At 64.1% G+C, this 57,421-nt stretch carries 51 protein-coding genes, 4 tRNA genes, 3 pseudogenes and 1 riboswitch (1 of these 59 running past the window's edge); of the genes and pseudogenes, 37 read left to right on the top strand and 21 right to left on the bottom strand.

Annotated elements, in window-relative coordinates; translation table 11 throughout:
- Positions 1-59 precede the first annotated feature (59 nt).
- Positions 60-130: transfer RNA gene (locus tag J7E82_RS01080), tRNA-Cys, on the bottom strand.
- A 55-nt stretch (positions 131-185) separates the two neighbouring features.
- Positions 186-258, bottom strand: a tRNA-Gly gene (locus tag J7E82_RS01085).
- A gap of 261 nt (positions 259-519) precedes the next feature.
- On the opposite strand from J7E82_RS01085, the gene J7E82_RS01090 reads away from it, so the two are divergent.
- The 14 genes from J7E82_RS01090 to hisF all read left to right on the top strand — a co-directional run bounded on the left by J7E82_RS01090 (position 520) and on the right by hisF (position 11,888).
- Positions 520-594: transfer RNA gene (locus tag J7E82_RS01090), tRNA-Val, on the top strand.
- Positions 595-695: 101 nt separating this feature from the next.
- Positions 696-1,559 (top strand): cytochrome, encoded by an 864-nt coding sequence (locus J7E82_RS01095; RefSeq protein ID WP_214859515.1) that lies wholly within the window; start codon positions 696-698, stop codon positions 1,557-1,559.
- 48 nt (positions 1,560-1,607) lie between these two features.
- On the top strand, positions 1,608-2,180 hold the full coding sequence (def, locus tag J7E82_RS01100; RefSeq protein WP_214859517.1) for a peptide deformylase: 573 nt from the start codon (positions 1,608-1,610) through the stop codon (positions 2,178-2,180).
- Positions 2,177-3,097, top strand: a complete 921-nt coding sequence (gene fmt, locus J7E82_RS01105; protein WP_214859519.1) for a methionyl-tRNA formyltransferase — start codon at positions 2,177-2,179, stop codon at positions 3,095-3,097. The genes def and fmt overlap by 4 nt, the downstream gene beginning before the upstream one ends.
- A complete protein-coding gene (locus J7E82_RS01110; protein ID WP_214859521.1) occupies positions 3,094-4,626 on the top strand; it encodes an RsmB/NOP family class I SAM-dependent RNA methyltransferase in 1,533 nt (510 codons plus the stop codon). Before fmt ends, J7E82_RS01110 begins: the two co-directional genes overlap by 4 nt.
- Before the next feature lie 59 nt (positions 4,627-4,685).
- The gene (rpe, locus tag J7E82_RS01115) at positions 4,686-5,342 is read left to right on the top strand and encodes a ribulose-phosphate 3-epimerase (RefSeq protein ID WP_214859523.1); all 657 of its coding nucleotides are present in this window, start codon (positions 4,686-4,688) and stop codon (positions 5,340-5,342) included.
- A gap of 122 nt (positions 5,343-5,464) precedes the next feature.
- A riboswitch (FMN riboswitch) is annotated at positions 5,465-5,616 on the top strand.
- Positions 5,617-5,969: 353 nt separating this feature from the next.
- On the top strand, positions 5,970-7,052 hold the full coding sequence (gene ribD, locus J7E82_RS01120; RefSeq protein WP_251041296.1) for a bifunctional diaminohydroxyphosphoribosylaminopyrimidine deaminase/5-amino-6-(5-phosphoribosylamino)uracil reductase RibD: 1,083 nt from the start codon (positions 5,970-5,972) through the stop codon (positions 7,050-7,052).
- Entirely contained in the window at positions 7,052-7,723 is a 672-nt protein-coding gene (locus tag J7E82_RS01125; RefSeq protein WP_214859527.1) for a riboflavin synthase, read from the top strand. The genes ribD and J7E82_RS01125 overlap by 1 nt, the downstream gene beginning before the upstream one ends.
- Complete coding sequence (gene ribB / locus J7E82_RS01130; RefSeq protein ID WP_214859529.1) at positions 7,720-8,463, top strand: 3,4-dihydroxy-2-butanone-4-phosphate synthase; 744 nt, start codon at positions 7,720-7,722, stop codon at positions 8,461-8,463. Before J7E82_RS01125 ends, ribB begins: the two co-directional genes overlap by 4 nt.
- A complete protein-coding gene (ribA, locus tag J7E82_RS01135; RefSeq protein WP_214859531.1) occupies positions 8,460-9,173 on the top strand; it encodes a GTP cyclohydrolase II in 714 nt (237 codons plus the stop codon). The genes ribB and ribA overlap by 4 nt, the downstream gene beginning before the upstream one ends.
- Positions 9,174-9,191: 18 nt before the next feature.
- Entirely contained in the window at positions 9,192-9,677 is a 486-nt protein-coding gene (ribH, locus tag J7E82_RS01140) for a 6,7-dimethyl-8-ribityllumazine synthase (RefSeq protein WP_214859533.1), read from the top strand.
- A gap of 139 nt (positions 9,678-9,816) precedes the next feature.
- On the top strand, positions 9,817-10,080 hold the full coding sequence (locus J7E82_RS01145) for a phosphoribosyl-ATP diphosphatase (RefSeq protein ID WP_214859534.1): 264 nt from the start codon (positions 9,817-9,819) through the stop codon (positions 10,078-10,080).
- Positions 10,081-10,228: 148 nt separating this feature from the next.
- The gene (gene hisG / locus J7E82_RS01150) at positions 10,229-11,071 is read left to right on the top strand and encodes an ATP phosphoribosyltransferase (RefSeq protein ID WP_214859535.1); all 843 of its coding nucleotides are present in this window, start codon (positions 10,229-10,231) and stop codon (positions 11,069-11,071) included.
- 40 nt (positions 11,072-11,111) lie between these two features.
- The gene (gene hisF, locus J7E82_RS01155) at positions 11,112-11,888 is read left to right on the top strand and encodes an imidazole glycerol phosphate synthase subunit HisF (RefSeq protein ID WP_214859536.1); all 777 of its coding nucleotides are present in this window, start codon (positions 11,112-11,114) and stop codon (positions 11,886-11,888) included.
- 14 nt (positions 11,889-11,902) lie between these two features.
- Here hisF and J7E82_RS01160 read toward each other — a convergent pair whose 3' ends face one another.
- Complete coding sequence (locus J7E82_RS01160) at positions 11,903-12,547, bottom strand: TIGR03085 family metal-binding protein (protein WP_214859631.1); 645 nt, start codon at positions 12,545-12,547, stop codon at positions 11,903-11,905.
- Positions 12,548-12,636: 89 nt separating this feature from the next.
- Here J7E82_RS01160 and hisI point away from each other — a divergent pair, with 89 nt between their 5' ends.
- From hisI to pyk, 11 genes are all read left to right on the top strand, one after another.
- Positions 12,637-13,053 carry a phosphoribosyl-AMP cyclohydrolase gene (hisI, locus tag J7E82_RS01165; RefSeq protein ID WP_214859537.1) on the top strand — a complete coding sequence of 139 codons (417 nt, stop codon included), beginning with the start codon at positions 12,637-12,639 and terminating at the stop codon, positions 13,051-13,053.
- A 60-nt stretch (positions 13,054-13,113) separates the two neighbouring features.
- Complete coding sequence (locus J7E82_RS01170) at positions 13,114-14,715, top strand: anthranilate synthase component I (protein ID WP_214859538.1); 1,602 nt, start codon at positions 13,114-13,116, stop codon at positions 14,713-14,715.
- Positions 14,712-15,371 (top strand): Trp biosynthesis-associated membrane protein, encoded by a 660-nt coding sequence (locus J7E82_RS01175; RefSeq protein WP_214859539.1) that lies wholly within the window; start codon positions 14,712-14,714, stop codon positions 15,369-15,371. Before J7E82_RS01170 ends, J7E82_RS01175 begins: the two co-directional genes overlap by 4 nt.
- Before the next feature lie 92 nt (positions 15,372-15,463).
- A complete protein-coding gene (locus tag J7E82_RS01180) occupies positions 15,464-15,739 on the top strand; it encodes an HGxxPAAW family protein (protein ID WP_214859540.1) in 276 nt (91 codons plus the stop codon).
- Between the two features lie 2 nt (positions 15,740-15,741).
- Positions 15,742-16,560 (top strand): indole-3-glycerol phosphate synthase TrpC, encoded by an 819-nt coding sequence (gene trpC / locus J7E82_RS01185; RefSeq protein ID WP_214859542.1) that lies wholly within the window; start codon positions 15,742-15,744, stop codon positions 16,558-16,560.
- An 87-nt stretch (positions 16,561-16,647) separates the two neighbouring features.
- Complete coding sequence (trpB, locus tag J7E82_RS01190) at positions 16,648-18,045, top strand: tryptophan synthase subunit beta (protein ID WP_251041299.1); 1,398 nt, start codon at positions 16,648-16,650, stop codon at positions 18,043-18,045.
- Entirely contained in the window at positions 18,045-18,902 is an 858-nt protein-coding gene (gene trpA, locus J7E82_RS01195; RefSeq protein WP_214859544.1) for a tryptophan synthase subunit alpha, read from the top strand. The genes trpB and trpA overlap by 1 nt, the downstream gene beginning before the upstream one ends.
- A 3-nt stretch (positions 18,903-18,905) precedes the next feature.
- On the top strand, positions 18,906-20,207 hold the full coding sequence (gene lgt, locus J7E82_RS01200) for a prolipoprotein diacylglyceryl transferase (RefSeq protein ID WP_214859546.1): 1,302 nt from the start codon (positions 18,906-18,908) through the stop codon (positions 20,205-20,207).
- A gap of 262 nt (positions 20,208-20,469) precedes the next feature.
- Positions 20,470-25,086: a glutamate synthase large subunit gene (gene gltB / locus J7E82_RS01205; protein WP_214859552.1), complete on the top strand. Its 4,617-nt coding sequence runs from the start codon at positions 20,470-20,472 to the stop codon at positions 25,084-25,086.
- Complete coding sequence (locus J7E82_RS01210; protein WP_214859554.1) at positions 25,079-26,536, top strand: glutamate synthase subunit beta; 1,458 nt, start codon at positions 25,079-25,081, stop codon at positions 26,534-26,536. Before gltB ends, J7E82_RS01210 begins: the two co-directional genes overlap by 8 nt.
- Positions 26,537-26,631: 95 nt before the next feature.
- A complete protein-coding gene (gene pyk / locus J7E82_RS01215; RefSeq protein ID WP_214859556.1) occupies positions 26,632-28,122 on the top strand; it encodes a pyruvate kinase in 1,491 nt (496 codons plus the stop codon).
- A 107-nt stretch (positions 28,123-28,229) separates the two neighbouring features.
- Here pyk and J7E82_RS01220 read toward each other — a convergent pair whose 3' ends face one another.
- The gene (locus J7E82_RS01220) at positions 28,230-28,835 is read right to left on the bottom strand and encodes an ANTAR domain-containing response regulator (protein ID WP_214859557.1); all 606 of its coding nucleotides are present in this window, start codon (positions 28,833-28,835) and stop codon (positions 28,230-28,232) included.
- Between the two features lie 193 nt (positions 28,836-29,028).
- On the opposite strand from J7E82_RS01220, the gene J7E82_RS01225 reads away from it, so the two are divergent.
- Positions 29,029-29,110, top strand: a tRNA-Leu gene (locus J7E82_RS01225).
- 1,272 nt (positions 29,111-30,382) lie between these two features.
- Here the strand turns inward: J7E82_RS01225 and J7E82_RS20400 are convergent.
- From J7E82_RS20400 to J7E82_RS01235, 4 genes are read right to left on the bottom strand one after another with little or no spacing between them, the layout of a single operon-like run.
- The gene (locus J7E82_RS20400) at positions 30,383-30,586 is read right to left on the bottom strand and encodes an acyl-CoA dehydrogenase family protein (RefSeq protein ID WP_251041261.1); all 204 of its coding nucleotides are present in this window, start codon (positions 30,584-30,586) and stop codon (positions 30,383-30,385) included.
- Complete coding sequence (locus J7E82_RS21130; protein WP_308113528.1) at positions 30,543-31,208, bottom strand: acyl-CoA dehydrogenase; 666 nt, start codon at positions 31,206-31,208, stop codon at positions 30,543-30,545. Before J7E82_RS21130 ends, J7E82_RS20400 begins: the two co-directional genes overlap by 44 nt.
- Positions 31,097-31,567 (bottom strand): acyl-CoA dehydrogenase family protein, encoded by a 471-nt coding sequence (locus J7E82_RS20415; protein ID WP_308113514.1) that lies wholly within the window; start codon positions 31,565-31,567, stop codon positions 31,097-31,099. Before J7E82_RS20415 ends, J7E82_RS21130 begins: the two co-directional genes overlap by 112 nt.
- Positions 31,560-32,069: a MaoC family dehydratase gene (locus tag J7E82_RS01235; protein ID WP_214859558.1), complete on the bottom strand. Its 510-nt coding sequence runs from the start codon at positions 32,067-32,069 to the stop codon at positions 31,560-31,562. The genes J7E82_RS20415 and J7E82_RS01235 overlap by 8 nt, the downstream gene beginning before the upstream one ends.
- Positions 32,070-32,185: 116 nt before the next feature.
- Here J7E82_RS01235 and J7E82_RS01240 point away from each other — a divergent pair, with 116 nt between their 5' ends.
- Complete coding sequence (locus J7E82_RS01240; RefSeq protein ID WP_251041262.1) at positions 32,186-32,806, top strand: MarR family winged helix-turn-helix transcriptional regulator; 621 nt, start codon at positions 32,186-32,188, stop codon at positions 32,804-32,806.
- A gap of 145 nt (positions 32,807-32,951) precedes the next feature.
- Here J7E82_RS01240 and J7E82_RS01245 read toward each other — a convergent pair whose 3' ends face one another.
- Entirely contained in the window at positions 32,952-33,590 is a 639-nt protein-coding gene (locus J7E82_RS01245) for a ChbG/HpnK family deacetylase (RefSeq protein WP_285289674.1), read from the bottom strand.
- Between the two features lie 374 nt (positions 33,591-33,964).
- The gene (locus J7E82_RS01250) at positions 33,965-34,354 is read right to left on the bottom strand and encodes a MarR family winged helix-turn-helix transcriptional regulator (protein ID WP_214859560.1); all 390 of its coding nucleotides are present in this window, start codon (positions 34,352-34,354) and stop codon (positions 33,965-33,967) included.
- 211 nt (positions 34,355-34,565) lie between these two features.
- Here J7E82_RS01250 and J7E82_RS01255 point away from each other — a divergent pair.
- From J7E82_RS01255 to J7E82_RS20420, 7 genes and pseudogenes are all read left to right on the top strand, one after another.
- Positions 34,566-35,658 (top strand): annotated as a pseudogene (locus J7E82_RS01255) (IS630 family transposase).
- A gap of 337 nt (positions 35,659-35,995) precedes the next feature.
- On the top strand, positions 35,996-36,589 hold the full coding sequence (locus tag J7E82_RS01260) for a TetR/AcrR family transcriptional regulator (RefSeq protein ID WP_214859562.1): 594 nt from the start codon (positions 35,996-35,998) through the stop codon (positions 36,587-36,589).
- Positions 36,590-36,968: 379 nt separating this feature from the next.
- Positions 36,969-38,681 carry a choline dehydrogenase gene (gene betA, locus J7E82_RS01265; protein ID WP_214859570.1) on the top strand — a complete coding sequence of 571 codons (1,713 nt, stop codon included), beginning with the start codon at positions 36,969-36,971 and terminating at the stop codon, positions 38,679-38,681.
- 58 nt (positions 38,682-38,739) lie between these two features.
- Positions 38,740-40,293 carry an aldehyde dehydrogenase family protein gene (locus J7E82_RS01270; protein WP_214859572.1) on the top strand — a complete coding sequence of 518 codons (1,554 nt, stop codon included), beginning with the start codon at positions 38,740-38,742 and terminating at the stop codon, positions 40,291-40,293.
- Positions 40,294-40,415: 122 nt separating this feature from the next.
- A complete protein-coding gene (locus J7E82_RS01275) occupies positions 40,416-42,050 on the top strand; it encodes an APC family permease (protein ID WP_214859574.1) in 1,635 nt (544 codons plus the stop codon).
- Between the two features lie 709 nt (positions 42,051-42,759).
- Complete coding sequence (locus tag J7E82_RS01280) at positions 42,760-43,254, top strand: TIGR02679 domain-containing protein (RefSeq protein WP_214859576.1); 495 nt, start codon at positions 42,760-42,762, stop codon at positions 43,252-43,254.
- A 53-nt stretch (positions 43,255-43,307) separates the two neighbouring features.
- Positions 43,308-43,709, top strand: a pseudogene (locus tag J7E82_RS20420) (DUF2399 domain-containing protein).
- 135 nt (positions 43,710-43,844) lie between these two features.
- On the opposite strand, the gene J7E82_RS01295 reads toward J7E82_RS20420, so the two are convergent.
- Positions 43,845-44,429, bottom strand: a complete 585-nt coding sequence (locus tag J7E82_RS01295; RefSeq protein WP_251041263.1) for a DUF6036 family nucleotidyltransferase — start codon at positions 44,427-44,429, stop codon at positions 43,845-43,847.
- A complete protein-coding gene (locus J7E82_RS01300; protein ID WP_214859580.1) occupies positions 44,426-45,046 on the bottom strand; it encodes a helix-turn-helix transcriptional regulator in 621 nt (206 codons plus the stop codon). The genes J7E82_RS01295 and J7E82_RS01300 overlap by 4 nt, the downstream gene beginning before the upstream one ends.
- A 231-nt stretch (positions 45,047-45,277) precedes the next feature.
- Here J7E82_RS01300 and J7E82_RS01305 point away from each other — a divergent pair, with 231 nt between their 5' ends.
- A complete protein-coding gene (locus tag J7E82_RS01305) occupies positions 45,278-45,571 on the top strand; it encodes a tyrosine-type recombinase/integrase (RefSeq protein WP_214859581.1) in 294 nt (97 codons plus the stop codon).
- 228 nt (positions 45,572-45,799) lie between these two features.
- Positions 45,800-46,054: a hypothetical protein gene (locus J7E82_RS01310; RefSeq protein ID WP_214859582.1), complete on the top strand. Its 255-nt coding sequence runs from the start codon at positions 45,800-45,802 to the stop codon at positions 46,052-46,054.
- A gap of 502 nt (positions 46,055-46,556) precedes the next feature.
- On the opposite strand, the pseudogene J7E82_RS01315 reads toward J7E82_RS01310, so the two are convergent.
- From J7E82_RS01315 to hxlB, 8 genes and pseudogenes are all read right to left on the bottom strand, one after another.
- Positions 46,557-47,684, bottom strand: a pseudogene (locus J7E82_RS01315) (APC family permease); the annotation flags it as partial.
- 510 nt (positions 47,685-48,194) lie between these two features.
- Positions 48,195-48,386 carry a hypothetical protein gene (locus J7E82_RS01320; RefSeq protein WP_214859584.1) on the bottom strand — a complete coding sequence of 64 codons (192 nt, stop codon included), beginning with the start codon at positions 48,384-48,386 and terminating at the stop codon, positions 48,195-48,197.
- A 403-nt stretch (positions 48,387-48,789) separates the two neighbouring features.
- Positions 48,790-49,749, bottom strand: a complete 960-nt coding sequence (locus J7E82_RS01325) for a D-glycerate dehydrogenase (RefSeq protein WP_214859591.1) — start codon at positions 49,747-49,749, stop codon at positions 48,790-48,792.
- The gene (locus J7E82_RS01330; RefSeq protein WP_214859592.1) at positions 49,746-50,945 is read right to left on the bottom strand and encodes a pyridoxal phosphate-dependent aminotransferase; all 1,200 of its coding nucleotides are present in this window, start codon (positions 50,943-50,945) and stop codon (positions 49,746-49,748) included. Before J7E82_RS01330 ends, J7E82_RS01325 begins: the two co-directional genes overlap by 4 nt.
- A gap of 194 nt (positions 50,946-51,139) precedes the next feature.
- The gene (locus J7E82_RS01335; protein WP_251041264.1) at positions 51,140-52,129 is read right to left on the bottom strand and encodes a glucose-6-phosphate dehydrogenase assembly protein OpcA; all 990 of its coding nucleotides are present in this window, start codon (positions 52,127-52,129) and stop codon (positions 51,140-51,142) included.
- Positions 52,126-53,676 carry a glucose-6-phosphate dehydrogenase gene (gene zwf, locus J7E82_RS01340; protein ID WP_214859593.1) on the bottom strand — a complete coding sequence of 517 codons (1,551 nt, stop codon included), beginning with the start codon at positions 53,674-53,676 and terminating at the stop codon, positions 52,126-52,128. The genes J7E82_RS01335 and zwf overlap by 4 nt, the downstream gene beginning before the upstream one ends.
- Positions 53,677-53,775: 99 nt before the next feature.
- Positions 53,776-54,399: a 3-hexulose-6-phosphate synthase gene (hxlA, locus tag J7E82_RS01345; RefSeq protein ID WP_214859594.1), complete on the bottom strand. Its 624-nt coding sequence runs from the start codon at positions 54,397-54,399 to the stop codon at positions 53,776-53,778.
- 48 nt (positions 54,400-54,447) lie between these two features.
- Positions 54,448-55,044 carry a 6-phospho-3-hexuloisomerase gene (hxlB, locus tag J7E82_RS01350; protein WP_251041265.1) on the bottom strand — a complete coding sequence of 199 codons (597 nt, stop codon included), beginning with the start codon at positions 55,042-55,044 and terminating at the stop codon, positions 54,448-54,450.
- A 239-nt stretch (positions 55,045-55,283) separates the two neighbouring features.
- Here hxlB and J7E82_RS01355 point away from each other — a divergent pair, with 239 nt between their 5' ends.
- The gene (locus J7E82_RS01355) at positions 55,284-56,531 is read left to right on the top strand and encodes a response regulator transcription factor family protein (RefSeq protein ID WP_251041305.1); all 1,248 of its coding nucleotides are present in this window, start codon (positions 55,284-55,286) and stop codon (positions 56,529-56,531) included.
- 43 nt (positions 56,532-56,574) lie between these two features.
- Here J7E82_RS01355 and moaA read toward each other — a convergent pair whose 3' ends face one another.
- A protein-coding gene (gene moaA, locus J7E82_RS01360) for a GTP 3',8-cyclase MoaA (protein ID WP_214859599.1) crosses the window boundary here: on the bottom strand, positions 56,575-57,421 show its 3' portion. Its footprint extends 272 nt past the window's final position; the window shows 847 of its 1,119 coding nt (coding positions 273-1,119); its start codon lies beyond the right edge, outside the window — the gene reads right to left on this strand; its stop codon occupies positions 56,575-56,577.

Raw genomic sequence — 57,421 nt, forward strand, 5'->3', positions numbered from 1 at the left:
CTACCGCTGCGCCAATCGCCCTTGCTGCCCGGCGTTAACCGGTACCTGGGTTTTCACCGAGGTGGGTACGGGATTCGAACCCGTGTGTACGGCTTTGCAGGCCGCTGCCTCGCCTCTCGGCCAACCCACCGTGTAAGCAAATGCCCCGAAGGTTTTCGAGGGTATTGCCGTGACAGTGTCCTGCGAGCGGACGACGAGATTCGAACTCGCGACATCCACCTTGGCAAGGTGGTGCTCTACCAGCTGAGCTACGTCCGCATTGCCGGATTGACTGCCTTGCCTTTACATGTATCAAACACTGGCGCGGCGTCGCTTTCCGACGAGTAAAAACTCTATAGGAGGTTGATAGAAACTCCAAATCGTCGTCCTTCTTGATTCCGAAGGAACGGTCCGATCCTTGCAATGGCGCGGGTTTTTAGAGTTACAGGCCTGTAATTTCCTGCAGCCGGCCGCAGTGGCTGACTAGTGTGCCCGGAATTTTTTGAATTCTGGCCGGGGTCGGTTAGTCTTCTTGTGCATGGGCGATTGGCGCAGTGGTAGCGCGCTTCGTTCACACCGAAGAGGTCACTGGTTCGAACCCAGTATCGCCCACCAGGAAGGCCCCCGATCCGCAGAGATGCATCGGGGGCCTTTGCAGTTTCCTGACCAATTTCGGTCCTGACCAATTTGTCAGTGCCTTGTGAAAGAGTTTTCCCATGACTGATCCTCTGCTCGCCCACGCCACTGAATATGGGCGAATGTATGCCAGGTCCACTTCTGAAGCCTTTTCCGTGCCGTCCATCACCACCGTGATCGGACAGCAGGCCCATACGCTCGACGGCTGGTTCAGTTACATGGGTGCCAACAGCCTCGCCCAGGACCCGGAACTGCCGCAGTTGCTGGGCAGCCCGGCCCGGGTCCGCCAGGCCGTGAATAAAGCGGCCAGGGCCGCGGAACTTTACCGGGACGAGGCGGCGCGAAGAGGAGACCGGGTCCACAACTACTGCGAGCAGGTGGCCCTGCGAGCGCTGGGCCGGGCGCACCGGATGAAGGAGACCCGCGAGGACCTGATCGCGAACGGTGAAGAGGCCTTTGCCAACCGCTTCGACGAATGGTGGGAACTTTTCAGGGTTGAGCCGCTAGCCCCCGAAATCACGGTGTGGAACAACAGCGTCGGTTATGCGGGAACCCTGGACCTTGTGGCCAGGATCAACGGCCGGGTCTGCCTCATCGACTACAAAACCAAAGGCACAACGCGCGAAGGCACCGTAAAACGCCTCGACAACAAGGTCGTGATGCAGCTCGTGGCGGGGATGAAGGCCGAGGAGAGCCTGGCGGATCCGGTCGCGGGGGAGTGGGAAGCCTGGAAGTACGGCGTCGAGCCCATCCTGCTGGCGGTGGCCATCGGGGAAACGGAAGTGCGGGCCGAACGCGCAAATCCGGAAGTATTGAAGCACTACTGGTGGAAGTTCTGCGCCCTCAAAAGGGTGTGGGAAATGTCTGCGGACTCCCTGGCTGCGGGTTCCGCCCTCTTGCCGATCGCTCCGCCTCCTTATCCGGCCTCCACTAAACTGGCTTAGGTTCCACAGGAGCCAACGAAACCTGCCGACCGTGAGGAAATTCAGCACATGGCCATCTTGAGCATCCGAATTATCGGCGACCCGGTGCTCCGCACCGTTGCCGAGCCCGTGAAGGATTTCGGGCCGGAGCTCGCCAAACTCGTTGCGGATATGACTGAGACAATGGAGGACGTGGACGGTGCCGGCCTCGCCGCTCCCCAGGTCGGTGTCAGCCAGCGCGTCTTCACGTACCGGATCGACGGCGTCGAGGGGCACATCATCAACCCGGTGCTGGAGAACAGTGACGATTTCCAGCCCGACGAAGTAGAAGGGTGCCTGTCCATTCCAGGCCTCGGCTTCCCCGTCCGCCGCTTCAGGACAACCCGGGCCACTGGAGTGGATCTTCAGGGGAACCCCGTGGTGGTTGAGGCGGAAGGCATGCTGGCACGCTGTTTCCAGCATGAGACGGACCATCTTGACGGCATCCTCTTCACAGACAGGCTGGAAGGCGATGACCGCAAGTCGGCCCTGCGCGCCATCCGCAACGCAAAATATGGCTCCATTGCCGCCGAAACCACCGCCAAACGCTCGGCGCACGTCGAATCGAGCTTCGGTGGCGGCAGCTTTGGAACGCCCGGATGAGGGTTCTGTTTGCAGGGACTCCCTCGGTCGCCGTTCCCTCGCTGGATGCCCTCGTCGACGCCGGGTTCGACGTCGTTGCCGTGCTTACGCGCCCTGACGCACCCATTGGCCGCAAGCGGGTCTTGAGGCCTTCGCCAGTGGCCGCGCGGGCGGCCGAGCTGGGAATTGCTATCATCCATGCCACAAAGGTGGACGCGGATGTCACCCGCAGGCTGGCCGACGTCAAGCCTGACGTAGCAGCCATAGTGGCTTACGGAGGCCTCATTCCCAAAGAGGCCCTCACCATTCCCTCCCATGGCTGGATCAACCTGCACTTCTCCCTCCTGCCGGCGTGGCGCGGCGCGGCTCCCGTGCAGCGCTCCATCATCGCCGGGGACGACATCACGGGCGCCGCGACCTTCCAGCTTGAGGAAGGCCTGGACACCGGCCCCGTCTACGGCACCCTGACCGAGGCGGTGAGGCAGGAGGATACTTCCGGTGACCTGCTGGAGCGGCTGTCGCGAAGCGGAGCCGTGTTGCTCACCCAGACCCTTGCCGCAATCGACGCCGGCAAGGCGGCCCCGCAACCGCAGCAGGGGGAGGTTACACTCGCCCCGAAACTCACCCTTGAAGACGGAAGGCTGGACTGGCGCGAACCTGCCCTGGCCCTGCATCGACGCGCACGCGGAGTGACCCCCGAACCGGGAGCGTGGACCATGCTGGAGGGACAGCGCGTCAAGCTCGAGCCACTTGCGATGCGCCCGGATATCCGGGACCTGGATCCCGGCGAAGTACGGGTGGCGGGAAAGAGCGTGCTGGTTGGTACTGGTTCGCATGCCCTGGAGCTGGGACGGATCCAGCCGGCAGGCAAGAAAATGATGTCCCCGGCCGATTGGGTCCGTGGATTGGCTTCTGTTGAAAGAGTGGTATTCGAATGAGCGACGCAGGCCGCAACCAGGGCGGGCAGCGCCGCGACAGTCGGCGGGACTCAAAGGGGAGGGAACGCAACAGGAATGCCCAGCGTGGCTTCACGGCAAGCGCTCCTTCGCAACGTACCCGCCGGGCGGATCCTGCCCGGCTGGTCGCTTTCGAAGTCCTGCGCGCAGTTGCCTCGGAGGATGCCTATGCCAACCTGGTCCTGCCGGCCCGAATCCGGCACCATAGGCTTGACAAAAGAGATGCGGGCTTTGCCACTGAGCTCAGTTACGGCGCGCTGAGGGGTCAAGGAACCTATGACGCCATCCTGGCCGAATGCGTTGACCGCCCACTTGACCAGTTGGACCCTGCCATCCTCGACGCTCTCCGTATCGGAGTGCACCAGCTCCTGGCGATGCGCGTCCCTGCCCATGCGGCGCTGGACCAGACGGTAGGCCTGGCACGGGCAGTCATTGGCGCAGGCCCCTCCTCACTCATCAACGCCGTGCTGCGCCGGGTCGCCGCGCGAACGCTTCCGGAGTGGATCGAGACGCTGCTGGACGGGGAGACCGATCCCACCCGGATCGCGGCCGTCCGCTACGCGCACCCGGACTGGATTGTCAGGGCGCTCCGTCAGTCGCTTGTGATGCATGGACGGGGCGCCTCGGAAATCGACCAGCTCCTTGAGGCCGACAACGCTGCTCCCGTAGTCAACCTCGTGGCCCTCCCTGGCCTGGGGAGCCTTGATGAGGCCTTCGAGAACGGAGCGACGCCGGGGGAGCTCGTCGAAGGGTCCGCCTTGTCAAGCGGCGGTGATGTGGGCAGGCTTGAGTCCGTCCGCGGTGGCACTACCCGCATCCAGGATGTGGGCTCGCAGCTTGTGGCACGGGCTGTGGCGGCAGTGCCCCTTGGCTCCGAACCAGCCGGGGACTCCGGGCCAGCCGGGGGATCGAGCGAGAAGTGGCTCGATCTTTGCGCCGGCCCAGGCGGCAAGGCCGCCCTGTTGGCTGCCCTTGCCAATGAACGGGGTGCCACCCTCCTGGCCAACGAACCGGCTCCGCACCGGGCCCGTCTGGTCCGGCAGGCCCTCGGGGCCGTACCTGAATCTGCCTGGTCCGTCCGTACCGGTGATGGCCGGGACCTGGGTGCCGAGCAGCCGGGAACCTTTGACCGCGTCCTTGTCGATGTCCCTTGCACCGGCCTCGGCGCCCTTCGCCGGCGCCCCGAGTCCCGGTGGCGCCGTTCCCCCCAGGACCTCGCGGACCTGGGACCGCTCCAGCGGGAGTTGCTCACGTCGGCCATTGACGCCGTACGGCCCGGCGGGGTGGTCGCCTACGTAACGTGCTCGCCGCATCCTGCCGAAACCAACGCTGTGGTGGACGACGTCCTGGGCAAACGTGGGGACCTCGAGCTAATCGACGCCGGGGCCGCCCTCGATGCCGTCAGCCTCACGGGAAGCCTGGGCGCCGGTCACGAAAAGACTGCCCAATTGTGGCCGCACGTGCACCGAACCGACGCAATGTTTATGGCACTCATCCGCAAGAACCAGTAACTCCGGCTCCGTAGAGCCCCAAATAACCTTCCCCTACCAAACTGTCCTTTGGAGAATCTATGTCGCAGTGCTGCATCAACCCGAGCATCCTTTCGGCCGACTTCGTGAACCTTGAAGCCGAGTTGAAGAGAATCAGCAATGCCGATGCAGTTCATGTGGATGTTATGGACAACCACTTCGTGCCAAACCTGACCCTCGGACTGCCCGTCGTGGAACGCATCCAGGCCGTGAGCCCGGTGCCTCTGGACGCCCACCTCATGATCTCCGACGCCGATCGCTGGGCCCCTGCCTTCGCCGACGCCGGTCTTGCGTCGGTGACTTTCCATGCCGAGGCGGCGATCGCTCCGGTCAAGCTGGCGCGGGAGCTGCGGGCGCGGGGTTCCAAGGCTGGAATGGCCTTGCGGCCGGCGACCCCCGTGGAACCGTACCTGGACATGCTGGGCGAACTGGACATGCTCCTGGTCATGACCGTGGAGCCGGGCTTCGGCGGCCAAGCATTCCTTGACGTGACGCTCCCGAAGATCCGCCGCGCCCGTGCCGCCATTGACGGCTCCGGAATCGGCGTCGCCATCCAGGTTGATGGTGGCATCACGGAGGAAACGATCGTGCGTGCAGCTGAGGCAGGGGCCAACGTCTTTGTGGCCGGTTCGGCGGTGTACGGCCACCCCGATCCTGCAGCAGCGATTGACCGGCTCCGCGCCGCAGGGTCGCTCTGATCGCCTGGCCTTGCCCATGCGATAATCCCACTCGGTTTCCCCGAGAGATATTTCGGTTTCTGACGACCGTGACAGGGAATAGGCCGGCGGACCGCCGGGTTGTGTCAGAATAGCAACACACAATACGTGCTCCGGGGTCGGTGTAAGTCCGAACCGGCGGTTATAGTCCGCGACCCACGAGTCGGCACCTGTCCTTTGGACAGGAATTGGCGAATGGTTGAACCGGTGGAATTCCGGTACCGACAGTTAAAGTCTGGATGGGAGAAGCACGTACAGTCATGCTCGGCGCCTCGTAGCGCCCGGCATTCTGTCGTACACCCCCGGAGCCATCGCGGTTTTCGAGGAAGGAACGGCATTGAACTTTCTGCGATGGCTCTTCGAAGCACAGACCCCTTTTGGCAGGTCTGCGCTTACATTTCACGAAGTGCCCGGCAATATTTTCGGACCCCAGGGTCCCTTCGGCGGCATGCGCCGCACCGGCCCGATACGGTTCGCCGCGGTCCCGGCTAGCGCTCTGTTAGCGGTGGCCGCATGACCATCCCCGCCACCAAGCCCAAGACTGAACAGCCGACAGTCACTACACAGCGGGCCGTCACCACGGTCTTCAGCAGCGACGAGACCGCCGCTATGGAGCTCGCCCTGGCCGCCGCGCTCAACGGCCCCCGAGGAGCGAACCCGCTGGTGGGAGCCGTCGTCGTCGGAGCTGATGGTTCGCAGTTGGTGACCGGCTACCACAGGGGAGCCGGCACTGCCCATGCCGAGGCGGATGCGATCGCCCAGGCCAGGAGGCAGGGCATAGACCTGGCCGGCTCAACGATGGTCGTCACGCTCGAGCCCTGCAACCATGTCGGACGGACCGGTCCCTGCGCACTCGCCATCATTGAAGCCGGCATTGCGAAGGTGATTTACGCCGTCGACGATCCCCATGATCCAGCGGCCGGGGGCGCGCGCACGCTCCGGAACGCCGGCGTCGCGGTGGTCTCCGGGCTGTCAGCCGAGGAGGCATTCGCCCTGAACCGGCAGTGGTTCCGCGCTGTGGAGGACAAGAGGCCCTTCGTGACCCTGCACATCGCCCAGACCATCGACAGCCGGATCGCTGCTGTCGACGGCACGAGCCAGTGGATTTCCAGTCCTGAGTCCCTCGCGGACAACCACGGCATTCGCGGGCGCATCGACGCCATCCTCGTAGGCACGGAAACCGTGCTGGTGGACGACCCGCGGCTGACCGCGCGCGACGCCAACGGCAACGCGGCCGGGAAGCAGCCGCTACGGGCCGTGATGGGCCTTCGGAACGTTCCGGAGGATGCCGCGGTCAGGGGGAGCGACGGATTATTCGCGCACCTTCCCACCCGGGAACCTGCCGAAGCGCTTGGACTGCTCTTCGCGAAAGGCGTCAGGCACGTCATGGTCGAGGGCGGATCGAGGATCCTCAGCGCTTTCCTCGCAGCGGGACTCGTCGACGAGCTCGTCGTCTACCTCGCACCCACGCTTCTGGGCTCCGGCACTCCGGCGCTCTGCGACCTGGGGATCGGGACGCTCACCGATGCCCAGCAGTGGTCGTGGGACGACGCCGGCGGGGGAGCCGTGCAAATGCTTGGCCGGGATCTCCGGCTCCACTTACAGCCCGGCGGGGATACCCGCCCTTCTTCACCCGAACAGACTCCGGAGGCGCGCCTGGAAGTGCCGGCATCCGGAAAAGGAGGACTCTGATGTTTACCGGAATCGTTGCCGAACAGGGCAAGGTCCTGTCCATTGAACATGACGGCGGATCAAGCGCGACACTTCGCCTGCAGGCCCCCGGCACCACTGAGGGGCTTCCGCTGGGCGGTTCCATCGCCGTGAACGGCGTGTGCCTTACGGCGACCGCCATCGCCGGCAAGGAATTCAACGTGGACGTCATGGGTGAGACCCTTGTCCGCACCACCATCGGCGAGCTTGGCCCCGGTGATCCAGTCAACCTTGAGCGCTGCGTGCCAGCTGGCGGAAGGCTGGACGGCCATGTTGTCCAAGGCCATGTGGACGGCGTCGGGAGCCTCCTGGAGAGGGAGGCCCTGGGCAACTGGGACCGCCTGCGGTTCGGAGTGCCGGCCGGGCTGGCACGCTACATCGCCGAGAAGGGCTCGATCGCCGTCGACGGCGTATCGCTGACCGTGACTGCCGTCAGCCCGGCGGCCGAGCCGGAACCCTGGTTCGAGGTGGGGCTCATCCCCACCACGCTGGAGGAAACGGGTTTGGGTGCCAAGCCGGTTGGCGGCAGGGTCAACCTGGAGGTAGACGTGTTGGCGAAGTACACGGAACGGCTGCTGGCTTTCGCGCCGGCAATGTCCCACACCGCGGTTGAGAGCGACCCCGTCGTGTCCACTGCAGGAGGTGCCAAATGAGCGTCAAGACATGGACGACGGCGGCACTCGCTTCTACGGGGTCCGATGCAGCGCTCCATGCGTTAAGCTCGCCGACACGTACATCCGGGCTCGATTCGGTGGAAACGGCAGTGGCTGCCCTCGCCGCCGGCCGACCAGTTCTTGTAGTAGACAACGAAGACCGCGAGAACGAAGGCGACATCATTTTCGCGGCCCAGCACGCCACCCCCGAGCTGATGGGCTGGACGATCCGCTACAGCTCGGGAGTCATCTGCGTCCCGCTGGAGGGCGAACGGGCAGATGCCCTGGTCCTGCCGCCCATGGTGGAGATCAACGAAGATTCCAAAGGCACCGCCTACACGGTGTCCTGCGATGCGGCGGTGGGCGTCAGCACCGGAATTTCGGCGACGGACCGGGCCTTGACGGCGCGGATTCTCGCGGATCCGACCAGTACCCCGGCTTCAATCACCCGGCCCGGGCATATATTTCCCCTCCGTGCCGTTAAGGGGGGAGTGCGTGAGCGTCCGGGCCACACGGAGGCCGCCGTGGATCTGTGTCGGCTTGCCGGCCTGGCCCCGGTCGGCGTGATCGCAGAGCTGGTGCATGACAACGGCGAAATGATGCGCCTGGAGAGTCTCCGGGTTTTCGCCGCGGAACATGAGTGCCCTTTGATTTCCATAGAGGACCTGGTCGCCTACCTCGAAGCGGGGGAGCGCGGACAACTAGCGGCAGGAATGGCAGCAGAAGAGGAGAAACGATGAGCGCATCCCCGAACCACGACGGCCGCACCCTGGGCGGCAAACCCCATCCAGTGAGCGGCGGGCCCATCGTCCAGCTTCCCACTGCCTTCGGTGATTTCATTGCCCAGGCCTGGACTGATCACGTCACGGGGGTAGAGCACCTGGCGGTAAGCTCGCCCACCCCGCCACTGGACGGTATAGCGCCACTGGTACGGCTGCACTCGGAATGCCTCACCGGAGATGTGTTTGGATCGTATCGCTGCGATTGCGGCGAGCAGTTGGCCTACGCCCTGGAGCTCATCCAGGAGGAGGGCGGTACGCTGCTGTACCTGCGCGGCCAGGAAGGCCGAGGGATCGGGCTTGCGAACAAGATCAAGGCATACGCCCTCCAGGAAGCGGGCTTTGACACAGTGGAGGCCAACGAGCAGCTCGGCCTCCCGGTGGACGCCCGGTCCTACCACGCTGCCGGCCAGATCCTTGCCCAGATGGGGATGCGCCGGGTGCGGCTCCTGAGCAACAACCCGGACAAGCAGAACAGGCTGGCACAGGCCGGCGTCGCGGTTGTTGAGATGGTTCCCACGGAGGTTCCCTCGCGCGAACAGAACATCCGCTACCTGCAGACCAAGAAGGACCGAATGGACCACCTGCTGACGCTCGACACACAGCGGGCAGCCACGGGCACCTTCGACGTTTTTGACACCTCAGCAAGCTACGAACACGAACAAGACTGAACGGACCAAAGAAATCACATGAGCGGACACGGCGCCCCCACTATCGACCTGACCACCCTCAACCCGGAGGAAACCTCACGGCTCAAGCTGGCCATTGTGGCTGCCAGCTGGCACACCCAGATCATGGACGGCCTCCTGGACGGCGCGCTGAGGGCGGCCAAGGAGGCCGGCATCGCCGAGCCCACGGTCCTTCGTGTTCCCGGAAGCTTTGAGCTTCCCGTCGCGGCCGCACGGCTCGCGCCGCACTTTGACGCAGTTGTTGCGCTTGGAGTCGTCATCCGCGGCGGCACGCCGCACTTTGACTATGTCTGCCAGGCAGCGACGTCGGGCCTCACCGACGTCAGCGTCCGCACCGGAGTCCCCGTCGGCTTCGGAGTCCTGACCTGCGACACGGAACAGCAGGGTCTCGATAGGGCAGGCCTTGAAGGCTCCTCAGAGGACAAGGGCCACGAGGCCGTGACCGCGGCCCTGGCGACCGCCGTCACCCTCAAGCAGTACCGGTAGTTCCAAGCCGTACCCCAGGACCCCACCGTGGCGGCGGGGATCGTGTCCGGAGGCCATGACTGTGCCTTCGCTCACATCCCCGCCGTCACGCAACGGGCCAACGAGCGGCCCCTCGCTCCAAGCAAGTACTCTTGAGGGCGTGAAGAATTTCGAGACGCTGTTCGCAGAACTGAGTGAGAAGGCAGCCACGCGCCCGGCAGGCTCCCGCACCGTCGCCGAATTGGAGTCCGGAATCCACGGCATTGGCAAGAAAGTCGTGGAGGAAGCAGCCGAAGTATGGATGGCTGCAGAGTATGAGTCCGACCAGGCCGCGGCCGAAGAAATCTCCCAGCTGCTCTACCACCTGCAGGTCCTCATGCTGGCCAAGGGACTCAGCCTGGAAGACGTCTACAAGCATCTGTAGCCACGCCACTCCGCCCCAATCGGCAGCAGCTTCCGCTGCTCCCGAAATTCCGGGCAGGAGCCCCTGCGTGGCCCTGTGCTCATTTCGGCCCTGTGCTCATTTCGGCCCTGTGCCCGACCAACGACGTTAACCAAGGAAAGACCCCAAAATGCTGCGAGTAGCCGTCCCGAACAAGGGATCCCTGTCAGAAGCCGCCTCTGCGATGCTATCCGAGGCGGGTTACCGCCAGCGTCGCGATAACCGCGAGCTGGTCATGGTGGATCCCGACAACGACATTGAATTCTTCTTCCTCCGCCCGCGTGACATCGCCGTCTATGTTGGGCAGGGAACGCTCGACGTCGGCATCACCGGCCGCGACCTGCTACTGGATGCGGAGGTCGAGGCAGAGGAACTGCTTCCGCTCGGCTTCGCCGCCTCCACCTTCCGCTTCGCCGGGCCTGTGGGCAACTTCAGCGGCGTGGACCAGCTGGAAGGAAAGCGCCTCGCCACCAGCTACGACGGCCTCCTGCGCGGCTACCTGGCGGAACGCGGCATCAACGCCCGCGTCGTCAGGCTGGACGGCGCCGTGGAGTCCTCGGTTCGCCTCGGCGTCGCCGATGCCATCGCCGACGTCGTGGAAACGGGCAACACCCTCAAGGCCGCCGGCATGGAAATCTTCGGAGAGCCCATCCTCCGTTCCGAATCCGTGCTCATTGGCCGCAAGGGCGAAAGCAACCCCGCAACGGAAGTCCTGATCCGTCGCCTCCAAGGTGTGCTCGTCGCACGGCAGTACGTGCTGATGGACTACGACATCCGCAAGGAGCTCGTCGAGGATGCCGCCGCATTGACGCCGGGGCTCGAGTCACCCACCGTATCCCCGCTGCGCGATTCTGACTGGGTTGCCGTCCGTTCGATGGTGCCGAAGAAGGAAACCAACAGGATCATGGACGAGCTCTACGACCTCGGTGCGCGGGCCATCCTTGTGAGCAGCATCCACGCCTGCCGCATCTAAACCTTCCTCGTCCCTTACCCTTTCAGTTTTAGGAGAAGCAATGGCTGTCGCCGTACGCGTCATCCCCTGCCTGGATGTCGACGCCGGCCGCGTTGTCAAAGGCATCAATTTCGAAGGCCTCCGGGACGCCGGCGATCCGGTTGAGCTTGCGCACCGCTACGACAAGGCCGGGGCGGACGAGCTGACGTTCCTGGACGTCACGGCCTCCTCCGGCAACCGCGAGACCACGTTCGACGTCGTCCGCCGCACCGCGGAGGAGGTGTTCATCCCCCTGACTGTGGGCGGAGGCGTGCGCGGCGTCGCGGAAGTGGACAAGCTGCTGCGCTTCGGTGCGGACAAGGCGGCCATCAACACCGCCGCGGTAGCCCGGCCGGACGTCATCGACGAAATTACCCGTCACTTCGGCTCCCAGGTCCTGGTGCTCTCCGTCGACGCCCGCCGCACCCGCCCCGGTTCGGAGCCAACGTCGTCGGGTTTCGAAGTCACCACCCACGGCGGGCGGCAGGGAACAGGGATCGACGCCGTCGCCTGGGCAAAGGAAGCTGCCGACCGTGGAGTGGGGGAAATCCTGCTGAACTCGATCGACGCCGACGGCACCAAAGACGGCTTCGACCTCGAACTGATCAGGCTGGTTCGTGCCGCCGTGAACATTCCGATCATCGCCTCGGGCGGCGCCGGGGAGCCCGCGCACTTCCCGCCGGCAGTAGTAGCGGGTGCCGACGCCGTCCTGGCAGCGTCCGTTTTCCACTGGGGTCCTGACGACATGATGGCCCAGGTAAAGACAGCAATCCGCGAGGCGGGCTTCGAAGTCCGCTAGGTCGCGTTTTTTGGTTAGAGGCCCACTTCGGCGGACTGCAGGAGTGCGACGGCGTCCGGCTGGCCCTCGAATGTTACGAGGGCATGGCGGGTACGGCCGTGCGCGTGCATGAGCAGTTCACCCGGTTCGCCAACGATGGCCACGGAAACGGGTGCCCGTTTGGCCACATGCCGGGGACCGGACGGGCGGACCAGGACAATGCCGAGATCCACTCCGCGGTACAGGATCGCAGCCCTCTTGATGAGGTCGTCCCACAGGGCGTCGGAATAGGCTTCGTCGAGGGCGCGCGGGGCCCAGCGATCCACAGCCCTGCGGACATCCTCAGTATGGACAAAGTACTCAATCAGGTTCGATGACTCGTCCAGCGCCTTGATCCTCAAGGGGGACAACGCCGGCGGACCGGCACGGAACGCCTTCACGAGGTTGGCGTAGTCTTCCGTCGTCTTGAGCTTCGCGGCCAGTTTGGCGGTGGCCTTGTCCGAAGCCTTGGCCAATCCCTTGATCAGCAGGCCCAGGCCAACGGCCGCCTTGCGTTCGCGAAGGAACAGGTGCGCGGCCAGATCCCGCGTCAGCCACCCCTCACAGAGCGTGGGAGAGTCAGGGCCGGCTGCCAGGAGGGTTTCAGCCAGGACTTCACGGGACGGATCGACGAAATGCATCACTTGTGAAAGTAGCATGAGACGGGCCGGGTTGCGCACTGGAACCGCCGCAGAATGTCGCACCCCCGACAGGCACTAGACTTGACCTGATGTCTGAGCAGTCTGCCCCCGCCCCCGCTCCTGTAATGGACCCTGCCGGCGCGCCCGGAAGCCCCCTTCCCAAGGAACTTGCCGGTGCCTTGAAGCGTGATGCCGCCGGACTCGTGGCCGCCATCATCCAGCAGTACAACACCCATGAGGTCCTGATGCTCGGCTGGATGGACGACGAAGCCCTCCACCGCACCATGACCACCGGCCGGGTGACGTTCTATTCACGCTCACGCCAGGAGTATTGGCGCAAAGGGGACACTTCCGGCCACGTCCAATGGGTTAAGTCGGTTGCAGTGGACTGCGACGGCGACGCCCTGCTGGTCCAGGTCGACCAGGTGGGGGCAGCCTGCCACACCGGGACCCGGACCTGCTTCGACGACCGCAGCTTCGCCGTCGTCGAGGGCTCCCGGGACTGAAGTCCCCGGCTAATTATCATTGACCACGCACAACACGGGAAAAGGCGGAAAACAATAGCCATGCAGGACCTTGGAGTCATCAGCCCGGGCCTGGAGGAGTTCCGTGAACTCGCCGCGCACAGCCGGGTCATCCCGGTTCGCCTCAAGGTGCTAGCCGATGCGGAAACGCCCATCGGCCTGTACCGAAAGCTGGCCCAGGGACAGCCCGGCACGTTCCTGATGGAGTCCGCCGCCGTGGGCGGAACCTGGTCGCGCTATTCGTTTATCGGCGCGCGTTCACGTGCCACCCTCACCACCAAGGATGGCCAGGCACACTGGATCGGCGAGCCGCCGGTGGGAGTGCCCGTAGGAGGCAACCCGGTCGAAGCCGTGCGGGATACCGTCGCGGCGCTCCAGACGGACCGCTTCGACGACCTCCCGCCCTTCACCTCCGGCCTGGTCGGATTCATCGGCTGGGAATCGGTTCGTCACTGGGAAAAACTGGTCAGTCCTCCGGAGGACGACCTCCAGCTTCCCGAACTGGCGCTGAACCTTGTCACGGACATGGCCGTCCATGACAACGTCGACGGTACGGTCCTGCTGATTGCCAACGCCATCAACTTCGACAACAGCTCCGAGCGGGTCGACGAGGCGTGGCATGACGCCGTCGCGCGGGTCAAGGCACTGCTGGACGGCATCAGCACCCCGGTCCAACAGCCGGTGTCCGTGCTTGAGCCTGCTGCCCTCGACTTCGCGTCCAGTGTCCAGGAGCGCTGGGAGGAGCAGGAGTACCTCAAGGCGATCGACCGGGGCAAGGAAGCGATCGTCGACGGCGAAGTCTTCCAGGTGGTGATCTCCCGGCGCTTCGAGATGGAATGTGCCGCGGACCCCTTGGACGTCTACCGGGTGCTGCGAAACTCGAACCCCAGCCCGTACATGTACATCTTCAGCCTAGAAGATGCCTATGGCCGCGGCTATTCAATCGTGGGGTCTTCCCCCGAGGCCCTCGTCACCGTAACCGGCGGGGAGGTCATCACCCATCCGATTGCCGGTTCGCGTCCCCGCGGCAAGACCGTGGAGGCAGACAAGGCCCTCGCGGAGGAACTGCTCGCCGACCAGAAGGAACGCGCCGAACACCTCATGCTGGTGGACCTGTCCCGCAACGACCTCTCGAAGGTGTGTGTCGCGGGATCGGTCGACGTTACCCAGTTCATGGAAGTAGAGCGTTTTAGCCACATCATGCATATCGTGTCCACCGTGGTGGGCAAGCTCGCGCCCACGGCAAAGGCTTATGACGTCCTCAAGGCCACGTTCCCGGCGGGAACGCTGTCCGGTGCGCCCAAGCCCCGTGCCCTGAGCCTCCTCGACGAACTCGAACCCCACCGCCGGGGTATCTACGGCGGTGTTGTGGGCTACCTCGACTTCGCCGGAGACATGGACATGGCAATCGCGATCCGTTCCGCCCTGCTCCGGGAGGGCCGGGCGTACGTCCAGGCAGGCGGCGGCATTGTTGCCGACTCCCACAAGCCGTCCGAGGCCCTCGAAACCGTGAACAAGGCTGCCGCACCCCTGCGTGCCGTTCACACGGCGGGTTCGCTGCGGAACATCACAGCCGACACCCTGCCAGTCGCCGAGTCCACCGCGGCAAGTGACGACGTCGACGGCGTGGCGGATGCGCGGTGACCGGACAGGGGAATGGCGTTCCGGAGCGTGCCCCGGCCGCGGCCGGGGGATCCGAGGTCGTTGCAGCCAGCCGCAGCCCCCGGACTCCGGTGTGGGCTCGCAAGTCCTCGGTCGTGCTGCTGACGGTCCTGCTGGCCCTGGCGGTCTTTGGGACCACCACGCAAAGCTGGATTGACGTGCGCCTGGACCCGGCCGCCGCGGCCAGCAGCGACCTTCCCGTCCAAGGCAGCAAGGCTGCGACGACGGTGACGGCCCTCGCGCTGGTTGCTCTCGCAGGGGGCCTGGCAGCCTCGATTGCAGGCAGGATCGGCCGGTGGATCATTGCGGCCATCATCGTCCTGGCGGCCACGGGCATCGTTGCTGCCGCTGCCACCGTCCTGGCTGATCCGCTGTCCGCAGCCCAGGGAAGCATTGCCGGCGCCACCGGAGTCAGCGGCGGACAGGCCCAGGCCGTTGCCACTTTCTTCCCAGTGCTCGCCATCATTTCAGCCGTGCTCCTTGCGCTCTCCGGGCTGCTGGCCATCCCCGCCGGGCGCTACTGGAAGGCCCGCAGCAAATACGATGCGAAGGCAGGGCCAGTCGCGAAGGGCTCGGCTGGTCCCGTGGACGAGATCGGCAGCTGGGACAGCCTCACGAGGGGCGAGGACCCCACCTAGCGCACGGCAAGTGCGATGTCGCAGGTGCGATGTCTGTTGCGCCTGCAATAAATGGCAGAATGTAAGCAGTATTCATCCTGAGGAGATTCATCATGAGCAAATCCACTGTGTCCGCCGCCAAGGCCTTGACGTCAGATCCCGCCACCCACGGCGCTGAACTCGGCCACGGCAACAGCCCGGCGGCCTGGACGTGCGTCATCGTCATGCTGGTCGGCGCACTGATTTCCTCCATTGCCTTCGTCATCGCAAGCACCCCCATCTTCATCGGCGGAGCAGTGGTTATGGTCCTCGGCCTCATCGCGGGCTGGGCCATGCGCAAGGCCGGTTACGGCGTCGGCGGCAGCAAGCTGAAGAACACCGGCCACTGAAGGTGACAGTCCTGGATGACATCATCGTTGGTGTCAAGGAGGATATGGACGCACGCCGGGCGCTGGTATCGCTGGCTCAGCTGAAGGAGCGGGCACTCGCTGCTCCTCCTGCCCGCGACGCCTGGGCAGCGCTGGGCGGCCCGTCCGCCAGTCGTGAGGACCTGAAGGTCATTGCCGAGATCAAGCGGCGCAGCCCGTCCAAGGGAAACCTGGCCAGCATCGCCGACCCCGCCTCCCTGGCAATGCAGTACGCCGACGGCGGCGCTTCCGTCATCAGCGTGCTCACTGAGCAGCGGCGCTTCAACGGAACGCTGGCGGATCTCGACGCCGTACGTGCCGCCGTCGACATTCCCTTGCTGCGCAAGGACTTCACGGTCGACGAATACCAGATCTGGGAAGCCCGAGCTCACGGAGCGGACCTGATCCTGCTGATTGTCGCAGCCCTCACCGACGCCCAACTGGTCGAATTCAGCCAGCTGAGTCGCGACCTCGGCATGAACGTGCTCGTGGAGACCCACACGCCCGAAGAGATCGAGCGGGCTGTCGCTGCGGAGGCACACATCATTGGCGTGAATGTGCGCAACCTGAAGACGCTCGACGTCGACCGCTCACTGTTTGCCTCCCTGGCAGGCGGGATTCCCCGCGAGGCAGTGATCGTCGCCGAATCAGGCGTCCGAGGAGCCGACGACGTCGCCCACTACGCCGCGAGCGGCGCCAACGCGATCCTCGTGGGCGAGGCCCTTGTCAGCGACGCCACTCCACGCGAACGCATCAGCGAATTCAAGGCAGCAGGCGCTGCCGCCATAGCCGTCAGGAACTGAACAGGACGGCGTCCGCGCCGTTTCCTGCTGCTGCCCTGGGGCGCCCGTAAAACTTCTACGAACAACTGGAACAGGACGGTGACACTGATGGTGGACGCGCCAACAGCCGGCTCGAATGAGAATGCCGCTGACGCATTCCTGCAGGGAGGCACCACCTTGCGCCACGCCCCCGGGCCGTACTTCGGCAGCTACGGCGGCCGCTGGATGCCCGAGTCACTCATCGCTGCTTTGGACGAGCTGGAGGACACGTTCGACAAGGCCAAGGCCGATCCCGAATTCCTGGCCCAGTTGAGCGAGCTGAACAAGAACTACTCGGGCCGGCCCTCGCTCCTGACCGAGGCCAAGCGCTTTTCCGCGTATGCCGGCGGGGCGAGGATCTTCCTCAAGCGCGAAGACCTCAACCACACGGGGTCGCACAAGATCAACAACGTGCTCGGCCAGGCGCTGCTCGCCAAGCGCATGGGCAAGACCCGTGTGATCGCAGAGACCGGCGCAGGGCAGCACGGCGTGGCCAGCGCTACTGCCGCCGCCCTCCTCGGCCTCGAGTGCGTGGTCTACATGGGAGCGGAGGACTGCCGCCGGCAGGCCCTGAACGTGGCCCGGATGCAGCTCCTGGGAGCCACAGTGGTGCCCGTGACCAACGGCTCACAGACACTCAAGGACGCCATTAACGACGCCCTGCGCGACTGGGTAGCCAACGTGGAAAACACCCACTACCTGCTGGGCACCGCTGCCGGCGCCCACCCCTTCCCCGCCATGGTGCGGTTCTTCCACGAGGTCATCGGTGAGGAAGCGCGTGCGCAGATCCTGGAGCAGACCGGGCGGTTGCCTGATGCCGTCTGTGCCTGCATCGGCGGCGGCTCTAACGCCATCGGCATCTTCCACGGCTTCCTGGATGACCCCTCAGTGAAAATCTACGGCTTCGAGGCCGGCGGCGACGGCGTGGAGACTGGCCGCCACGCGGCCACCATCACGCTGGGCCGCCCGGGCGTGCTTCACGGCGCACGCTCCTACCTCATGCAGGACGAAGACGGCCAGACCATCGAATCCCACTCCATCTCTGCAGGCCTGGACTACCCTGGCGTGGGCCCGGAGCACTCCTACCTTGCGGACATCGGTCGGGTCACCTACGAGCCGATCACCGACGCCGAGGCCATGGACGCGTTTCGGCTGCTTTGTCGCACCGAGGGCATCATCCCGGCCATCGAATCCTCCCATGCCCTCGCCGGTGCACTGAAGGTGGGCCAGCGGCTGGTTGAAGGCAAGGAGAACCCGGCTCACACCATAGTCATCGTGAACCTCTCCGGGCGCGGCGACAAGGACGTGCAGACCGCAGCTGAGTGGTTCGACATGCTGGACGAGGACGGCAACGTCAAGGGCACCACGCTGTCCACCCGTAAGCCGAAAGGTGCGGGCACGTTTGCCGACGTCAACGCCGATCCCAACGCGGACGTCAAAGCCCAGACCAGCGAGGACCAGAACTGATGACTGAACAGATTCCCAGCAAGTCCGCTGCTGCCATCGACCGTGCCAAGGCGGAAGGCCGCGCCGCCCTCATCGGTTACCTTCCCGCAGGGTACCCGGACGTCCAGGCGACCATCGACGCCGGTATTGCCATGGCACGCAACGGCGCGGACCTCATCGAGATCGGCATTCCCTACTCGGACCCGGTCATGGATGGCCCTGTCATCCAGGCCGCCACCACAGAGGCCATCGCCAAGGGCTTTCACGTAGCCAGCGTGTTCGACGTCGTTGCCGGCATCACCGCCGCCACCGACGCCGCCGTGCTGGTTATGACCTACTGGAACCCCGTCATGCGGATGGGGGTGGACGAATTCTCGCGCAGGCTGGCAGAAGCCGGGGGAGCGGGCCTTATCACCCCCGACCTGATCCCCGACGAAGCCTCGGAGTGGTTTGAAGCCTCGGACAAGTACGGACTGGACCGGGTCTTCCTGGTGGCCCCGTCGTCGAGCCCGGAGCGGCTAGCCATGACGGTTGCCGCCAGCCGCGGCTTTGTCTACGCGGTTTCCATCATGGGCGTCACCGGTGCACGCCAGGCAGTCAGCAGCAGCGCCGAAAAGCTCGTGGCCGATGCCCACGCCGCCGGTGCCGAGCGGGTCTGCGTGGGTCTCGGCGTCTCGAACGCCAGCCACGTACGCGAAATCGCGGCCTACGCCGACGGGGTCATCGTCGGTACGGCCCTCGTTGCCGCGATTCGCGACGGCGGCGTCGAGGCGGTCGGCCAGCTCACCAGGGACCTCAGTTCCGGCCTGAGCCGCGCAGAATTGAGCGGATCCGGGGTCGCCGCGTCAACGGTCCCCGCCGAAAAGGAAGAATTCTAGCCAATGCAGACGATCCTCCACGCCGCAGCCCTTGCTCCGCTGAGCATCCCGAGTCCCTCCTGGTCCGGATTCGATATTCCGCTGCCGTGGGGGACACTGCGCATCCATGCGTACGCCCTGTGCATTCTCGCGGGCATCATCGTCGGACTCTGGCTGACGTCGGTCCGCTGGAAGCGCAGGGGCACTCCCGAAGGCAGCCTGTGGGATATCGCTATTTGGGCAATTCCATTCGGCATCATCGGCGGGCGCCTGTACCACGTGTTCTCGTCACCGGATCCCTACTTCGGACCCGGTTTCGACGGCACCGGCGATTTGGGGCTCATTCCGCAGATCCAGCGGGGCGGCCTTGGCATCTGGGGCGCAGTTGTCCTTGGCGCCGTCGGTGCCTGGATCGGCTGTCGGCGGGCCGGCGTGAAGCTGACTGCCTTCCTTGACGCAGCGGCTCCCGGACTCCTGCTGGCGCAGGCGATCGGACGCTGGGGAAACTGGTTCAACCAGGAACTCTTCGGGGCTCCCACCACGCTTCCTTGGGGACTCCAGATCGATCCCTCCAACCCGAACTTCCCCGCCGGCACGCCCGCGGACACGCTGTTCCACCCGACGTTCCTCTACGAATCACTGTGGAACCTGGCCGGCGTCGCCCTCCTGCTGGTCCTTGACCGCCGGTTCAACTTCCGCCGGGGCCGGCTCTTCTGGCTCTACGCCATGTACTACACGCTGGGACGCGTCTGGATCGAAGCACTCCGGATCGACGACGCCGAACTCATCACGTTCTTCGGTGTCACCACCCGCCTCAACGTGTGGACCAGCATTTTCGTCTTTGTCGCCGCCCTGGCCATGTTCAATGTGCTCGCCCGCCGTGGACGCCCGCAGCCGGATACGCCGTACCTTCCCGGGAAGGAACCTGCGCAGGCAGAAGGCGACGTTATATCCGGGGCCGAAGATGTCGAAGAGGACTCCAATGTTGAAGAGGACTTCGCGGAGGGGAAAACCACCGGCGACGACTCATCCAAGATGCCAACGTCCACTGCTGACCATGCTCCGAAACACCTGGGGGAGGGGACGGGCAGCGCGACAAGCAAGGTGACAATGGACACAGTCCGTGATTCGGACCCGGCTGTCTCGGATAGTGGTTCGCGTGGTAATCTCCCAGATAACCAAAGCGGTCCAGGTCACGTAACCGGCTCATCCGAAGCGGCCACGGAACCCGGTCACGGCAGCAAGCCTGATGCGGAATCCACGGCTGCCGGGACGTCCGGCAACAAAGCCCCTGGCACCGCGTCGGAAGCCGGCGGCACCAAGTAACCGGCCCCGGCAAGAGGGCACCAGAGTTACCGCTCGGAAGGCCCGCCTCCACAGCGTCGTGGCAACCGGGCAGCCCCGGACGGAGCACACAGCTGCTCCCCGGTCAAGCCTGGGTCAGTGGCATGCGTAACTCTTCGTTCGTGCCTGCCTGCTGGCCTACAATTTCCAAGTACTAGCGCTTTGTTATGCCCATCACACGGCAGGCAAGGTGGGGCCAACGTTGTCCCTTCCATACGCACGATCAGGAGGAAGGACGTCTCCAATGACCCAAACTCTTCAAGGCTCCAGCTGGTCCGAAACGAACCAGCCCGAGGGTGCCCTGTCGCCGTTCAAGCGTTTCGCTGCGCTCCCGGAGGCCCGTGGGCTGTACAACCCCGAGAAGGAGAAGGACGCCTGCGGCCTGGCCATCATCGCCACCCTCCGCGGCGAGCCCGGGTACGACATTGTGGACGCGGCACTCACCGCCCTCCGCAACCTTGAACACCGCGGTGCCGTGGGCGCCGATGAAGGCACCGGAGACGGCGCCGGCCTCCTCATGCAGGTCCCGGACGAGTTCTTCCGGGCAGTCACGGAGTTCGAGCTGCCGGCCCCCGGCCAGTACGTCGTTGGAACAGCCTTCCTGCCGGCCGAAGAACGCGAATCCTCAGCGGCGAAGGCCGGGATCGAAAGCCTGGCCGCCGATGAGGGACTGACCGTCCTGGGCTGGCGCGAGGTTCCGGTGGTGGCTGACCTCGTTGGAGCTATGGCCCGCGCCTGCATGCCCTACTTCTCGCAGCCGTTCTTTGCCACCGTCAACGGTGAGACCCTGGACCGCAACGAGCTCGACTCCCGTGCCTGGCGGATCCGCAAGCGTGCCCAGAACAAGTACGGGGTCTACTTCCCGTCCCTGTCCTCGCGCACTATCGTCTACAAGGGCATGCTCACGACTGCCCAGCTGGAGCCGTTCTACCCGGATCTCTCGGACAAGCGGTTTAAGACCAAGCTGGCGATAGTCCACTCGCGCTTCTCCACGAACACCTTCCCGTCCTGGCCGCTGGCCCAGCCGTTCCGCACCATCGCCCACAACGGTGAAATTAACACCGTCAAGGGCAACCGGAACTGGATGCGCGCCCGCCAGTCGCAGTTGGCCAACCCGCTGCTTGGCGACACTCCTGAAGAGCTGTACCCCATCTGCACCCCCGGTGCCTCCGACTCTGCTTCCTTCGATGAAGTTGCCGAGCTCCTTTGGCTCTCCGGCCGCCCCATCACGCACTCGATCATGATGATGATCCCGGAGGCCTGGGAAAACCATGCGACCATGGACCCCGCCCGCCGGGCGTTCTACGAGTACCACTCCATGCTTATGGAGCCCTGGGACGGTCCCGCAGCCGTTTCCTTCTCGGATGGCAACCTCGTCGGCGCAACGCTGGACCGCAACGGCCTGCGCCCGGGACGCTACTGGATCACTGAGGACGGCCTGATCGTCTTCGCCTCCGAGGTGGGCGTCATCGACGTCGAGCCCTCCAACGTGGTCAAGAAGGGCCGCGTCTCCCCGGGCAAGATGTTCCTCGTGGACACCGATGCCGGCCGCATCATTGACGACGCCGAGGTCAAGGCTGAGGTGGCCGCCGCCAACCCGTGGGCGGAGTGGGTCAAGGACAACCTGATCGACCTGAACGACCTCCCCGAGCGCGAGCACGTTGTGCACACCGCCGCCTCCGTGAACATCCGCCAGCGCACCTTCGGCTACACCACCGAGGAATTGAAGATCCTGCTCGGTCCCATGGCCCGCACCGGTGCCGAGCCCCTCGGCGCCATGGGTTCGGACACTCCCGTTGCCGTGCTCTCCAAGCGCCCGCGCCTCCTGTTCGACTACTTCGTGCAGTCGTTCGCGCAGGTGACCAATCCGCCGCTGGACGCTATCCGCGAAGAACTTGTCACCTCGCTCAAGTGCGCCATCGGCCCCAATGGCAACCTCTTGGACGCCAAGCAGGTCCGCCAGCCCCAGGTGTCGCTGCCGTTCCCGGTGATCAACAACGACCAGCTCGCCAAGATCGCCAACATTGAGAACGCCGACGGCGATAAAGTTGCCATGAAGGTCCGCGGCCTCTATCGTCCCGACGGCGGCGAAGCGGCACTGCGTGCACGCCTGACCGAAATCTGCGAGCAGGTTTCCGGTGCCATCAACCGCGGCGTGCAGTACATCGTCCTCTCGGACCGTGACTCGAACGCCCAGTGGGCCCCGATCCCGTCGCTCCTGCTGGTCAGCGCCGTACACCATCACCTTCTGCGCAGCGCCAACCGCACCAAGACCGCCCTCGTGGTCGAGGCCGGCGATGTCCGCGAGACGCACCACGTTGCCGTCCTGGTCGGCTTCGGCGCGTCCGCCGTCAACCCGTACCTGGCCATGGAGTCCGTGGAGCGGCTCATCGCTGCCGGGGACGTCACGGGCGTCACCCCTGAGGACGGCGTCTACAACCTGATCAAGGGCCTCGGCAAGGGCGTCCTGAAGATCATGTCCAAGATGGGCATCTCCACCGTGGCCTCCTACTGCGGAGCCCAGACTTTTGAGGCACTGGGCCTGTCCCAGGAACTCGTGGACGAATTCTTCTCCGGCACGCACTCCCAGCTGGGCGGCGTCGGGCTGGACGTGATCGCGGCCGAAGTGAAGGCACGCCACGAAATGGCCTACCCGGAAGACGGCATCGAGCAGCCGCACCGCCCGCTGCTCGGCGGCGGCGAATACCAGTGGCGCCGCGACGGCGAGCCGCACCTGTTCAACCCGGAGACCGTGTTCCGGCTGCAGCACGCCACCCGCGAACGCCGCTATGACATCTTCAAGTCCTACACCAGGGGCGTTGACGACCAGTCGCAGAACCTGATGACACTGCGCGGGCTCCTCAAGTTCAAGAGCGGCGTCCGCCCCGCCGTCCCCCTCGAGGAAGTCGAGCCGGTTTCCTCGATCGTAAAGCGCTTCTCCACCGGTGCCATGAGCTATGGCTCCATCTCCAAGGAAGCCCACGAAACCCTCGCCATCGCCATGAACCGGCTGGGCGCAAAGTCCAATACCGGTGAGGGCGGCGAGGACGTCGACCGCCTGCTCGATCCGGAGCGCCGCTCCGCCATCAAGCAGATCGCATCCGGCCGCTTCGGCGTGACCAGCCTCTACCTGAGCAACGCCGAGGACATCCAGATCAAGATGGCCCAGGGCGCCAAGCCCGGCGAGGGCGGCCAGCTGATGGCGCAGAAGGTCTACCCGTGGGTTGCCCGAACCCGCCACTCGACGCCCGGCGTCGGACTGATCTCCCCGCCGCCGCACCACGACATCTACTCGATCGAAGACCTCGCGCAGCTCATCTACGATGCCAAGCGCGCGAACCCCTCGGCACGAGTCCACGTGAAGCTGGTGTCCGAGGTCGGCATCGGCACCGTGGCGTCCGGCGTCACCAAGGCGAAGGCCGACGTCGTGCTGGTTTCCGGCCACGACGGCGGTACCGGCGCCTCGCCGCTCAACTCGCTCAAGCACGCCGGTGTCCCATGGGAGCTCGGCCTTGCCGAGACCCAGCAGACCCTGATGCTCAACGGCCTGCGCGACCGCGTTGTGGTCCAGGTGGACGGCCAGCTCAAGACCGGCCGCGACGTCGTTATTGCCGCCCTGCTTGGCGGCGAAGAGTACGGTTTCGCAACCGCGCCGCTGGTGGTTTCCGGCTGCATCATGATGCGCGTCTGCCACCTCGACACCTGCCCCGTAGGTGTCGCCACGCAGAACCCCGAGCTTCGGTCCCGCTTCAACGGCAAGCCCGAATTCGTGGTCAACTTCTTCGAGTTCCTGGCGGAGGAAGTCCGCGAGATCCTCGCCGAACTTGGTTTCCGGAGCCTTGAAGAGGCAATCGGCCACGCCGAGGTGCTCGACACCCGTGAAGCCATTGACCACTGGAAGGCAGAAGGACTGGACCTGGATCCGATCCTGCACGGCCTCGAGTTCGACGACGACGTGCCGCTGCGCAACCTGACTGGCCAGAACCATGAGCTCGACAAGCACTTCGACCAGCGCCTGATCGGCATGGCTGCAGAGGCCCTGAGCGATCGTTCGCCAGTGAAGATCTCGGTGGACGTCATCAACACGGACCGGTCCGTGGGCACCATGCTTGGCCACGTCGTCACCAAGACCTTCGGCACCGACGTGCTGGCCACCGACACTATCGACATCACCCTCAGGGGCACCGCCGGCCAGTCCCTCGGCGCTTTCCTGCCTGCAGGCATCACCCTGCGCATGTACGGCGACTCCAACGACTACGTCGGCAAGGGCCTTTCGGGTGGCCGGATCATCGTCCGCCCGGATCGCACCAACCTGTTCCAGGCCGAACGCAACGTGATTGCCGGCAACGTGATCGGCTACGGCGCCACGAGTGGCGAGATGTTCCTGCGCGGCCAGGTGGGCGAACGGTTCCTCGTGCGCAACTCCGGTGCCACCGCCGTCGTCGAAGGCATTGGCGACCACGGTTGCGAGTACATGACCGGCGGCCAGACGCTCATCATCGGACGCACGGGTCGCAACTTTGGTGCCGGCATGTCCGGTGGAACCGCGTATGTGCTGGACCTCCAGCCGGAACGCGTCAACAAGGAAGCCCTCGAATCGGGCGAGCTCCAGCTCCTGGAGCTTGACGCGGAAGACCGCGACATCGTGCACGGCCTGCTCGTCAAGCATGTCGAGGAAACCGAATCCGTCCTTGCCGGCCGTCTGCTCGAGAACTTCGATGACACCGCGGCCCGCTTTACCAAGGTGCTGCCGCGCGATTACGCGGCCGTACTGCAAACCCGTCTCGACGCCATCGAAGAGGGCCTTGACCCTGATGGTGAAGAAGTATGGTCCCGAATCCTGGAGGTAACCGGTGGCTGACCCACGCGGCTTTCTGAAAGTACGGCAGCGCGAGACGCAGCCACGCCGCCCCGTTCCGGTCCGCATCATGGACTGGAAGGAAGTCTACGAGGCACAGGAAAAAGGTGTCCTGAAGAGCCAGGCTGGCCGCTGCATGGACTGCGGTGTTCCGTTCTGCCATCAGGGCTGCCCCCTGGGCAACCTCATTCCCGAGTGGAACGACCTCATCTGGCGGGACAAGGGTGAAGAAGCCATCGAGCGGCTTCACGCCACCAACAATTTCCCCGAGTGGACGGGTCGCCTTTGCCCGGCACCCTGCGAGGCATCCTGCGTGCTGGGGATCAACCAGCCCGCCGTGACCATCAAGCAGGTCGAGGTCTCCATCATCGACAACGCTTTCGATAACGGCTGGGTGCACCCCCTGCCTCCGGCCCGCCTCACCGGCAAGACGGTCGCCGTCGTCGGTTCGGGTCCTGCCGGCCTCGCCGCGGCACAGCAGCTCACCCGGGTCGGCCACACCGTGGCCGTTTACGAGCGCGATGACAAGATCGGCGGCCTCCTGCGTTACGGCATCCCCGACTTTAAGATGGAGAAGGAACAGGTCGACCGCCGCCTCGAGCAGATGAAAGCCGAGGGCACCCGCTTCCGGACCGGCGTCGCCGTTGGAACCGACGTGACCTGGGAGCAGCTGCGCCGCCGGTACGACGCCGTCGTGATCGCCACCGGCGCCACCGTTCCGCGCGACCTTCCCATCCCCGGCCGGGACCTTGAGGGCATCCACTTCGCGATGGACTACCTGGTCCCTGCCAACCGCGTGGTGGCCGGCGAGACCGTGGAGAACCAGATCGACGCACGAGGCAAGCATGTTGTGATCCTCGGCGGCGGTGACACCGGTGCCGACTGCCTCGGCACCGCGCACCGCCACCAGGCCGCCTCGGTGACCACACTCGCCATCGGCAAGCAGCCGCCGGTCGAGCGTGCGGCACACCAGCCCTGGCCGACGTTCCCGACCCTGTTCGAGGTTGCCAGCGCCCATGAAGAGGGCGGCGAACGTACCTACCTTGCCTCCACCGTTGAATTTGTCGGAGAAAACGGCAAGCTCACCGGCGTCAAGGTGGCGGAGACCGAATTCGTCGACGGCAAGCGCCTCCCGAAGGCGGGCACTGAGCGGGTCATTCCCGCCGACCTCGTGTTCCTTTCGTTGGGCTTCACGGGCGCCGAGCCGGCCGGAATCACGGAGCAGGTCAACGCTGAGTTCGACGCTCGCGGCAATGTTGCGCGCGACGGCTACTACATGACCAACACTGAAGGCGTGTTCGTCGCCGGTGACGCCGGCCGCGGTCAGTCGCTGATCGTGTGGGCCATCGCCGAGGGGCGTGCCGCCGCTGCCGCCGTAGACAAGTTCCTTATGGGCAACACCATCCTCCCGGCACCGGTGGCTCCCACCGACCGTGCAATTTCCGTGCTTTAGTTACGTGCGCTTAGTTCTCCGGGCGCTTTTTTAGGGCCCACGGAAGTTCACCTCCAAGTCAACTCAATCCAGCATCAGACCAATAGGGTAGGTATATGAGACGCGCGAAAATCGTGGCAACGTTCGGACCGGCTATCTCCAGCTTCGAGAAGACCCTCGCGGTGCTCGAAGCCGGCGTCGACGTTGCACGCATGAACATGAGCCACGGCGACTACTCGGTGCATGACAACACCTACGAGAACGTCCGCAAGGCTTCCGCCCAGCTGGCCAAGCCGGTCGCCATCATGGCCGACCTGCAGGGCCCGAAGATCCGCCTGGGCCGCTTCGTGGACGGCCCCCACGCGCTGGAGGTCGGTGACCGCTTCACGATCACCACCGAGGACGTCCCTGGAACCAAGGACATCTGCTCAACCACGCTGAAGAGCCTCACGGAAGACGTCAACGTGGGGGACAGCCTCCTCATCGACGACGGTAAGGTCGCCCTGCGTGCCCTCGAGGTTGATGATGTCAAGGTAGTCGCCGAAGTCACTGTGGGCGGCATGGTGTCCAACAATAAGGGCATCAACCTGCCTGGCGTCGCGGTCAACGTCCCCGCCCTGAGCGAGAAGGACGAGGACGACCTTCGCTGGGCCATCCAGCGCGGCGTCGACCTCGTTGCCTTGTCCTTCGTCCGGGACGCTGCCGACATCAAGCGCGTGCACGAGATCATGGATGAAGAAGGCCGCCGCGTACCGGTAATCGCCAAGATCGAAAAGCCGCAGGCCGTGGACCAGCTCCACGAAATCATCGACGCCTTCGACGCGATCATGGTGGCCCGTGGTGACCTCGGCGTCGAGCTTCCGCTCGAGGAAGTGCCGATCGTGCAGAAGCGCGCCATCGAGCTGGCTCGCCGCTGGGCCAAGCCGGTTATCGTCGCAACCCAGGTGCTCGAGTCGATGATCGACAACCCCCGCCCGACCCGTGCAGAGGCTTCAGACTGCGCCAACGCCGTGCTCGACGGCGCGGACGCCGTCATGCTGTCCGGTGAGACCAGCGTGGGCAAGTACCCGATCGAAACCGTGAAGACGATGGCCCGCATCATCGAATCCACTGAAGAGCACGGACTGGAGCGCGTACCGCCGCTCGGAACCAAGCCGAAGACGCGTGGTGGCGCCATCACCCGTGCCGCCGTCGAAATCGCCGACCAGCTTGAGGCAAAGTACATCTGTACGTTCACGCAGTCCGGTGACTCCGCTCGCCGTCTGTCGCGTCTCCGCCCGATTAAGCCGGTCTTCGCGTTCACTCCGCTGGAGCACGTCTGGAACCAGCTGGCGCTGACCTGGGGTATCCGTCCCGTGCTGGTTCCCACCGTGGGCCACACCGATGAGATGACCGCCCAGGTTGACCGCAGCCTCCTGGACATGAAGATCGTCGAGGACGGTGACCTGGTGGTCATCGCCGCCGGTTCGCCTCCCGGACAGGCCGGCTCCACTAACTCGCTCAAGGTGCACAGGGTGGGCGACCTCGCCGACACCTCACGTATTGGTGAGGAAGGCGTCCGCAAGGAGAAGGTTGGCCCCTGGCCGGAAAGGAAGAAGAAGGCCTAGGCCTGATCTTCCCGGAAGCTGACTAGAGACACAAGGAAGGGCCCCGCCGCGACGGTGCCCTTCCTTGTGTCTCTTTGTGTCTCTGTGCTTCGCGGGAGTGCCGGGAGCTAGTTGACCTGGTTGATGATGGTTTCGGCGACTTCGCGCATGCTCAGGCGGCGGTCCATCGAGGTCTTCTGGATCCACCGGAACGCTTCCGGCTCCGTCAGTCCCATCTTGGTGGTCAGCAGGCTCTTGGCACGCTCCACGAGCTTGCGGGTGGCGAACTGTTCCTGAAGGTCGGAAACCTCGTTTTCGAGGGCCTTAATTTCCTCATGGCGGGACAGCGCGATCTCAATGGCCGGGATAAGGTCCGCAGGCGTGAAGGGCTTGACCACGTAGGCCATGGCGCCGGCGTCGCGCGCCCGCTCCACAAGCTCCTTCTGGCTGAACGCAGTTAGCAGGACCACGGGCGCGATGCGGGCCTTCACGATCTTCTCAGCTGCCGAGATGCCGTCCATGACGGGCATCTTCACATCCATGAGGACGAGATCGGGCTTGAGCTCCTCTGCCAGCTGAACGGCCTTCTCGCCATTGTCTGCCTCGCCGACGACGTCAAAGCCTTCGCCCTTGAGAATTTCGATGATATCCAGGCGGATAAGGGTTTCGTCCTCGGCTACGACGACGCGGCGAGCCGGCTGGGAATTGGACTTGGACTCCGTCTGTTCTGACACGGGATCTCCTTGAAAAGGTACGGCGGATTCAGGACCATCTTAGTTGCGCCTGCGGCCGTCAACGTTTTATTGCACGGGTTGCGCGCGTTTCTGAAAATCAGCCTATCTGCATGTAGAGTAGATTCGCGTGCTGGGAAGCATCGCGTTGCTCACAGCGACTTCGTTGCTGCGGTCACGTTCTTCCTTAGTGCAGGCCCGAGTGGCGGAATTGGCAGACGCGCCGCACTCAAAATGCGGTATCGAAAGGTGTGTGGGTTCGAGTCCCACCTCGGGCACGCGTTATCCCCCAAGCCAGGGGCGATTTTTGGGTGTTTGGCGTGTGGACACTGTCCACACGCTGCGCGGGGTGTTCGAACCTGACTCCGTAGGTGTATTTAGTTGTGGCTGGCCGTTCGTGTGGCCGATGCCTCCTTTCTGCCGGGTTGGGCGATGTGCTCGTTGTTCACTTCTTCATGGTCCTGACCGGCCGGAGCAACATGACCTGGTCCGCGAGGGGGACCGGGTCGTGTGCTGCTGGTCGCGGGTTTCTGTTTGCATACCTGTTCATGGTGCCTTGTAGGGACCACTGCATGACCGCGATGAAGTTTTCCGATCTTTTGTGGGCCAGCCCAGTCCCGGGCGGACTTCTTGATCCTCGGACTGCACCTTCATCGTGTGACTGGGGTGGGAGCTACATGACTGTTGCTGATCATTTGCGGACATCGCATGTGAGTGCCTGAGCGGCCTGGTTAGGCCGTTGAGCGGAGGAAAGATCTCTCCGGATGGGGGAGCGGCCCGTGGCCAACCCACCTCATCACGGCCGATCTCCGGCTCGGCATGCGGACGAGGGGCGTTATCGGCCCGCAAGGCCGTCAATGCTTAGTGAAACCACGGGCATATGATGGCTCCACAAGATGCTTACTAGCCGTACTTGATAGTCTTCCGCAGCGGCGGGGCAACACTCGGCTCGGCCATCACCCGAGCCTTCGCCGTAGGCGAGCGCCTGGCAGCCAACCCTTCCGCATCCGCGTCGGCCCTACAGTAGAGGTGGCGGACAGCCTTTGGAGCATCGTGTAGCTCCCGAGGGAACGACATGGTGGCCAAGACAAAAGCTGCCGCGCTCCCGGAGGGGCGCGGCAGCCGCATGAACGTCGAGATCGCGGGCACCAGCCGCATCACCTAAACGCTGCGCGGGCCCGGGCAGAGATTCGCGTTCGTCGTCCGCGAAGCCCACTTCGACGTCGATGGCAATGACCGCTATGTCGACCTCTTCTTTTCATATCGAGCAGGCCAGCTACGTGGTCGTCGAACCTCCCTCTAGTAGGGGCAATGCTGCAACTCGACTTGATACGGGCGCCACTCTATTGCCTCCAGGTGGAGCCCTTCCCACGGGGTCGTTGACAGTCGATGTAGCGGATAGTGTGAGTGGGAATTCGGCGGGGTGGCAGCGATGTCTTCGCTCTGAGACCTAGTGAACCAGCTAAGAGCGGCGACGACGTGGCTCGTCTTTGAATTCTTCATCTTTCCTTCCTTTGGCTCAGATGCCGGGTTTCGTCTGCCTTGCTCGATCAGAAGGAGCGAGGCATCTTCAGAACGTGTTGGCCGACATAGGAAAGGATCAAGTTTGTGGAGATTGGCGCGACCTGGAAGAGCCTGGTCTCCCGGAACTTACGTTCAATGTCGTATTCTTCAGCGAAGCCGAAACCACCATGGGACTGGAGTGCCACGTTAGCGGCTTCCCAAGAGGCCTCCGAGGCCAGTAGCTTGGCCATATTGGCTTTCAGCGCCACAAGGCATGTGCGCGTCGAAAAGATCGGCCGCCCGCCAGCGCATCAGGTCGGCCGCTTCCACGTTGATATGCGCGCGGGCCACTGGAAACTGGATGCCTTGATTTGATCCGATAGGTCGGCCGAAAACAACGCGTTCGCTGGTGTATCTGCGGGTCTTTTCAATGAACCATCGGCCGTCTCCAATACATTCGGAGGCGACTAGGATTCGTTCGGCATTAAGGCTATCCAGAAGGTAGTGGAAGCCTTCGCCTTCCGTGCCAACAAGTGCTGAAGCAGGGATCCGGGCATCGTCGAAGAAGACTTCGTTCGTCTCGTGGTTGACCATTGTGCGAATCGGTACAGCGGTGATGCCCTTGGTCTCGCGCAGGTCTATGAGGAACAATGACAGGCCCTGGGACGGCTTCGCCACCTCTTCCCGCTTCCGGCTGCGGGCCAACAGCAGCAGCAAGTCTGAATTCTGGAAACGAGACGTCCAGATCTTTTGTCCGTTGATCACGTATTCGTCACCGTCGCGAACTGCCGTCGTCTTGATGCTGGTTGTATCTGTTCCGGCGGTTGGTTCGGTGACGCCAAATGCCTGGAGGCGAGTCTCTCCCGAGGCGATACCCGGCAAATATCGAAGCTTCTGTTCTTCACTGCCGTGCCGCAGGACAGGCCCATGGTGTACATTTGCGCGTGCACGGGGCCGGCGTTGCCTCCGTTGGCGTTGATTTGTTCCAGGATCACCGATGCGTCACCGAGTCCCAGCCCCAAACCGCCGTACTCTTCCGGCACCAAGGCTCCTAGGCACCCGGATTCGGTTAGCGCGTCCACGAACTCCTCGGGGTACTCCTCCGCGCGATCGACCTTGCGCCAGTACTCGCCAGGGAAGCGCTCGGAAATCCCATCGATGAGGTTCCTCAGGTCTTGACGGATCTCGGATTCAGCAAGGCCCGATTTGATGGTTGCACTCATGTTAGACATGGGATTCTGTCTCCTTAGCGTTTTGAAAGCGGGGGCCAAAGCCGCGTTTGTAGACCATCACACTGCGCCTGAAGGAAATGACGACCTTACCGCTCTGGTTGAATCCCTCGGTAAAGACGGAGACAATTCCCACCTGCGGCCGTGACGCAGACTCCCGGACCCCCGTCACAGTGCTGCGGGAATGTAGCGTGTCGCCCTCGAAGACCGGATTCGGCAGCATGACGTCGGTCCAACTCAGGTTGGCGAATACGTTCTGAGAAATGTCTGGGACTGTCTGGCCTACCACCAAGGCCAAGGTGAAGGCAGAATTCACCAGCGGCTTGCCGAACTCGGTACGGGCGGCATATTCATGGTCGAAGTGGACGGGGGCCGTGTTCTGAGTCAACAGCGTGAACCAGATATTGTCCGTTGTCGTTACGGTCCGCCCGAGCGCATGCTCGTATACGTCGTCGACGACGAAATCTTCGTAAAAGTGTCCCTGCCATCCGTGATGCGTGGTCATGCGATCCTCACTGTGTCTGTGTTGGTACTGGTTGCTGTTGATGGTTCAAGCCCGAGCCAGCGGTAGATATCGTCGCTGTCTTGCCCCACATCCGGGATCCTCCCAAAGGAGTGGTTATGGCCAGCGGGCACCCACGGTGGCAGCAGCGTCATCAGGGGACCGACTGTGCTGTCCGTAGGGATCCAACGATTGCGCTCGACGAGCTGCTCGTGCGCGGCCAGTTGGTCGATTGTGTTCAGTCGGGCATGGGCGATATCGGCCTGACGGAGGAGGTCCAACAGTTGTTCGCGGTGGTGGAGGCCAATTTTCGAGGACACCTCGGCTACTTGCTCAAGCACGCTCAGCTCCGGATGGCCGAGCTGAGCGAGGAGGCGCTGGCGCCGTATGGCATCAACGGGCGTGAGCTGGCGGTGCTGCTTGTTCTTGCCGGCCACGAGCCAGCGTCTCAGCATCAGGCGGCGCAGCGCCTTGGCATCGACCGCACGACGATGGTCGCGCTGCTGGACACGCTCGAAAGCAAGGGCCTGGTGTCGCGTCATCCGCACCCGCACGACCGGCGTCGCAACGTGGTTGAGGTGACCGAAGCTGGGCGAGACACTCTCAGGCCGGCCACCGTGGCAAGCGACGAGGCAGAGCGCAAGTTCCTCGCGCCGCTCAACTCGCAGGCAGCCCAGCACCTACGGGACGCATTGCAGTACATCGTGACCGGGCCCGGCAGCGAAACGAGTACGTTTTAACTGATAAGTGGGGCCCAAGGGCATGAAGGCGCAGTGCTGCATCTCCGTGCATGGCTACCGCCCCGAAGCCGCATAGCCTCACGCGGACTCACGCTCTAATGCCCGTAAGTGGATCCTTCACCGGACAGTCTCGCACGAGCCGCAGCTAGGACGACGCTTGGACGCCGTATCCTGTCACGGTGATCTCGTTGTCCTCTAGTGCCTGGCGAAACGCCGGCGACATAAGAACGTCGTAGTCAGAGCTATGCACCTTAGACCCCTCGTCGCGCGGGTTGTACCCGGCTGGATGCACGGCCCATTCGCTTAGACCCTGCGGGAGCTGGCGGACGGCATCGACCAAGTGTTGGAGTTTGTCATCGATTGGCACGCTAAAGCTGTCGAGGAACGGCTGGTTCTGGGCAACTCGTCCATGAGAGCTCAGCTGCCGTCGGCCGTAATCAGTCCAGGCTCGAAGTTCGACCTGATACTCCTCTGCAAGCTGCAGCGTGGCATCGAAGATGTCCTCGCGCCCACCATCAGCAAGGCAGTGCCAGTCCAGATGGGTAACGCGTATGCCGCCCTCGAGCGCCTTCTCGAGCTGTGCCCGGAACTCGACCGCCACATCATCTGTCCGCGCCTGCGCCAAGAGCTCTGTTCGGTGGTCGATCGGCGCGAGCAGCCCATCCCGCTGAATACTGCCGCCTTCAGTGAGTGGCGACCACGCCCAGTCCGGGAAATCTCGGGTCAATGTCAGATGTACCCCAACGTGGATTTCCGTGTGATCACGAAGTGTGGTCAGCGCCAAGTCGCTCCCTGGCAGACGACCATTACACTGTCCGATGCGGCCACGCCGTGTTCGATCGCCTCAATCGCGGGCTCCACCGCTTCTGGATAGATCCCGATGTCGTCAACATTGATTAGCAAGCTCCGCATCCGAATATTATTCCCGGTCGCTCGCGCACAGCCGAGGGGATCGTGGGGCCCCGCAGCCGCCTTGATCCCCTGCACGCAAGCCGGCCGTGCAGCGGACGCTTGGGCGGTCGCCAGAGCTGTGACTCGCAGCGATAGTGCATGATTCTGACAGCGGAACCGGCCGATTGAGGATCCTCTACCCGGCGCCCCACCATCTATTCGGTGGATGCTGCCACGCCTTCCCACAGAGACGGTCAAATGCCAAGATCAAGGCAAAGCCAACAGTTTTAGGGGGCGGCAATCACTGGTAAATCCGGTCCGGGTGAATACCTGCGCGTTCAGGTCCTTGGTGGCTGCGAGGACAACGTCCCGGCCTTGAGGGGAAATCTGCACCAAGGTGGCCCTGCCGTCCGTCCGATGGGCAGCCCTGCGCACCAGTCCCGCACGTTCCAGCCGGTCCACTGCACTCGTCACGCTAGTGGGGTGGACCTGCAGGCGCGCACTGGCTTTCGCCATGGGCAACGAGCCGCTCCTGGTGAAGCTGAGCAGCGCCAGCAATTCATAGCGGGCAAACGACAAGCCATGCGGTTTGAGCACGCCTTCGATGCGGCCGAGCAGGATCTGCTGGGCACGCATCAGCGCGGTGACCGCGGCCATGCCGTCAGCGGCGTCGCCCCATCCGTGCTCCTACCAATGACGCTGGGCCTCGGCGATCGGGTCCCTTGGACAGGGGAAGCAAACCCGGCACGCCGTCTCCTTCGATCGAAAAATTGGTTGAGCAAAGATGCTCCTTGACTGATTCTCTCATTTCGAAACGTGTTGCTAGTGTCCTGCGCCTGAAATTCGGTTCCTAATTGTAGAATGGGGCATGGCGAATGTTGGGCGGCCGAAGGCCTTGCTGGAACTGACGGATGAGGAGCGGGTGACCTTGGTGCGGTGGTCCCGCCGGGCGACGTCGTCCCAGTCGCTGGCGATGCGATCGAGGATCGTTTTGGCCAGCGCCGAAGGGCTGACGAACGTGGCGGCTGCTGCCCGGTGCGGGGTTGAACCGCATACGGTGGCGAAATGGCGGCGCCGGTTCCTGGAACAGCGTCTGGACGGGCTGGTCGACGAGCCCAGGCCGGGCCGGCCGGCCACGGTCACCGCCGAGGAGGTCGAGGATGTCGTGGTCGCGACCCTGGAGTCGACACCGAAGAACGCGACGCACTGGTCCCGGGCGAAGATGGCCGAACGGTCCGGGCTTTCGAAGTCCACGATCGGGAGGATCTGGAAGGCGTTTGAACTCAAGCCGCACCGCGCCGACGGGTTCAAGCTCTCCACCGATCCGCAGTTCGTGGACAAGGTCTATGACGTGGTCGGGCTCTACCTGAACCCGCCGGAATCGGCCGTGGTGCTGAGTGTGGACGAGAAATCCCAGGTCCAGGCTCTGGCCCGTTCCCAGCCGGCGTTCCCGATGATGCCCGGCATGCCCGAGAAGCGGACACACGACTACGTCCGGCACGGAACCACGACCCTCTTTGCGGCCCTGAACACCGCGGACGGGTCTGTGATCTCCTCCCTGCACCGGAAACACCGCGCGGTGGAGTTCCGAAAGTTCCTGATCAAGATCGACGCCCCAAGTTCCGGCGGATCTGGACGTGCACCTGATCTGTGACAACTACCAAACCCACAAGACCCCGGCCGTCAGGGCCTGGCTTGAAAACCACCCCCGCTTCCACATGCACTTCACCCCGACCTACTCATCGTGGATCAACCAGGTCGAGCGGTTCTTCGGCTTCGTCACCGATGACTTGCTCCGCCGCAGCGACCACCGCTCCGTCCAGGCACTCGAGGCCGACATCCGGGCCTGGGTGAAGACATGGAACGAGAACCCCACGCCCTTCACGTGGACAAAAACCGCCGAACAAATTCTCGAATCCCTCGGACGACTTCTGAACCGAATTTCAGGCGCAGGACATTAGGGATTGCTAGCATCTGCAGCCACCCACACCCTCCCAACTCGGGGGCCATAGTTCAGGGGTTCGTGTTGCCTGTTGTTCGGTCATATGATTGCCGGGTTTAGGCGCATGAGATCTTCAGCAGGGAGGTGACGCTGCCGTGACGTCCATCCAGCCCAATCCGACGGCTGGGTCCGTTCCGGCAACGATAGTGACGCACCAGGACCCAGCTTCAAATCCCAGTGGCTCGTTACCTTTGGTGGAACCACGATTGACACAAACAGGTCTGCCCCACCCCCCGGAGACGCGCGGCAGTCCCGGGCGAGGTGCAGACTGGCTGGTTTCCCCATATTCTGGCCGGGTGGATACAAGCACCGTGAGCTCCCGCGAACAGGGCGAGCAGGTTGACCGGCAGTCACGCATCCTTGAGGCCGCGCTGGAGCTGTTGTCGCGCCACGGGATCTCTGGAGTGAACATGCGCGCGGTCGCCCGGGAGGCCGGCGTCGCACTGGGGTTGGTCAACTACTACTTCGAGGAAAAATCGAGCCTGATCCGCGCGGTGCTGCATAGCGTCGACGAACACGACCTCGCGCTGGTTGCCCCGGATCCGGCATTGCCCCCTGACGAGCAGCTCCAGAATGCCCTCCGGCGTGTCGCGGGCCCGGAACTTTTGACCACACGGTACCTGTCCTTGCGCCTTCACCTGTGGGCCCTCGCAAGGGCCCACGAAGACTTCGCTCTTATCAACGCGGCCGCGTTCGACCGGTACCTGGACGGACTCGCAGCCCTGATCGGGAATGCCAAACCGGAGCTGACCAGCAAGGAATGCAAGGAGCGGGCGGCCGACATCGTCGTTGTGCAGAACGGGATGTGGCTGACCGCGCTCCTTGGCGTGGACAAGGAGTCCATCCGGCGGAGCATCGCCCGAACTGAAGAGATCGCCTTCGCCGCTTAGCGGACAGGATACAACATCGCTTTCTCCTGCCTGGCCGCAACTGGCCGTGCCGTCCGTTGGCGTGTCCTTAAGAGGCCGTCAACAAGAGGCCGTCAACTCCGCGTCACATTCGCGCAGAAGTGCGCCATCTGAAAAACGCGGGTACATCGTTTCCGCCTCCCGGCGGGACCCGTACGTTTCGGCGCCGTAAACTTTGAACACTTGTCCAGTTTTTCTATTGAACACTTGTTCAATGTGCATTACTCTCCTTGGATATGACCTGCGCCATATCAGGGGATACCGCGGATTCTCCGGTTAGGACGGTCAGCCTTTCCCTTCGGAAGAACGATGACCCGCCTTGGGCCTCTGACGGGCACCAGGTAAAAGGAGAGTTTGCAGCATGACAAAAACCACTTACGACTACGTCATCGTCGGCGGCGGAAGCGCGGGTTCCGTGCTCGCGGATCGCCTGAGCGATGGAGGCCAGAGCAGTGTCTTGGTTCTCGAGGCCGGGCGGAGCGACTACCCCTGGGACCTCTTCATCCAGATGCCCGCCGCGCTGACCTTCCCCAGCGGCAACCCGCTCTATGACTGGCGGTACGAGTCGGACCCCGAGCCCTACATGGGCGGCCGGCGCGTGGCCCACGCCCGCGGCAAGGTCCTGGGCGGCTCAAGCTCCATCAACGGCATGATCTTCCAGCGCGGCAACCCGCTCGATTACGAGCGCTGGGGCGCCGACGCCGGTATGGAAACGTGGGACTTCGCGCACTGCCTGCCGTACTTCAACCGGATGGAAAACGCGCTGGCCGCCGACCCGGACGATGAACTGCGCGGACACTCCGGACCACTCGTGCTGGAGCGCGGCCCCGCCACGAACCCGCTGTTCCAGGCCTTCTTCAAGGCGGCCCAGGAGGCCGGCTACCCGCTGACGGACGATGTCAACGGCTACCGCCAGGAGGGTTTCGCCGCGTTCGACCGCAACGTCCACAAGGGCCAGCGGCTCTCCGCGTCCCGTGCCTACCTGCGGCCCAACCGGGGCCGGAAGAACCTGACTGTCCTGACCCGGGCCATGGTCACCAAGGTCAACTTCAAGGGCAACGTCGCCAGCGGCGTCACCTACCGCCGCAACGGACAGACCCACCAGGTGAACGCGGGCGAAGTGATCCTGGCCGGCGGCGCCATCAACACCCCGCAACTGCTGCAGCTCAGCGGTATCGGCGACGCCGCGCACCTGAACTCCCTGGGCATCAACTCGGTGGTAAACCTGCCCGGCGTCGGCGAAAACCTCCAGGACCACCTCGAGGTCTACATCCAGCACGCATGCACCCAGCCGGTCTCCATGCAGCCCAACCTGGACCTGTGGCGCTACCCGCTCATCGGCCTGCAGTGGCTGCTGGGCCGGAAGGGGCCGGCTGCCACCAACCACTTCGAAGGCGGCGGCTTCGTCCGCTCCAACGAGGATGTTGCATACCCGAACCTGATGTTCCACTTCCTGCCGGTCGCGGTCCGCTACGACGGCCAGAAGGCGGATGCCAAGCACGGCTACCAGGTGCACATCGGTCCGATGTACTCCGATGCCCGCGGCACCCTCAAGATCAAGTCCACCGACCCGACCGTCCACCCGTCCATGGTGTTTAACTACCTCTCCACAGACCAGGACCGCCGCGAATGGGTTGAAGCCATCCATGTGGCCCGGGACATCCTCGGCCAGTCCGCGATGCTTCCCTTCAACGGCGGCGAACTTTCGCCCGGCCGGGCCGTACAGACCGACGCCGAGATCCTCGACTGGGTTGCCCGCGATGCTGAGACAGCGCTGCACCCGTCCTGCACGGCGAAGATGGGGCCGGACTCCGATCCCATGGCCGTCGTCAATCCGCTGGACATGACCGTCCACGGCACCAGTGGCCTCCGCGTGGTGGACGCCTCCGCCATGCCGTACGTCACCAACGGCAACATCTACGCCCCGGTCATGATGCTCGCCGAAAAGGCCGCTGACCTGATCGCCGGCAAAACACCCCTGCCGCCGCAGCACACAGAGTTCTACCGCCACGGCCTCAGCCCCCTGGAGCGTAACGGCGCCCCGATCACGGCTGCAGCGGCCGCAAAGGTCTAGGCATGTTGGATATAAAGAACTCCCTGGTCCGCGCACCACACCCCGTAGGAGATACACAATGACCGCCACCGTGGAGCGGGTTCACCACACCGGGAAACCGGAGAACACGATCAAGGGCCTGTACATCGACGGCTCCTGGCAGCAGGCGTCCGACGGCGGAGCCACTATGGTGCGCTGCCCTGCGGACGGGCGTGAGGTTGCGGTCGTCGCCTCGGCCACCGTGCAGGACGCTGAGCGGGCGATCGCCAGCGCACGGGCCGCGTTCGACGACGGCCCCTGGCGGCGGCTTTCGGACATCGAGCGGGGGGCGGTCATGCTCCGCCTCGCGGACCTGCTTGAGCGGGACAAAGCAGCCTACGCGCAGGCCGAGGCCCTCGACACCGGGAAACGCCTCGTCGAAGCCGAGTACGACATCGACGACATCGCCGCATGCTTCCGCTACTACGGCAAGATCGCAGGCCTTGACGCCGGCAGGGTGATCGACACCGGCAGGCCGAATGCCATCAGCCGCGTGGTCTACGAGCCCCTCGGCGTCTGTGCCCTCATCGCACCGTGGAACTACCCGCTCCTCCAGGCGGCGTGGAAGGTGGCCCCGGCACTCACCGCGGGAAACTCGTTTGTGCTCAAGCCCAGCGAGCTTACGCCGTCAACCTCCATCCTGCTCATGGAAACGCTCGCAGAGGCGGGCGTGCCCGCCGGCGTCGCGAATCTCGTGACGGGAAGGGGTTCGAAGGTGGGCGGACCGCTCAGCTCCGACCCGCGCGTCGACCTCGTCTCCCTGACCGGGAGCCTGGCGACGGGGCAGACGATCATGGCTGCCGCCGCCGAAACGGTGAAGCGCGTCGCCTTTGAGCTCGGCGGAAAGAACCCCAACGTCGTCTTCGCCGACGCGGACTGGGATGCCACCGTCGACAACGCCCTTACCGCCGTGTTCCTCCACTCCGGCCAGGTCTGCTCGGCAGGCGCACGACTGGTTGTCGAGGAGTCCATCGCGGAACGTTTCGTGGCGGAGGTGGTGGAGCGGGCGCGGAAAATCCGGATGGGCGGACCGTTTGATCCCGACGCCGAGACGGGACCCCTCATTTCCGCCAAGCACCGCGACCAGGTCCACGCATATGTCCAGGCCGGAATCGCGGAGGGCGCCGAGCTGTTGTGCGGAGGCTACATCCCCGACGAGGGGCCGCTGGCGGACGGTTTTTTCTACCCGCCCACCGTGCTCGGCAGCTGCAGCTCGGGCATGAGCGTGCTGCGGGAGGAGTCGTTCGGCCCGGTGCTTACCGTGGAAACGTTCCGGACCGAGGCCGAGGCCGTGGCGATCGCGAACGACACGGAGTACGGACTGGCCGGTGCGGTATGGACATCGGACGTGTCGAAGGCGCAACGGGTTGCGGGCGCGCTCCGGCATGGGACAGTCTGGATCAACGACTACCACCCGTACGTCCCCCAGGCAGAGTGGGGCGGTTTCGGGAAGTCCGGAATTGGCCGTGAGCTCGGCCGGGCAGGCCTCGACGAGTACCGCGAGGCAAAGCACATCTGGCAGAACATCCAGCCTGCTCCCAGCGGCTGGTTCGGCTCGCCTCCTGAAGAAACGGAGGCGGGCGCAGCCGAGTAGGCAACAGCATTGGGGGAACGGCCGGGCGCCGTACAGCGCGGCGCCCGTCCAAGCGTTTCACCTGCGTCCAATGGCGGCCGCGGGTTATCACCGTCATGCTTTTTTTGACTTAGGAGTTCAGAATGTTGGAACCCAGCAAGAGTACTGATTCAAGCGGCATGGATGAGTTCGGCTATGCCCAGACCCTGGACCGCAGCATTGGGAAGTTTGCCAGCTTCGCGGCCGGCGTCAGCTACATCTCCATCCTCACCGGTGTTTTTCAACTGTTCTACTTTGGTTTCTCAATGGCCGGGCCGGCCTACGCGTGGTCCTGGCCCATCGTCTTCGTCGGCCAGCTCATGGTGGCACTCTGCTTCGCTGAGCTTGCCGGCCGCTATCCCGTGGCCGGCTCCGTGTACAACTGGGCCAAGCGCCTCACCTCCGGCACCTTCTCATGGCTTGCCGGCTGGCTGCTGCTGATCTCCTCGATCATGGCGCTCGGAGCCGTGGCCCTGGCCCTGCAGATTACCCTGCCGCAGCTCTGGTCCGGCTTCCAGATCATCGGCGACGGCACGGGCACCTACGATTTCGCCCTCAACGGGGTATTGCTCGCGAGCATCATGATCGGCATCTCCACGCTGATCAATGCCTTCGGCGTGAAGCTCATGACCAGGATCAACAGCATCGGCGTCTTCGTCGAGCTGATCGCGGCCGTGCTGCTCATCCTCGCCCTCGGCTGGCATGTGGTCCGTGGACCCGAGGTCCTCTTCGACACCGCCGGGTACGGCGCCGAAAACCCCCTGGGCTTCTTCGGAGTGTTCCTGATCGGCGCCATGGCCTCCGGTTACGTGATGTACGGCTTCGACACGGCAAGCTCGCTCGGTGAGGAAACCAAAGACCCCAAGAAGACCGCGCCGAAGGCGATCATCCGCGCGGTCACCGCTTCCTTCCTGCTGGGCGGCCTGATCCTGCTCTTCGGCCTCCTGGCGGCGCCGGACCTCAGCGACCCCAAGCTGGGCTCTGCCGACGGCGGCCTGCAGTACCTCGTGCTCTCGGTCCTGGGCGGGCCGTTCGGCAAGGCATTCCTGGTGTGCATCGTGGTTGCCGTGGTGGTGTGCACCCTGGCAGTCCACGCCGCAGCCATCCGCATGATGTTCGCCATGGCCCGGGACAACAACCTCCCGTTCAGCAGCCAGCTCAGCAAGGTTGACCCGGTCCGCAAGACCCCCACCGTGGCGGCCATCGTGATCGGCGTCCTGGCCGTGATCCCGCTGCTGGTCAACGTGATGCAGCCGGCCATCTTCACCATCCTGTCCAGCATCAGCATCGTCCTGATCTACCTGTCCTACCTCTTGGTTACCGTACCGCTGCTCCGGAAGCGGCTGCAGAGGAAGTGGCCTGCATCCGGCGACAGCTCCGAAGCAGGATTCAGCATGGGCAAGTGGGGCCTGCCCGTGAACATTCTGGCGGTCCTGTGGGGCGGCGCCATGACGCTGAACCTGATCTGGCCCCGTCCGGAGATCTACAACTCGGTACCGCCCTTTGAGTGGTACCTGCAGTGGGGCGGCGTCCTGTTCGTCGTCGCCGTGACCGTGGGCGGGACCCTGCTGTACCGCCTGAAGATCAGGCGCCACACGGGCGTCCTTGCCGAGCACGCAGCGGCCGCCACAGCACATCCTGCACCGGGCTCCGCGCGGAAAGACGCTTCGGCCGCCGGCCAACTCGTACCGGCCTCTGTCCCTGCCGCAGCCGGCGAGACCTCTGTGGACGCGCTTTAGTCAGATCTGAAGCAGCGGCAGCCCCGGACGGGCACCCCATCGCCAACCCCGGCGAAGGGGTGCTTGCCCGGGGCCCTTTCCATTTCCAGGCAGCAGGCCGCCTTGACCAAGGGAAGCAGCGAACAGATGCATTGTCCTTTCTCAATGTAGTTGTCAGTCGCGACGTGGGAACTGACAGGTTGGATGAGAGAAATCTGGCGGATTCCTTCTCATTCAACCTGTCGGTTCCGTAAGTTGTTTACAGGTTCGCGGCGTGGATGGGGAAGGCCTAAGGCGGGCCACTCGATGCCTCGACGGGATGGTCTTCAAAGCGCGTTTTCGATCCGCTGCGCAGCCCGGCGTCGGTGGCTCTCACCGGTGCGGAAGATCGTGCGCGCGATTTCGCTGGCGACCCGATCGCGCCTTTGCTCGGCTGGGTGTGCAGACTTCTGGATCCAGTCTTAGAAGGAGGGTCGGGTTGGTGATGCCCCATCCCCCATAAACCTTCGCCCGAAGTTCTGAAGCCTTTCATGGAGGGTTGGAGTCCCTACAGCCCAGATGACCGTGGCTTCTTCTGAAGTATGGTCTAAGACCGCAAACAAAACGCTGGCATGGCGTCAGGAGAGGCCGGGCTTGTCCCCGTGCCAGCCAGAAAACGGGTGAATGACAGTGACATCTTCCCGCCAGCCGGTATTGAAATGTGCGGGCTCCAACGGTGAGACTCGCAGCGTTGTACGGAACACGGCCGGAGAGCAGGCCTGCCGTGCGTGCCGCACGAGACGCGTCACGCGAACGGCCGCTGCAACTCGCCGCCGAACTGGTGACCGCGACCTGGACCTCGCAGTGGATTGCCGGCCTCCGGCGGACGGGACTGCTCACCAATCGAGAGGACCCAGAGCGCACCATTCGAGACGCGGCGGCGGTGCTCCGCGCGCTGACCGACGCGCAAGGTGCCCCGCTCGCCCAGTCAAGGGTGGAACTAGACGCGAGGCTCCTCGGTGATGCGCACGCACTCGACCGGGATCGACTGCTCCATCAGGTCGTGCTGCGGGGATTGGCGGCCGCCGCGGGCATCCCTATCCCAGACGGCACGCGCGAGCGGGAGCAGCTGTGGGCGAACCATGGGATTGAGCCGGACTTGCTCTCGCGGACCTGCCTCGTCTGGCGGGTTCGCGTCGGCACCGGGGAACCGGCCGGGCGACGACTGAGCGACGCGGCCACGTAACAGAGTGGGACCTCCGGAGGATCAGCTCGTTCGCGTCGGCCGCAGGAACACGGATGCTTGTCTGCGAGAATCCACGGGTAATCGAGGGCATGGCGGAGCGGGGCGTGGATGGCTGGGCGGCGGTATGCACCTCCGGGGAGCCGAATCTGGTCGTGGACAAGGTGCTTGGCAACCTCTCGCGGGCAGGCGTCGACTTGTATTACCACGGCGACTTCGACTGGCCGGGTATGGCCATGGCCAACCGCGTGATTACGAAGTTCTGTGCCCGTCCGTGGCAGATGACGGCCGACGAATACCTGTAAGCGGTGCGACCAGATGGGCCCGCACTTGTCGGCAGGCAGACCGAACCGGCGTGGGAACCAGAGCTGGGGGCCGCCATGCGAAGTCACGGCCGTGCTGTACACGAGGAATCCGTGCTTCCGCTTATTCTCGATGCGTTAGCAGCGAGCCAATAACTTGGCCGACGTCCGAGGCAAGTCTGAAAGTCAGTACACCCTGGGCGCATTTCGGCCCGACAGAACTCCTAAATACGACTGCGTGAGGAGCCGCCTTGCGCCATGCGGGTGATCAGGGCATCACTGCCCATGGGTCTACTGCTCTTGTTGGCTGCTGGGTGTTTCGCGGGTTTCGGGTTTGAGTGTGGCGGCTGCGTCGAGGGCGTCGTCGACGACGATGAGGTAGTTGTCGCGGCCTGCCGCGAGGGGGATGGAGTGGTCGCCGTATTTGTTGTAGGCGAGGTCGACGGCGTCGTCGGCCTTGGTGATGTGGAGCCTGAGTAGGAGTCGGGCGATGTCGAGGGTGTCCTTGTCCCGCTCGGCGGCGATTTTCATGGCCAGGAGTGTTTCGGTGTCTGCGGCCTGGATGGTGAGTCCGTCGAGTTGTTCGAGTTCGACCCAGGTGGCGTTGTCGGGGACGAAGGCTGCCCCGCTGGAGTTGAGCCATTCGGGGGAGAGGTCGTAGTCGGCGGCCATCTCGCTGATGATGGCGTTGACGGTGTCCGGGTCGGCGTAGCTGGCGTCGACGTCGGCGGTGGGGCGGTTGCCGATTCCTTGCAGGATGAGCGCGGCGCCGCCGATGAGTTTGACGTCGCCGTGGACGCCGCGGGCCTTCAGGCGGCGGCCGAGTTCTTGGAGGAGGGCGCGGATTTGTGCGGCGGTGAGTTCTCCGCCGGTCATGCGGTGGCCAGGCTGCGTTCGCGGATGAAAACGTTCATCGCGGCGAGTTCCGGGGGTGTTTCGGACATGGTGAGCTTTTTCATGGGTTCCCGGACGGTCCGGTAGGACTCTGCCGGCAGCCAGGCTTCGGTGAGGGGTCTGATGCGTCTGGTCCATAACGGTGCGGGTTGTCCGAGCCGGTGTGCGGTGTAGTTGGTTATGCCGGCCAGCGCGGCGGACCAGTGGGGTTCCTGGAGCCGGGGGCTGCGGTGCAGCAGCGGTCTTCCGGCTTTGAGGGATGCGGTGGCGTACTCGGCGAGCATTTTGATGGCGAACTCGAAATCCCGGGCACCGATAAGCTGGCTGAACGTTGTCGCGTAGTCCCGTCGTGCCGGGTCGTACTCACTTCCGCGGGGGATAGGTTCGGTGGCTGCCAGGGACAGCCCAAGGGCGTGGAGGACTGCGATGGTTTTTCCGAGTTCGGCCCGTTCGTGACCAGCCTCGAGATCAACGATGAACTTACGCGAGACACCAGCTGCTTCGGCGAGGGCCAGTTGTGAAAGCCCGTGCTCCCGGCGCCGGGCACGGATGAGGTCCCCAGCGGCCGCTGGTGTGTCGATGCTGCCCACGTTCGTCATTTGTCCTCCCTTGCTTAATCCATTATGTCACCGAACGGTGTCATTTGCTGACTATGGCGTTTTCCGGTTGAGTGCAATTGCCCGCGCGCTCCATCTCTCTCATGCCGGTCCGCATCTCTCGCTCTCTGAATGGTTGGGAGGGAGGAAAAACCGCCATGACGCTTAGCGATCCTCGGCCCATGCCCTTCCTCATCTGGCGGTCCTCGATCTTGTCCGTCACTTGTCGTGCCAATGTCCGATCCGAGGAAGCTGACAGCTCACTGGCAGCACTACTGGCTGCCGGCCGTGCGCATAGCGCGAGCCAATGGCCTCCAGAAAAATCCCCGAATCTATGATTTGCGGCACACTCACGCCTCATGGCTGATCCAAGACGGCGTCAACCTGTTCACAATCGCTCGGCGTCTCGGTCACACTTCCACTCGAACGACAGAGCAGGTCTACGGGCACTTATGCGGACGCGCGGTGGCTCAAGGCATCAGGTATAGGCCAAGGGGGAACCCGAAACGCAGCGGGGCGCGGAGCTGAGCGTGGACGAGGCCGATGTCGCGGCGGTCATTGAACAGTGGCCGGAAGCGCAGAAGAAAGTCGCGGAGCAGATGCTGGCCAAGTACGGCCCACCCAATGAGGCCACTCCCACACGACTGACCTGGTACCGGAACGGGCCGTGGAAGCGGACCAAGATCACCAGCGATTCCTTCGTTCACACTGTCCGCCCGCTGCGATTCCGAAGCCGCGAATGTCCTGGGCCTGAACATGGTGCACGAACTTGCAACAGGCAAACGCGACGTTGCAGGCGCACGACACACCTCGGAACAGAACACCGTTGCATACACTCTTGGCCGGGAAGCACCCTACGCCGAGCGGCTCCTGTTTGACATGCCCGAAGGTGGAACCGAAGACCTGGACGAAAGCGCCATCGGCGAAGCCATCACCGAAGAGTTCGCCGGCAAAGTCAAAGACACCCTTGGACACCCAGAAGAACCCACAGACCGATGCAGCCCCGGCTAGGCAGAGCTCTCCACTACTGCGCCCATCACAGTCGGGGGATCAGGAAGCCTTCTCCATCATTAGTCCACAGCAGCAAACCGGATTCCTGTCCCTGCCCTTGTCAGGAGCTGCATCGTGACTGTGATCTCGCGACCACAGGCCGAGTCAGGACACCGATGAACTCTGCCTTCCTGCAAGGCCTCTTTCTCTGGCTCCTCAATTTGGCTAGCCGCTTCGGCCAGAGGATGTGAACGCTGCGGGTTGAGAACGAACCCCCGATCAGGGGCCAGTCGGCTTCGACAAAGCACAGCGCCCTTGTGACCGGTATGTCCTGGACGAGTCTTGACGCGTTGTCTCTGGCCTCCGCCGTCGTGCGAGGTCTCTGGCCTCAGCAGTCGTGCGAGCGTGGCCTCCTGTCTGCTCTTGCAGTGGAAAACTGACGAGCATCCCTCCGCCGGTGGAATGGCGAAGGGATGCTCGTCGGACTGCTGGACCTAATGCTCGCTATCCTGAGGGGCCCAGCCTACAATCCGGCTCCTTCTTTCGACGCGGCCCCGTTGACTGTCAGCACATCAGGAATCTCGCTATCGATGTCCGCCGGGGACCCTGCGGCGCTGTCCTGGACGGACCCAGGCACCAATTGGGGAGCCGACGTTGTGGTTTGGGCGGAAACCGGCGACGGATGTGCTGCGACCGCCGCGGCGTGCTCGGCAAGCACGCCCGTCTGGTAGCGGATCTTCACGCGGTACAGTAAAGCCCCGCCTGCAGTGACGGCGGCAACGAAGATCATCCCGCCCCACTGGAGATACCACTCGAAAGGCGGCACCGAGTTGTAGATTTCCGGCCTCGGCCAGATCAGGTTCAGCGTCATGGCACTGCCCCAGAGCACCGCGAGGATATTTACGGGAAGCCCCCATTTGCCCATGCTGAAGCCGACCTCGGAACGGTCGCCGGACACCGGCCACTTTCGCAGGAGCCGCTTACGCAGCAGAGGCACGGTGACCAGCAGGTAGGACAGGTAGATGAGGACGATGCTGATGCTGGACAGGATTGTGAAAATCGCCGGCTGCATGATGTTGACGAGCAGCGGGATGATGGCCATGACGCCGATGACGATGGCTGCCACGGTTGGCGTCTTGCGGACAGGGTCCACCTTGCTGAGCTGCCTGCTGAAGGGCAGGTTGTTGTCGCGGGCCATGGCGAACATCATGCGGATAGCGGCAGCATGCACGGCAAGGGTGCAGACCACGACGGCCACCACGATACAGGCGAGGAAGGCCTTGCCGAATGGTCCACCAAGGACCGAGAGCACGATGTATTGCAGGCCGCCGTCGGCGGCGCCTACCTTTGGGTCGGTGAGGTCCGGTGCCGCCAGAATCCCAAAGAGCAGGATCAGGCCGCCCAGCAGGAAGGAGGCGATGACGGCGCGCAGGATGGCCTTGGGTGCCGTACGCTTCGGGTCCTTGGTCTCTTCGCCAAGGGAGCTGGCGGTGTCGAAGCCGTACATGACGTAGCCGGAAGCCATCGCTCCGATCAGGAAAACGCCGAAGAAGCCCAGGTCGTGCCCTTCGCCGAATCCAGCGGTGTCGAAGAATACCTCAGGGCCGCGTATCACATGCCAGCCCAGCGCGAGGATGAGCAGCAGGATCGCGCAGCACGCAATCCTGACCAATGCAAAGCTGGTGCCGACCGTCGCGGAGGTCATTCAGGAACACATTGACCTGCTGATTCGCCCTTCGAGCGGAACCACCAGGACGTATCAGACGATGCTCGATCTTCATGTGCGGGACGTCATCGGTCACATCCCAGTGGATAGGCTCGACTATCGCAGGGTCGCTCAGCAAAGACGATCCACAACGCGCACAGATTATTTCGGCGGCCTGAATACGGCCGAACAGTTGAGATATATCCCTCGCAATCCTTGCCGCGGCGTGCAGCTCCGCAGAGCGGCGTCGACGGTCTGTCCGGGGGATGCGCGACCTGCACACCCGACTTCCGCATGACGCGTTGATTTGTTCTTCCACAGGAGCAATTCCGCGCTTCCGCTGGCCAGCCTTCTTGGAAGTCCCAGCCTTCTTGGAAGTCCGGCGCCTACACTGGCGGCAGTCACCGAAGGCGCCACGCGACTGAGCGGATTAGCGCGGCCAGGTGAACGCCTGCTTCAGGCGGAAGGAAGGACGTCCCGGTCCGTATAGGAGCCGGGTCGGGTTGCTGTAGCAGCCTGGCAAACACAGTTGTTCTCTACTTCCACGCGGAGCGTCACGGCTTCACCGCCCTCAAGCTGGAGGACGATGGGCTCGGCGCCGGCGGTTGAAACGCGAATTACGGTTCCTTCGGAGGAGGTTGCAGTCATGGCTGTCCTTTCGTGAGTTTCTTGGGCTCAGTGGGTTGGGGTTCTTTACTTGTTGTGGGATCTGTTGGTGCGGTTCAAGGCTCAGGCCAGGGAGTCCAGCACTCCACGCGCAAATGGCTGCGGAACCGAGGTAAGCGAGGACAATCAGAAACACATCGGGGCGATCACACTGGTTCGTGTGGACCCTGCGCGCGCGCTGCGGACCTGCCTGGCATGGACGCCCCGGTGCAGCCGCGCCGGTATTCGTTACGCAGCGTGATGTGGCGGACATGCTGCGTCTGCGCGTGTGCCCCGTCCCAGGCCATGTGCGCGGACTCGGTAAGGCCGGCCACCCATGAAGCTCGGCCGGCACGTGAGCCGCCGGCCGAGCGGGGTGTCGCGTTGCTCGTGGACGCTGTCGCCACTAACCGATTGGAGTGGGCGGCTGCTCGCCGCGAAGCACGGCGAGCGTGTTGTCGGCGGCGAGCACCGCCATGGCGGTGCGCGTCTCGACGGTGGCCGAGCCGAGGTGCGGCACGAGTGTCACATTCTCTAGGTCCAGCAACTCGGGATGGACCTGGGGCTCGTTCTCGAAGACGTCCAGCCCGGCACCCGCGATGACGCCCTCGTGGAGCGCTGCGGCGAGCGCCGCTTCGTCGACGATAGGTCCGCGTGCGGTGTTGACGAGGTATGTCGAGCTCTTCATCGCTGCGAGCTGCTCCGCGCCGATCAGATGGTGCGTGGCGGCTCCGTAAGGGCAGTGCAGAGAGATGACATCTGAAAGGGTCAGCAACTCGTCGAGGTCGACCTGCCGGGCGCCCAGTTCCGCGGCGATCGCGGGGTCGATCTCGCTGCGCGACTGGTAGACAATGTCCATGCCGAAGGCCTTGGCCCGGCGTGCCGTGGCTTGACCGATTCCGCCCATGCCGACGATCCCGAGGGTCTTGCCCTGCAGGCTGCTGCCGAGCAGGAAGAACATGCCCCACTTCCACGGCTGTCCGGCGCGGATGAGCCGTTCGCCCTCACCGAGCCGGCGGGTTGCCATGAGGATGAGCCCGAACGCGATGTCGGCGGTCGCCTCTGTGAGCACGCCGGGCGTGTTCGTGGCGATGATACCCCGCCCGGTGCAGGCCGGTACGTCGATGTTGTCATAGCCGACGGCGACGTTAGAGACAACCTTGAGCTGCGGGCCCGCGGCGTCGAGCAGTTCCGCGTCGATGCGTTCGGTGAGCAGGCTCACGACGGCATCGGCGCCGGCTACTCGTCGAAGGAGCTCCTCGCGGCCAATCGACTCCGGACCCTCCCAGGCATCGACCTCGTGCTCGGCGCGAAGCTTCTCGATCGCGGCGTCGGGTACTCGTCCCGTTACGACGACCCGGCTCATGCTGTCTCGATCCATTCGCGCAGGCGTCCGAGGCCCTCGCGGATATCTGGTGCCTCAATACCCGAGTAGGCAAGACGGATGTACTGCCGCTCCTCACCGGGCAGCCGTCGGCCGAAGTGTTCACGCGTGCAGAAGGAGACGCCGGTCTTGTACAGGGCGTCAGAGGCGAAGTCGCCGACTTCCGTGTAACCCATGCGCTCCATGGCCTTGGTGACGTCGGGGAACAGGTAGAACGTCGACTGCGGCACGGCGACGTGCATGCCGGGGATGGCATTCACGAGCTCGCACGCGGTGTCGCGACGCGTTTGCAGGGTGTCAAGCATCTGCTGCACGGAATCCTGGGGACCCCGGAGCGCTTCCACGCCGGCCCACTGCACATAGTGTGTCGTGCAGGACTCATCGTTGGTGTTGAGCGTGCTGAGCACCTGGGCGATCTCTCGCGGGGCGACGGCGCAGCCGAGGCGTGAGCCGGTCATGGCGAACTTCTTGCTGAACGTGTAGAGGATGACGGTACGCTCGGCCATGCCGGGAAGCGATGCGATCGAGCTCGAGACCCCCTCATAGCGAGTCTCGAAGTAGGCCTCGTCGGAGAGTACCCAGAGGTCGTGTTCGATCGCGAGCTGTGCGATGGCCTCGCGCTCGGCGGCAGTTGACTCGGCTGAGATGGGGTTCTGCAGGTCGTTGTAGATGATTGCAACCGTGTTCGGGGTGATCGATGAGCGGATCTGCTCGAGGTCGATCGCGAAGCCCGTGCTCGTGGGCAAATAGCGGTACGGCACGGCCGTGCCGCCGAGGTATTCGATCTGTGATTCATAAATGGGGAAGCCGGGGTTCGGATAGAGCACTTCCTGGCCGGGGTTCATGACCGCCTGCAGGAATTTCGTGATGACGGGCTTGCCGCCGGTCATCACCACCACGCTGTCGGGGGAGAGCCCGATCCCGCGGCGTGAGCCGATGTCGTCGGCTAGGGCCTCGCGCAGTTGCGGGATTCCAGGGCCGGGGCAGTAGCCCGTGTAGCCGTCAGCGATAGCCCGGTTCATCGCCTCCACAATGTTCGGGGCGGTGGGGATGTTGATATCCCCTAGATGGAAGGGATAGACCAGATTCCCCTTCGCCTTCCAAGCGGCCGCGGCCTGGGCGACGCTGAACGCGGTTTCGGTACCCAAACGTTTAAGCCGGTGCGCGAGTTGCTGCATGCTTTCCACTCCTCATCGAGGTTTATCGATCCTGGGGAGATCCAACCCTAGTATAGAACTAATATATAAGATTGCGATATTTGATGTACAGATGGATCTCAGGCGAAACAGCGCCAAGAATTCCGACCAGCTAGTTTTCGCTACTTTCGTTCGGCCGGAGTCCGTCGGCTGGGTCGAAGGACTCGTAGGGATCGCTAGGCGTGGACTAATCGACCCGGCGGGACGTTAGCCAGTCCGACATCGGCAGGTTCGGTTTCGGTGCGTTCGGGATCTGTGTCTGGCCAGTTCAGTGCCAGGACCACTTCGCCGAAGACTTCGTCGGGGTCGAGGCGGCGGAGTTCCTCGGCGAGGCAGTCGCGGAGGCTGCGGCGGGGGAGGGAGATGCGTTGGGCGGGTTGTCCTGGCTGGGTGAGTTCGGCGATGGAAAGTCCGGGACGGAAGAGCTGTATGTCGCCGCCGGGCCGGGTGAGGCGGACGCGTCTGATGCCGGTGCCGGCTGGGCCCGCGACGATGGTCACGGGTGCGTCGAGGGTGAGGGTGAGCCAGGCCGCGAGCAGGACGGTGCTGGGTGAGTCCGAGGCGCCCTCAACGGCGACGGCGGTGACGGGGGAGGAGTCGACCTGGTCCAGGACTGCGGCGAGCTGGATGCGCCAGTTCGTCAGCCTGGTCCAGGCGAGGTCGGTGTCTCCGGCCTTGTAGGTGGCGCGGATGTTCTCCAGCGCCAGTTGCGGGTCCGCTTCGTTGGCAGAGTCCGTGATCCGGCGGTGCGCGATCCGTCCAACCGAAGTTTCACAGGCGTTCGCGGGTGCGCCGTGGGGCCACCAGGCCACGATCGGGGCGTCCGGGAGCAGCAGGGCAGCGATTAGGGAGTCGCTTTCGTGGGCGAGTTCACCGTAGCCGCGAAGCACGATCACTTCGGACGCACCGGCGTCCCCGCCGACCCGGACCTGGGCGTCGAGGCGGTTCGGGGCGGACGAGCAGGCGCCGGCGAGGACGATGATCCGGCAGGGGTGTTCCTTGCTGGCTTCGTTCGCAGCCTCGATCGCTTCCTCTTCGTGACCGGATTTGGTCACGACCACAAGGGTCAGCACCCGGCCCAAGGCGATGACACCGCCCTGTTCACGTAGGGCGGTGATCTTCTTGGCGATCTTCGAGGTGGTGGTGTCGGGGAGATCTACGATCATGGCCTTCTCCAGGTTCGTCCGTCACGGGCCAGCAGTTCATCGGCCGACGCGGGCCCCCAGCTGCCCGGTGCGTAGGGCTCGGGCTGTTCCTTCAGCTGTGCCCAGTACTCCTCGAACGGGTCAAGGATCTTCCAGGACAGCTCGACTTCCTCGTGCCGCGGGAACAGGGGCGGTTCGCCCAGGAGGACGTCCAGGATGAGCCGTTCGTAGGCTTCCGGACTGGATTCCGTGAAGGAGTGCCCGTAGCCGAAGTCCATGGTCACGTCGCGGACTTCCATCTGGGTGCTCGGGACCTTGGAGCCGAAGCGGATGGTCACGCCTTCGTCGGGCTGGACCCGGATCACCACGGCGTTCTGGCCGAAGTCGTCCTCATCGTGGTCGCGGAACAGCAGGTTGGGTGCGCGTTTGAACACGACGGCGATTTCGGTCACCCGCCGGCCCAGGCGTTTGCCGGCGCGCAGGTAGAACGGCACCCCTGACCAGCGGCGGGTATGGATGTCCACCCGGATTGCTGCAAAGGTCTCGGTGGTCGAATCCGCCGGGATGCCGTCTTCCTGAAGGTAGCCCTGGACCTGTTCCCCGCCCTGCCAGCCGCCGGCGAACTGCCCGCGTGCTGAGTGGGTGGAGAGGTCCTCGGGGAGCTTGACCGCGGCGAGGACCTTTTCCTTCTCGGCGCGCAGGTCATCGGCATCAAAGGAGATCGGTTCCTCCATCGCGGTCAGGGCCAGCAGCTGGAGCAGGTGGTTCTGGATCACATCGCGGGCCGCGCCCACGCCGTCGTAATACCCTGCCCGGCCGCCGGTGCCGATGTCCTCGGCCATGGTGATCTGGACGTGGTCCACGTAGTTGGCGTTCCACAGCGGCTCGAACAGCTGGTTGGCGAAGCGCAGCGCCAGGATGTTCTGCACTGTCTCCTTGCCCAGGTAATGATCGATCCGGAAAACCGCGTCCGGCGGGAACACCGACTCGACAATGTCATTCAGCGCCCGGGCGGACTCCAGGTCGTGCCCGAACGGCTTCTCGATCACCACCCGGCGCCACTTCTCACCCTCTGCCTGCGCCAGCCCATGCTTGGACAACTGGCGGCAGACCTGCTCAAACGCCTTCGGCGGGATCGAGAGGTAGAACGCGTGGTTCCCGCGGGTGCCGCGGACATCGTCTAGTTCCTTGATCGTCTCGCCGAGCCGCTCAAACGCACCATCGTCGTCGAACTCGCCTTGAACAAACCGGATGCCCTCAGACAACTGGTTCCACACCGCCTCATCAAAAGGCGTCCGCGCATAGGCCTGCACCGACGCCTTCACCTCGGTAGCGAAATCCTCCTTGTCCCACTCACGGCGGGCGAAACCCACCAGCGCGAAACTCGGCGGCAACAAACCCCGGTTAGCGAGGTCATACACGGCAGGCATGAGCTTCTTGCGTGCAAGGTCACCGGTCACGCCGAAGAGCACCAGCGAGGATGGACCGGCAATCCGGTTCAAGCGGCGGTCACGCGAATCCCGAAGCGGATTTCTTGTTCGGGCTGACCGGGCGAGGGTATCTGGCATTTGCTGCTTTCTGGCGGAGAACAGTATTGGGGCCGGGGGGCACCAGATGATGCGGCGGCCGGCACCTTCCGGTGCCGGCCGCCGCATCATGGGTGGGAATCAGACGATGGCGGCCTTGAGTTCCTTGGCTGCCAGTGCGGGATCGGCTGCACCGTAGATGGCACCGCCGGCTACCGCAACCTCAGCGCCTGCCCGCTGGACGGCGTCGATGGTGGAGAGGTTGACGCCGCCGGCCACCGAGAACGGGACACGTGCTTCGGCGCCGGCACTGAGCAGTCCATTGAGGTCGAAGCCAGGCAGGGCCTGCTCGTCCAGGCCTGCGTGGAACTCCACGAACTTGGCGCCAAGCGCCCGGGCTTCCTTGGCACGGGTGACTTTGTCCGGCACACCAATGAGGTCAACGACGATGCCTTTGTTGTGTGCACGGGCAGCCTTCACGGCACCGGCGATGGTTGAATCGTCGGCGCTTCCCAGCACGGAGACGAGGTCGGCGCCGGCCTTGAAGGCGATGTCGGCTTCAAGTTCTCCGGCATCCATGGTCTTCATGTCGGCGAAGACCATCTTGTCAGGGTGGGCCTGCTTGACGGCGGTGATAGCGGTAAGTCCGGCCGCCTTGATCAGCGGGGTACCCAGTTCGATGATGTCAACGTACTCGGCGACCTTGCCGGCCAGCTCGAGCGCGTCTTCGGTGGTCAGGAGGTCCATAGCTACCTGAAGCTTCATGATGTTTCTCTTTCTGTTGTTATGGGTGTTGGTGTGGCGGGTGGGAACTTATTCCAGGTTTGCGTGCCGAAGCCAGAGCTCTTCAGCCGGTGCGTCGGTGTGGATCCACAGGGTCTGGAAGATGGACTCGGTCAGGACGAAGAGGACCTGCTCGAAGAGGCTCCCGGAGTATTGGCGCGTGACGCCGGAGCCGTGGTCTGTTTTTTGAGCGGCAGGCACGATGACAACCGTGTCCGCGAGCTCGGCGAGGCGGGAGCCGGGGTTGGTGGTCACGGCAGCCACCCGTGCGCCGGACGCCGCCGCAGTTTCGGCAGCCTTGACCACGCCCGCTGTGGTGCCGGAGCCGGAAGCTACCAGGAGCAGATCCCCGGCGCGGATTGCAGGAGTCGTGGTATCCCCGGCTACATGGACATTCAGGCCGAGGTGCATCAGCCGCATTGCCGCCATCCGGAGAACGAGGCCGCTTCGGCCGGCGCCGGAGACGAAAATCCGTTCCGCGGAGCGGATGGACGCTGCCAGGGCTTCGAGCTGGTCTCCGTCGACCTGGCCTGCGGTGCTGGTGACTTCCTCGGCAACGAGGGACAAGTTTGTGAGGATTGCTCTTGCGTTGATCCGGATTGGGGAATCAAGTGCGGTTGGACCCAAGGTAATTCCTTCGCGTTGGTAGAGTCGTCCACCCATCAGCTGGGATGTGTGCCGCAATCAATCCTGCCGCCGCAAAGGTATGGGTGTAACGCCCTCTCCCGGTGGTTTTGGCTATGCTTTCGGGTAGTCCCACATTTGCTTGTCTCCGAAAGGATGCTGACGTGACCTCGCCTGCACCCGGGCACGCGCCCGTTCAACCACCCGGCAACCCCGGCGACCCAGGCCTGCCGTGGCCGCTGCTGAACTCCATCGCGGCGGTGACGGATGCGCCGCTGACCTCCATTGCCGACGCGCTGCGTGACGCCTTGGCCCCCTATCTCGGCAGCAGCGCATTGGTCATCTTCACTGAGGACTGCACTGGCAGGCCGCAGAAGAAGGCCGGCCGGGACACCATCATTTCGCGGGTCTCGATCGATGAACTGGACAGTCTCCGGGCCGCCCTAGAGGGCGAGGATCCCTGGCTGGGGGAAGCGGTGATTGCTGCGCAGGAGTGCCCGGTCCTCGCCATGAAGTACCTCCCCAGCGGCGCCCTGCTGGTGGTCACGCACCCCGTGAATGCCGATGCCGCAAGAGGCATTGATGATGAACACCGAAAGATTGTGAAATACCTTTGGCACCTTGCCGCGCGCCGGATCCAGGAGAAAGTTGCGGATGCGCCGCCCTCATATCTGCTGGAGTCAAGGGCGGCGTCGGCTGAGCGCCTGCGCGTGACATCCGAGTTGGTGGACCAGCACGCCACCACGCTCGAAACAGTCGCTGCGGCCCTGCGCTCGACAGCTCTGGACGATGCCTCGTCGCGGACAACGGCCACCGACCTGGTGGCCAAGGCCCTGGTGCGCCTGCGCACACAGAGTGACAGGACCACGGACCTGGTGGAAGAACCGGTGGCAAGGGCGTTTGAGCGCCTCCGGGAGGACCTCCTCCCGCTGACGCGCTTTAGTGGCGTGGATGTGCAGTTTATCGAACCTCCACTAAACGGACGGGCGCTGCCGGGGGAAGTCGCCCACGCCGCCCGGGCCATCGTGCGGGGCCTGCTGCTGGCCATGATGGACCAGCCGGAGGTCCGCAGGGTCCGCGCCCAGTGGGATTGTGACGGCGAGAACTTGCTCATCAACGTCCGCGACGATGGCGGCGGCTCCCTTTCCGTCGAGGCGCCCAGTATGGGCAGGCTGGACCGGAGGGTCCAGGCCTTGGACGGAAAAATGCAGGTGGAGATCGTTCCCGGCTGGGGGGCCGATGTCTCTGTGGTCCTCCCGCTTGATGCCCCGCAGGCGACTCCGGCCGACGTCAGCGCCTGGAACCTTGGCGGCCGTGAACTGGAAGTTCTGCAGCATCTGGCAGCGGGCCAGCGAAACAGGTCCATCGCAGGCGCCCTGAACATCAGCGAAAACACCGTCAAGTTCCATGTGGGAAACATCTTCCGGAAAATGGGCGTCAGCTCGCGCACGGAGGCCATCGCACTGGCCGCCAGTTCCGGGCTTCGCTGACGCCTGCCGCTTGCGATCGGTGGCGCGACGCCGTCGACGCCGGCTAGCCTCCGATGGCGCTCATGCTGCGCTCCGGCTGCACAAAGCCATCTGTTCCGAGGCCTGCGTGGTCCATTCCGTGAGCCTTGGGTTTGGCCCACATGGCATCCTGCCAGCGGTCCACGAGTTCGTCGTCATGCGCGCCTGACCGCAGCAGCCCCAGGAGGTCAAACTCCTCCCGGGAGAACAGGCAGCTCATGATTTTTCCCTCAGCCGTAATGCGGGTGCGCCGGCAGTCCGCACAAAAGGGTTCAGTGACGGATGCGATGATCCCCACTGTGCCGAGGACAGGGCCGGAGGGTTCTGCGGTGGATGCGTTCCGGCGTCGTACTTCAAACCGCTCCGCCGGGGCGCCGTCCCGCAGCTGCCGGTCCCGCTCCAGGACAAAGTCCGTTGACAGCAGGGTGCGGATTTCGAGGGCGGTGATCATCTCCCGCTGGGTCCAGCCACGCTGGGCGTCCAACGGCATTTGTTCAATAAAGCGGAGCTCGACGTCCCGGTCGAGCGCCCATGCCAGCAGCGCCGGGGCTTCCTGGTCATTGATGCCGCGCATCAGCACTGCGTTAATTTTGACCGGCCCCAGGCCAGCGGCGCGGGCTTCCTCAACGCCGGCGAGCACTTTGCTGAGGAAGGGGCGCCGCGTCAGTTGCGTGAATGTCTCTTCGTGCAGCGAATCGAGGGACACGTTGATCCGGGTAAGCCCGGCGTCCTTGAGCGCCTGCGCCTTCTGTGCAAGCCCTACCCCGTTCGTGGTCATGGAGATGGGAAGCCGGGGGTGGTGTTTCCGCAGCCCGGCGATAATATCCACGAGGTCCGGCCTGGCCAGAGGCTCTCCGCCTGTGAGGCGAAGT

The sequence above is a fragment of the Arthrobacter sp. ISL-30 genome (assembly GCF_018613855.1).
GTDB lineage: Bacteria > Actinomycetota > Actinomycetes > Actinomycetales > Micrococcaceae > Arthrobacter.

Coding starts and splice junctions, on each gene's coding strand:
- J7E82_RS01095 (WP_214859515.1), top strand. CDS start 696: ATGACTGATCCTCTGCTCGCCCACGCCACTGAATATGGGCGAATGTAT.
- def (WP_214859517.1), top strand. CDS start 1,608: ATGGCCATCTTGAGCATCCGAATTATCGGCGACCCGGTGCTCCGCACC.
- fmt (WP_214859519.1), top strand. CDS start 2,177: ATGAGGGTTCTGTTTGCAGGGACTCCCTCGGTCGCCGTTCCCTCGCTG.
- J7E82_RS01110 (WP_214859521.1), top strand. CDS start 3,094: ATGAGCGACGCAGGCCGCAACCAGGGCGGGCAGCGCCGCGACAGTCGG.
- rpe (WP_214859523.1), top strand. CDS start 4,686: ATGTCGCAGTGCTGCATCAACCCGAGCATCCTTTCGGCCGACTTCGTG.
- ribD (WP_251041296.1), top strand. CDS start 5,970: ATGGAGCTCGCCCTGGCCGCCGCGCTCAACGGCCCCCGAGGAGCGAAC.
- J7E82_RS01125 (WP_214859527.1), top strand. CDS start 7,052: ATGTTTACCGGAATCGTTGCCGAACAGGGCAAGGTCCTGTCCATTGAA.
- ribB (WP_214859529.1), top strand. CDS start 7,720: ATGAGCGTCAAGACATGGACGACGGCGGCACTCGCTTCTACGGGGTCC.
- ribA (WP_214859531.1), top strand. CDS start 8,460: ATGAGCGCATCCCCGAACCACGACGGCCGCACCCTGGGCGGCAAACCC.
- ribH (WP_214859533.1), top strand. CDS start 9,192: ATGAGCGGACACGGCGCCCCCACTATCGACCTGACCACCCTCAACCCG.
- hisG (WP_214859535.1), top strand. CDS start 10,229: ATGCTGCGAGTAGCCGTCCCGAACAAGGGATCCCTGTCAGAAGCCGCC.
- hisF (WP_214859536.1), top strand. CDS start 11,112: ATGGCTGTCGCCGTACGCGTCATCCCCTGCCTGGATGTCGACGCCGGC.
- J7E82_RS01160 (WP_214859631.1), bottom strand. CDS start 12,547: ATGCATTTCGTCGATCCGTCCCGTGAAGTCCTGGCTGAAACCCTCCTG.
- hisI (WP_214859537.1), top strand. CDS start 12,637: ATGTCTGAGCAGTCTGCCCCCGCCCCCGCTCCTGTAATGGACCCTGCC.
- J7E82_RS01170 (WP_214859538.1), top strand. CDS start 13,114: ATGCAGGACCTTGGAGTCATCAGCCCGGGCCTGGAGGAGTTCCGTGAA.
- J7E82_RS01180 (WP_214859540.1), top strand. CDS start 15,464: ATGAGCAAATCCACTGTGTCCGCCGCCAAGGCCTTGACGTCAGATCCC.
- trpB (WP_251041299.1), top strand. CDS start 16,648: ATGGTGGACGCGCCAACAGCCGGCTCGAATGAGAATGCCGCTGACGCA.
- trpA (WP_214859544.1), top strand. CDS start 18,045: ATGACTGAACAGATTCCCAGCAAGTCCGCTGCTGCCATCGACCGTGCC.
- lgt (WP_214859546.1), top strand. CDS start 18,906: ATGCAGACGATCCTCCACGCCGCAGCCCTTGCTCCGCTGAGCATCCCG.
- gltB (WP_214859552.1), top strand. CDS start 20,470: ATGACCCAAACTCTTCAAGGCTCCAGCTGGTCCGAAACGAACCAGCCC.
- pyk (WP_214859556.1), top strand. CDS start 26,632: ATGAGACGCGCGAAAATCGTGGCAACGTTCGGACCGGCTATCTCCAGC.
- J7E82_RS20400 (WP_251041261.1), bottom strand. CDS start 30,586: ATGGCCAAGCTACTGGCCTCGGAGGCCTCTTGGGAAGCCGCTAACGTG.
- J7E82_RS20415 (WP_308113514.1), bottom strand. CDS start 31,567: ATGTCTAACATGAGTGCAACCATCAAATCGGGCCTTGCTGAATCCGAG.
- J7E82_RS01235 (WP_214859558.1), bottom strand. CDS start 32,069: ATGACCACGCATCACGGATGGCAGGGACACTTTTACGAAGATTTCGTC.
- J7E82_RS01240 (WP_251041262.1), top strand. CDS start 32,186: ATGGCCAGCGGGCACCCACGGTGGCAGCAGCGTCATCAGGGGACCGAC.
- J7E82_RS01250 (WP_214859560.1), bottom strand. CDS start 34,354: ATGGCCGCGGTCACCGCGCTGATGCGTGCCCAGCAGATCCTGCTCGGC.
- betA (WP_214859570.1), top strand. CDS start 36,969: ATGACAAAAACCACTTACGACTACGTCATCGTCGGCGGCGGAAGCGCG.
- J7E82_RS01270 (WP_214859572.1), top strand. CDS start 38,740: ATGACCGCCACCGTGGAGCGGGTTCACCACACCGGGAAACCGGAGAAC.
- J7E82_RS01275 (WP_214859574.1), top strand. CDS start 40,416: ATGTTGGAACCCAGCAAGAGTACTGATTCAAGCGGCATGGATGAGTTC.
- J7E82_RS01295 (WP_251041263.1), bottom strand. CDS start 44,429: ATGACCGGCGGAGAACTCACCGCCGCACAAATCCGCGCCCTCCTCCAA.
- J7E82_RS01300 (WP_214859580.1), bottom strand. CDS start 45,046: ATGACGAACGTGGGCAGCATCGACACACCAGCGGCCGCTGGGGACCTC.
- J7E82_RS01305 (WP_214859581.1), top strand. CDS start 45,278: ATGTCCGATCCGAGGAAGCTGACAGCTCACTGGCAGCACTACTGGCTG.
- J7E82_RS01310 (WP_214859582.1), top strand. CDS start 45,800: ATGGTGCACGAACTTGCAACAGGCAAACGCGACGTTGCAGGCGCACGA.
- J7E82_RS01320 (WP_214859584.1), bottom strand. CDS start 48,386: ATGACTGCAACCTCCTCCGAAGGAACCGTAATTCGCGTTTCAACCGCC.
- J7E82_RS01325 (WP_214859591.1), bottom strand. CDS start 49,749: ATGAGCCGGGTCGTCGTAACGGGACGAGTACCCGACGCCGCGATCGAG.
- J7E82_RS01330 (WP_214859592.1), bottom strand. CDS start 50,945: ATGCAGCAACTCGCGCACCGGCTTAAACGTTTGGGTACCGAAACCGCG.
- J7E82_RS01335 (WP_251041264.1), bottom strand. CDS start 52,129: ATGATCGTAGATCTCCCCGACACCACCACCTCGAAGATCGCCAAGAAG.
- zwf (WP_214859593.1), bottom strand. CDS start 53,676: ATGCCAGATACCCTCGCCCGGTCAGCCCGAACAAGAAATCCGCTTCGG.
- hxlA (WP_214859594.1), bottom strand. CDS start 54,399: ATGAAGCTTCAGGTAGCTATGGACCTCCTGACCACCGAAGACGCGCTC.